The following is a 57,671-nucleotide window of genomic DNA, read 5'->3' as shown; positions in this document are numbered from 1 at the left end:
CCGGAGATCCTCGAACACTGCCGGCGCATCGGTAAGCAGTTCGGGCTGTACGAGGACGCGCTGTTCCACACCGAGGTCACCGACCTGCGGTGGGACGGGCAGCGGTCGCGCTGGGTCGTCAGCACCGACCGGGGCGACCACTTCACAGCCCGGTTCGTCGCGATGGGCACCGGCCCGCTGCACGTCCCGAAGCTGCCCGGGATCCCCGGCATCGACTCGTTCACCGGGCACTCGTTCCACACCAGCCGCTGGGACTACGGCTACACCGGCGGTGATCCTTCCGGTGCGCCGATGGAGAACCTGGCCGACAAGCGCGTCGCGATCATCGGGACCGGGGCGACGGCCGTCCAGTGCGTGCCCCACCTGGCCCGCGCCTGCCGGGAGCTGTTCGTGTTCCAGCGCACCCCGTCGTCGGTCGACGTCCGCGGCAACCACCGGATCGACCCCGAGTGGTTCGACCGGATCGCCACCCCGGGCTGGCAACAGCGCTGGCTGGAGAACTTCACGGCGAACCAGAGCGGCGGACTCGTCGACGAGGACCTGGTGATGGACGGCTGGACCGAGATCGCCCGGCGCGTGCGGGCGAAGGCCAGGACGATCCCGCAGGCGGAACGCACCCCGATGACGCTGCTGGCCGCTTTCGAGGACTCCGACTACGAGAAGATGGACGAGATCCGCGCCCGCGTCGACGCGGTCGTCACGGACCGGGCCACCGCCGAGCACCTCAAGGCCTGGTACCGGCAGCTGTGCAAGCGGCCGTGCTTCCACGACGAGTACCTGCAGGCCTACAACCTGCCCGGCACCCACCTGGTCGACACCGACGGCAAGGGCGTGGAGCGGATCACCGAGAACGGGGTCGTGGTCGCCGGCACCGAGTATCCGGTCGACTGCATCATCTACGCCTCCGGCTTCGAGGTGGGCACCGCGTACACCCGCCGGGCCGGCTACGACCTGACCGGGCGCGACGGCGTCCGGCTGTCCGAGTACTGGGCCGACGGCATGCGCTCGCTGCACGGCATCCACGTGCGCGGCTTCCCGAACGCGTTCATCGTCCAGCCGACCCAGGGCGCGAACCTGATCTCCAACATCCCGCACAACCTCACCGAGTCGGGCCGCACGATCGCGATGACGATCACGCACGCCCTGGACAACGGCTTCGACGAGATCGAGGTCAGCCAGGAGGCCGAGGACGCGTGGATCGCGCTCCTGCTGACGGAGCCGGGACGGATGGCGCGGTCGCCGGACTGCACGCCGGGCTACTACAACAACGAGGGCCAGGACCCGGGGCCGCGGGCGCTGCTCAACGTCGGCCATCCGCGAGGCCCGAGCGCCTTCTTCCGGTACATCGACCAGTGGCGCACGTCCGGCACGTTCGAGGGGCTGGAGTTCCGCTAGCGCATCGATCCGGTCATGGTCGGCGCCGGAGGGGTTCGCCCCGCCGCGGCGGGGAACCCGGACGAATGCCTCCTGGTCCGGTCGTGATCGCCTTCGACGGCTCCCGCGCCGCAGTGCGCGCTCTGAGAGAGGCCGCGGAACTGCTCGCCCCGCGGCCCGGTCTCGTGGTGGTGGTCTGGGAGGCGGGCGTGGCCTACGACTTCGCCTCGATCCCGAGCGCCACGATCGACCTCCCGCCCGCCCAGTTCGACCTGCGGCCTGCCGCTGAGCTGGACGAGGCGGCGGCCGCGGACGCCCGCGAGATGGCCCGGCGCGGCGCCGCGGTCGCCATCTCGCTCGGGATGCCGGCCGACGGGCTGGCCGTCGCCGACGCCATGACCGTGGGAGACACGATCGTGCGGGTGGCGAATGACATCAGCGCCGCCGCGGTCGTCGTCGGCCGGCACGGGCACAGCGCCCTGCGTGACGTGCTCCTGGGGAGCACCACGAACCACGTCATACGGAACGCCCCGTGCCCGGTGGTCGTCGGGCCGGAGGTCGGGAAGGACGACTGACCGCCACCTCCTCCCCGGTGATCGGTGCCCAAGATCGCCCCAGCTGCGTACGATCCGCGCTCGGAAGGATCATCCGGGTCGACTGCACCAGGGGGGCGTGGATGCGCCGGTTCGGGCAGTGGCTGGTGAACAACGCCGACGGGATGCTCGCGCTGACCATCGCCATCACCGTCGGCGCGCTGGGCGTGCTCGACGTTCTCGGCGGCGAGGAGATCAACGCGGCGATCCTGCTCACCCTCGCGCTGCTCGCCGCGACCCTGCTGCGCGACCGCAAGATCGCGACCAACAACCTCAACCAGTCCGCCGCGGTCCGGCTCGTGCACGGGGCGGAGGTCGATCGCATGAACAGCGAGGCTCACCGCGAAGCGGGCCAGTGGATCTTCAAGGGCGGCACCGGCTCCAGCTTGCGGAGCGTCACCCTCCGCGCGTGTGTCGAGGCCGCCCGCGAGGCCAACCGCCCGGTACGCATGCAGATCGAGATCATCGACCCGACCGACGAAGGGCTCTGCCGCCGATATGCCGAGTACCGGGCGTCGCTGCGTTCCGGCTCGGACAGGGACCAACCGGAGCCCGCACCCGAGACCACCTCGCGGAACGCCTTCGCCACCGTGCTGGCGATCTGCTGGTACCGCCAGCGCTTCGTGCTCCTGCAGCCGGAGATCGGCCTGTCGAAGGTGATGACCACGTTCCGCTGGGACATCTCGCCGACGTTCGCGCTCATGACCCAGGAGGACCGCAACGCACCCGCGATGTTCTTCGACCGCGGCATGTCGCACTACCGGGCCTACCTGCGCGAGCTCACCATGAGCTTCGAGCAGTCCCGCAAGCTGAACCTCTCCCGGATCGAGGAACACCGCCTGTCGGACGAGCCGACGCCGGAAGAGGTGCGGAGGCTCTTCAGCCTGTTGCGGCTCGACCTCCCGGTCTCGATGACCGACAACGACGTCGCCGACATCATCGGCCGCGCGAAGCTGCCGCGAGCGCGCCAGGGGCGGTTCAGGCGGTGAGCAGCAGCGCGAACACACCCACGCCCACGGCGGCGACCGCCAGCCCGAGACCGTGCAGGGCGAACCGGCGCACGCTGATCGGCAGCCCGTAGGCGCGGCAGGACTCCAGGCACAGCAGGGTCGCCAGCGACGCCCACGGCGTGATGATCGGACCGGCGTTCGTGCCGATCAGGAGCGCGAGCAGTTGGTCGTGGTTGCCGAGGGGAACCGCGGTCTCCCCCGCCGCGTACGCCGGCAGGTTGTTGACGAGGTTCGACAGCCCGGCACCGGCGGCCGCGGCCCGGAACGCACCCTCCGCCCCCGGATCCGTCCCGATCACCACGGTCATCACGTCGGTGAGCCCGTGGATCGAGAGAGTCGGCACGACGAGGAACAGGCCCGTCACGAAGATCAGCAGGCGCCACGGGACCAGGCTGAGCCGCAGCGCACCGCGGTCGAGCACGGCGAAGGCGATCACCAGCACGAGAGCCGCGGCCGCCGCGGCGTAGCCGATGTGCTCTCCGACGAACGGGATCGCCCCGATGAACAGCAGGCAGGAGACCGCGGCCACCCGGAACAGCGTCTTCTGCCGTGAGTCGTCGAGCCGGACCGGCGGGGCAGGCACGTACCGGTCCGCTCCGCGTCGACCGCGGCGCCAGTAGAGGACCCACAGGAAGACCATGGTCACGGCCAGGATGGCGAGCTGCGGGGCCCACATGCGGGCGGCGAACTCCGGCGCCGTCAGCGCGACCCGGCCCGCGGCCAGCAGGTTCGTGAGGTTCGAGACCGGCAGCACCATGCTGGCGGTGTTGGCCAGCCAGATGGTCGTCATGGCGAGCGGCAGCGCGGCGATCCCCGCCCGCTGGGCCAGCGCGAGGAACACCGGTGTCAGCAGCACCGCGGTGGTGTCGAGGTTCAGGAAGATCGTCGTCGCCGACGCGAACGCCACGCAGAGCAGGAACAGCGCGACGTAGCTCCCCCCGCCGACGATCGCCAGGCGCGTCGCGATCGTGTCGAAGACCTGGGCCTTCTTGGTGAGCGTGGCCAGCACGATCACCGCGGCGATGAACAGCAGCAGCGGTGCGATCCGGCGCAGGCTGTCCTCCGCCTCGGCGGCGGGCAGCAGACCGGTGACGACAGCGAGCAGGCCGGCGACCAGCAGGCCGATCCGGATCCAGTCCAACGCCGGGAGCCGCCGCAGCAGTGCCGCTCCCCTCCGCGCAGTCGTCACCCGCGTATCGTGCCGGACCCGCTCCACCTGGCGTGTGCGCGGAGTCGACCTTGAGCCTTCTCGGCGAGCGGCGCATCCGTGATACTCGACGTGCTCAGGTCGGGCCACGGGGAGTGACTGCATGGACACGGCAGACGCCGTCGACTTCTACATCAGCTACTCCCCCGCAGATGATCGTTGGGCCACCTGGATCGGCTGGACGCTGACCGAGGCCGGGTTCCGCGTCCGGCTCCAGGCATGGGACTTCATGCCGGGCACGAACTTCACGGAGTTCACGGACTCGGGCGTGCGGAACGCCTCGGTGGTCATCGCCGTCCTGTCCCGCAGCTACTCGGGCTCGCGGCACGGGTCGGAGTGGCAGGCGGCGCTGCGCCACGACCCCAGGAAGCTCGTCATGATCCGGGTCGAGGACTGCCCGCTCGACGGCCTGCTCGCCCCGATCACCTTCCTGGACCTGGTCGGTCAACGTGACGACCGCGCGGCGGCGAGCGTGATGGTCAGGGACCTGGAGCGGATGCTGGAGGTGCGGTCGGCGGCCCCGGCCCCACCGCCCTTCCCCGGCCCGACGAGCCCCCGCGACCCGGACCGGCAGCGGCGGGTACCGGTGACCCCTCCGGCGTTCCCCCCGACCCTCGCGCCCGCGAACTCCGCGCGGGAGAGCCTATCCGTCCTGCACGTTTCCGGCCCCCGGTTCGGCCGCGGCATGACCCGCGACGACGAGCCCCGCACCGCGCTGGAACTGCAGTACCAGATCTTCGGCGACGTCAGCCGCCTCGTCGACGCCGGCGTGCCCACACCGGATCTCGTGGTCGTCACGGGAGACGTCACGGAGGCCGCCCGGCCGAGCCAGGTCATGCAGGCGTTGGAGTTCCTCCAGGGACTGCGCGCGCTCCTGCACCTCGAGGCGGACCGGGTGATCGTGGTGCCGGGGCGCCGCGACGTGTCGCACGCGGCGTGCCGGGCCTACTTCAGCGACTGCGAGGCCAACGAGCGCAGGCCGGTCGAGCCCTACTTCGCGAAGCTCCGCCAGTTCGCGACCCTGCTCGACGGGCTCCATCCCGGCCTCGACGGACCCGGGTTCGACGACGCCCAGCCCTGGGGCCTCGTGCCCGTCCCCCAGCTGCGGGTCGTGGTCGCCGCGCTGAACTCCACGATGGCGATCAGCCACCGGGCGGACGACGACTACGGCCTGCTCGGGCAGCGCCAGACCGCCTGGTTCACCGAGCAGCTGAGGCCGTTCGAGCAGGCGGGCTGGTTGCGGATCGGGGTCGTCCACCACGACCCGAGCCCGGCAGGCCGCTCCGGCGGCACCGACCCCCTGCTGCTGCGCGACGCCGACACCTTCGACCGCCTCGTCGGCGGCCGGCTCCACCTGCTGATCCACGGCCCCGCACTGGGCGGCACCGGCACGGACACCCTCGGTTCGGGCCTCGTCACGGTCGGGAGGGTGGCGGCGGACCAGGCCGAGCTCATCCAGCTGACCGCCAACGGCTTCCGCCGGTTCCCGGTGGACGACCCCACGGCGGGCCGGTCGGCCCCGTTGGTGGAGCGGGAGTGGCGCGCGGCGGGCGCCGCGTTCGGCCCGTCCTATGCGGCCGACCTCGACGAGGTCCCGGAGCAGGAGCCGGTCCGGGCGACCGACCCGCAGGGACTGCTGCTGGAACGCATCGGCGAGGTGTGCGTCGCCCGTGACGACCGGTGCCGGGTCCGCCTCGTCGACGTCGACCCGCCGCATCTGCTCGTGACCCGCCGGGAGGAGGGGTTCACGCCACAGTGGCGGATCGGGGCCCACGTCGGGGAGATCACGAGGGACATCCTCACCGCGTTCTGCACGCACACCACCGAGCCCGGCGCGGAGCTCGTGTACGAGGGTCCGAACCCGCCGCAGACCCTGCGGGACGAGGCGGCGCGTCGCGGGGTGCGGCTGCGCAGCTTCACGGAGTTCCAGGGCCTGATCGACCTGTCCGACTTCGTCGCCCGGCAGACGGCCCGGCTGCGCGCCGATCGCCGCTACCCGCCGTCGCTCTACGTCCCGCAGCGGTTCCGGGACCTCGACCAGCCCGGTCGGGAGGTGCGCGACGACCTGGCCACGGAGCTCGTGGACCTGCTGGCGCCGACCGACCACGGCCGGTTCGTGCTGGTGCTCGGGGAGTTCGGGCACGGCAAGACGTTCGTCATGCGGGAGGTCGCGCGGCGGCTCGCCGAGACCTCCCCCGCCGTGATCCCGATCCTGATCGAGCTGCGCACCCTCGACACGGCCAACTCGGTGGCCGCGCTCGTGGCCGCCCACCTGACCAACGAGGGCGAGACCCGCATCGACATCAACGCCTTCCTGTACATGCTGCGCGAAGGCCGGATCGTGCTGCTGTTCGACGGGTTCGACGAGCTCGTCACGCGCGTCAGCTACGACCGCGCCGCGGAGCACCTGGACACGCTCGTGCAGGCCGCGCAGGGCCGCGCCAAGATCGTCGTCGCGAGCCGGACCCAGCACTTCCGCTCGCACGGCCAGGTCGTCACCGCTCTCGGTGAGCAGGTCGAGGCCCTGTCGCAGAGCCGGATCATCGGGGTCGAGGACTTCACCCCGGCCCAGATCCGCGTCTACCTGCTGAACCGCTACCACGGCGACGCGCGCCGGGCCGACGCGCGGCTGCGCCTGGTGACGGCCGTCCAGAGCCTGGCCGACCTCGGCCAGAACCCGCGGATGCTCAGCTTCATCGCCGACCTGCCCGACGAGCGGCTGCAGGCCGCGGCGCGCAGCGGCAACGCCATCGGCGCCTCCGGGCTCTACCGCGAGATCATCGACTCCTGGCTGAGCTTCGAGACCGACCGGGCCACCGACCGCACGGCCGCGCGGTCCGGTCTCACCGTGGCCGACCGCAGGCGGGCCGCCACCGCGCTGGCCCTGCGGCTGTGGGAGACCGGCGCCGCGCACCTGGGGCTGGCCGACCTCGCCGAGGTGGTCGACGCCCTCACCGACCTGGCGGACGGCGAGCTCTCCGGACCCCAGGTGGTGCACGCCGTCGCCTCCGGGAGCCTCCTGGTGCGCACCGACGACGGGCTCTTCGGCTTCATCCACCGGTCGGTCATGGAATGGCTGGTGGCCGACGCGATCGCCGACGAGCTGCGCGCGGGTGTGCGAGCACCCGCGCTGATGCACCGGAGCCAGCTGTCGCAGCTGATCGTCGACTTCCTGTGCGAGCTCGCCGACCCGCGCCACTGCCGGGCCTGGGTGGACGCCGTGCTGGCCGACGCGCGCTCCGGCGACGTCGCCCGGGCCAACGCGATGAAGATCGGCTCGCGGCTCCGGATCCCCGCCACCGCGGATCTGCGTGGCGCGTCACTCGTCGGGGAGGACCTGTCCTACCGGAGTCTCGACGGGGTCGACCTCACCGGCGCCGACCTGACGGGCGCCCGGCTGGTGGCCGCCGACCTGCGCCAGGCCCGGCTGAACGGTGCGCGGCTCGTGGGTGCGCGGCTGGACGAGGCCCGGATGGCCGGGGCCGACCTGCGCGGTGCCGACCTCACCAGGGCCCGGCTGACCGGCACCGACCTCGCCGGTGCCCAGCTCACCGGCAGCGTCTGGCGACGCGCCGCGCTCATCAACACCACGGGCGTCCGGGACGTCGAGGCGCTGCGTGGCGCCGCGGTCGCGCCGGGCCACCCGGTCGCGGCCGAGCTGGCCCCCGGCGCCGTCGGTGTTCGCCACGGCTTCCACTCCGACCTCGGCCGGCTGCCGCAGGTGCTCGCCTACAGCCCCGACGGCGGCATGCTCGCCATCGGCAGCGAGGACGGCGGGGTGCTGGTGTGTGACACCGTCACCGGTCTGCCCCTGCGCACCCTGCAGGGCCACCGGGACCGGGTGTTCGCCGTCTCCTACAGGGGCGACGTGCTCGTCACCGGGTCGGCCGACGCCACCGTGCGCGTGTGGGACGCGGCCACCGGGGCCTGCCGCCACGTGCTCTCCGGGCACGACCGCTGGCCCTGGCCGGTCGCGCTCGACCCGACCGCCGAGATGCTCGCCACCGGGGACGCCGCCGGAGTGCTGCGGCTGTGGGACGTGTCGACCGGGGAGCTGCGCCACGAGCTGCCGGGCGGGCGCGGCTTCGTCGCCGACATGGCCTGGCGTGGGCACCTCGTCGCCGCGGTCTACCGGGACGGCAGCGTCCGGTTGTGGGACACCACGAGCGGTGCGTCGCTCGGCGAGCTCACCGGGGACGGCGAGCAGGTCTTCCGCGTCGCGTTCAGCCCGGCAGGCGACCTGCTCGCCACGGGTGGCCGCGACGGCGACGTCCGCACCTGGGACCCCGCGACCGGCCGGGCGGTCACCGTGCTGTCCGGGCACAGCCGGGGGGTCTACGCCGTCGCGTTCCACCCGACCGAGCGCCTGCTCGCCTGCGGTGACGCCAGCGGCGGCGTCCGCATCTGGGACGTCGACACCGGGCGGCCGCACCACGTGCTCGCCGGCCATACCGAGTCGGTGCACGGGATCGCGTTCGACCCGGCAGGCGGCCTGCTGGCCACCGGCGACAGCGCAGGCACGGTGCTCCTCTGGGACGCCGCCTCCGGGCAGGTCCGGCACACGCTCACCGGCCACACCGGGTCGATCTGGCCGTTCGCCTTCCGGCCCGACGGCACGCAGCTGGCCGTCAGCGACGACGAGATGACGACGCGGCTGTGGGACCCGGCCACCGGGCACCGCAGGCACGTGATCTCCGGCCATGACCGCCAGGTGACGTCGGTGCACTACGACTCGACGGGCACCACCCTCGCCACCAGCGGCAACGACGGCACCGTGCGGCTGTGGGACCCGACGACCGGACGCCTGCTGCGGCGGCTGAAGGACCCGGCGGACCAGTTCGTCAAGCTGGAGACGGCGGTGTTCAGCCCGACGGCGTCCCGGCTCGCCATCGTCAGCAACGACAGCAGGCTCAACCTGTTCAACGTCCCGGACGGCCGGTTCGAGCGGCACATCAAGGTGGAGCCCGGCCCGGTCTGGGCCACCGCCTTCAGCCCGTCCGGCGCCATCCTCGCCACCGCCAACGACGACGACACCGTGCGGCTGTGGGACCGCACGCTCGGCCGGCTCGTCCACACCCTCGGCGAGCACGGCGGCCGGGTGCGCTCGATCGCCTACAACGACGACGGCACACTGCTCGCCACCGGGTGCGACGACGGGCTGGTCCGCCTGTGGGACGCGGCGTCGGGCACGCTGCTGCGGACGCTGGCCGGGCACGGCGACCGGGTGTACGCGGTCGACTTCGCCGGCAGCGACCTGCTGGCCAGCGGGTCATGGGATGCCACGGCCCGGGTGTGGGACGTCGCCACCGGCACGGCCCGGCACGTGCTCGACCAGCACGGGGGCCGGCTGTGGACGGTGGCCTTCGACCGTGGGGGCGCCGTGCTCGCCACCGCGGGCGACGATCTCGCGATCCGCGTCTGGCACCCGGGGACCGGGGCGTTGCTGCACACGCTGACCGGGCACACCGGCAGCGTGCTGTCGGTGGCGTTCCATCCTGCCGGCGGGCAACTGGCGAGCGGCAGCGCCGACGGAACGGTGCGGCTGTGGTCGTCCGCGTCCGGCCCCCTGCCTGCCCGGATGACGCTCCTCGGGCTCCCCGAGGGGTGGGCGGCGTTCACCCCCGACGGTCGCTACAAGGTGGAGGGTGAGGTCGCGAGCCAGTTCTGGCACGTCGTGGGGATGTGCCGGTTCGAGATCGGTGAGCTGGACCTCCACCTGGCCGAGGTCGCCAGGGTGCCGGTGGACGAGTCCCTCGGCGATGAGAATCAGGCGCGGAGGTAGGTGAGCACGGCGAGCACGCGGCGGTGGTCGTCGGGTTCCGGGGGGGGAGGTCGAGCTTGGTGAGGATCGCGTTGACGTGCTTGGCCACGGCCGCGTCGGTGACGGTGAGGCGGCGGGCGATCGCGGCGTTGGAGCGGCCCTCGGCGATCAGCCCGAGCACCTCGCGCTCCCGCGGCGTGAGCGCGTCGATCGGGGACCGGACGCGGCGGCGGGCGAGCAGTCGGGTCGAGGCGCGGGGTGAACGGATCGGGCCGCTGCTTTCACGCTCGCCGCCGGCGCCGACCCGGCGGCGGCACTGCGCGCCGTCGACACGCTCGCCACCGCGCACGGTGCCACGGCGGGTGCGACCGGGGACGTCCTCGCCGACCGCACCGCGGGCGACGAGGAGATCGACCGGCTCGCCGCGCTGTCGGTCATCGGGTTGACGATCACCTGCACGGCGATCTCGGTCGCGACGACGTTCGTCATGTCGACGGCCGCACGGCGCCGTGAGCTCACCGCACTCCGCCTCACCGGCGCCACGCCCCGGCAGCTGACCACCATGATCGTCGTCGAGGGGGGTCTCGTCGTGCTCGCCGCGGTGGCACTCGCGGGGCTGGCGACGGCCGTGGTGCTGGCACTGACGGCCGCCGTTCTCGCAGGCACCGGTCCGCTCGTGCTGTCCGTCCCCTGGGTTTGGCGCACGGAAGCCGGCCTCGGGCACGCCCTGGCCGGGTCGACGGGCGCGTGGATCAGCCCGTGAGGTCACCCTCCCGGGCGTTCACCGCCGCGTAGTGGCCGACCTTGTCCTCGTCGACCGACACCCCGAGCCCCGGTCCGGTGGGCACGCGCAGGCTTCCGCCGCTCAGCTCCAGCGGATCGGCCACGTCGTCGGCATGCAGGTAGTACATGCTGTCGATGGCGCGGTTCAGCACCGGAGTGCTGGCCACCACGGCGAGGTGCGCGGCGGTCGCGATGCCGAGCTCACCGCCCGAGTGCAGGTTCATGCCCAGGCCGAACGTCTCGCAGTGCGCGGCCAGCGCCTTGGTGGCGGCGATCCCGCCCCACTTGTAGACGTCGCCGTGGACGACGTCGACCGCGCCCAGCCGGACCGCGGGTGCGAAGTCCTCGAACCGCACCAGGCACATGTTGGTGCACAGCGGGATGCGCACCCTGGCCCGTACCTGGCTCATGCCCTCGATGCCCACGCACGGGTCCTCGAGGTACTCCAGATCGAGTTCCTCCAGCTGGATGCCGGCGCGCAGGGAGTCGGGCACCGACCAGGCCGCGTTGGGATCCACCCGGAGCTGGACGCCGGGCAACGCCTCCCGGATCGCGCGCAGGATCGCGACGTCGCCCTGGACGTCCTTGGTGCCCTTCAGCTTCACCGCCGTGAACCCGCCGTCGGCGACCACCTGCGCGGCGTGCTCGGCCAGTCGCCTCGGGCGGTCGGCGTCCCGCGCGCCGGGCGCGTCCGCTCGCGTGATGAGTGCGGTGATCGGTACCTCGTCGCGAACCGGGCCGCCGAGCAGGTCGGTCAGCGACTGTCCGGTCGCCTTGCCGATCACGTCCCAGCAGGCGACATCGAGCGCCGCGATCGCCGCATAGCCGAGATAGCCGTGGAAGAACGGCACCATGTGCTGGCGGCGGTGGAACGACTCCAGTGCGAACGGGCTGGTGCCGATCAGGTCGGGAACGAGCCTGCGCACCAGCTCGGCCACGGGACGGCCCCACATCGTCTCGCCCCACCCGGTGATCCCGGAGTCGGTGTGCATCCGGACCAGGGTGCGGGTCTCCCCCGTCTTGGTCTCGAACGAGCTGGTGAACGGGTTGCGGAGCGGCAGGTTCACGACCTGCACGTCCACCGCTGTGATCTTCATGCTTCCCCTGTCTGACGTGCGTGACTGTGGCGCGTCGCGAGGTCGAACGCGCGGATCGCGTCGGCCAGGCCGCCGGCGCGCCGGACGAGCAGCTCGCGGCCGACGCCGGCGTCGGCGGCTGCCGCGTCGTCGGTGGTGCCGTGCACCCGTTCCCACTCACCGTGGCGCTCGACGAGCAGGCCGGTGGCGGGCGCCCGGTCGAACAGCGGCGGCTCGGCCGGCTCCTGCCACTCCGCCGGCGCACGGACGAGGTCCGGGTGCGCGGCGAGCATCAGGGACGTCTCGAACCAGCCGGCGTGCCCGGGCGTCCGATCGGGATCCTCGGGCTCCCCGTCGGGACGGACCACCGCCCAGTACGAGCACGCGGCCAACGCGACGTTGCAGCGGTGGGCCCCGCGTTTGACCGCCAGCCGCATGATCTCCTCGTTGCCGCCGTGGCCGTTGACCACGAGGACACGTCGGAAGCCGCTGCGGACCAGCGAGTCGAGAACGTCGGCGAGGACGGCGAGCAGTACCTCGTCGGAGAGCGACACCGCTGCGGCGAACAGGTGGTGCGGGCTGTGCCCGAAGGGCAGGACCGGGAGTCGTACGAGCTCCGGTCCCTCGGCGTCGAGCGCCTGCTCCGCGGCGTCCAGTGCCGCCTCCACCAACAGCGTGTCGGTGCCCATGGGCAGGTGCTCGGAGTGCTGCTCCTGGGAGCCGATGGGCACCACCGCCACGGCGCCGCGCTCACCGGCCGCCCTGACCTCACGCCATGGCATCTGGCTGAGCCGTAACACAGAGTTTCACCTTCTTCCATCAGTCGGCTGTCTAGGGTTCGGCCATGACTCTCGGCAGTCCCGGCCGCGCTTCGTTGCGGCTGGTGCCCCAGCCGGCACCTCGGCCGACTCTGCGGCAGGCGCAGACGGTGGGTGCCGTCGAGCTGCTCCCCGGTCTCGTCCGCTGCGCACTGATGGACATGTCAGGTGCGGTGCTGTGCCGCGGCGAGGCGTCCTTCTTCCCCGTGACGGCGAGCCCGACGCAGGTCCGTGACGCGTTGCTCGAGGCCGCCGAGGTCTGCTTCGCCGAGGACACCCCGCTGGGAATCGGGGTCGCCGCCGCCGGGCTGGTCGACTCGGAAGCAGGCGTGATCATCGAGCTGAACGACGCCCCTGCACTTCGCGGCTTCCGGGTCGCCGAGCAGCTGCGCCGCGCCTTCGATGTCCCGGTGCACGTCGAGCACCGCGCCCGCCTGCAGGTGCTCGGCGACCGCTGGTTCGGTCCGGGGCGCGGGCGCACCGGCTTCGCCTCGGTGTCCACCGGCGAGGTGCTCGGCGTCGGCCTGCTGCACAACGGCGAGCTGCTGGCCCCGCCCGGTGGGCGCAGTGGTGCGCACATGACCGTCGCCGGCAGCGACCGCACCTGCACGTGCGGGGCTCGCGGCTGCTGGAAGACCGTCGCCTCCACGCGCTGGCTGCGCGAACGCGTCGCCGGCACCGGACTGCCTGCCACGCTGGCCGCGCTCGCGGCGGCGGCCGACGCCGAGGCCGCCGCCGTGGTGGACGAGTACGCGGAGAACCTCGCCCTCGGGCTGCTGAACGTCCAGCAGATGTTCGCGCCGGGGCTGTTCGTGCTGCACGGCGAGGCGCGCGAGGGAGGCGACGCCTTCCGGGACGCCGTGCAGCGGCGGCTGCGCGCGGACTCCTCCTGGTCACCCACCGCCGAACGTCCCACCGTGGTGGTCAGCACCGCGCTGGTCGACGACGTCGCACTGTTCGGCGGGGCCGGGCTGGTCTTGACGAGGCGGTAGCGGCGGCCGCCGTGTCCCGGGTCCGGTCGCCGCTTCACGCCGGTTGCCGGCGCCGGGCCCGGCGTGGATCGGGGTTCGGGACGGCGTCCAGCAGGGCCCGGGTGTAGGAGTTGCGGGGCGTCCGCAGCACCTCGTCGGTGGTGCCCTCCTCCACCACGCTCCCCCGGTGCAGAACGGCGATCCGGTCGGCGACCTGCTGCACCACGGCGAGGTTGTGCGACACGAACACGTACGTCAGCCCCAGCCTGCGCTGCAGGTCGCCCAGCAGGTCGAGGATCTGGGCCTGCACCGAGACGTCCAGCGCACTCGTGGGTTCGTCCAGCACCACCAGCCGCGGTCGCAGGGCGAGCGCGCGGGCGATCGAGATGCGTTGGCGTTGTCCGCCGGAGAACTCGTGCGGGTAGCGGTCCTGCACGTCACCGGGCAGGCCGACGGCCTCCAGCAGTTCCGCCACGCGCTCCCGCAGCGCGGGGCGCCCGCGCCGGGCCCCCGCTCCGGGCTCGTGGGTGACGAGCGGCTCGGCGACGATGTCGAGGACGCGCATCCGCGGGTTCATGCTCGAGTACGGGTCCTGCAGCACCACCTGCATCTCGCGGCGCACCGCGCGCAACCCCCGGCGGGACAGCTCGCCCAGGTCGTGGCCGTCGAACCGGACGGTGCCCGCCGTCGGCGGGGTCAGGTGCAGCATGAGGCGGGTCAGCGTGGTCTTGCCCGAACCCGACTCCCCCACCAACGCCGTGGTCTCGCCCTCCCGCACGGTCAGGCTCACGTCGTCGACGGCCACCACTGCCGGCGAGCCACGCCGCCCGGCGAACTCCTTCCGCAGCCCGCGCAGCTCCAGCAACGCCACTTCCTGCCGAGCGTCCATCACAGCTCCAATCGCGGGGTCGCGCCCAGCAGGCGTCGCGTGTACTCCTCGGCGGGAGCGTCGAACACGTCGAGCACGCTGCCGGACTCGACGACCTGCCCCTTGTCCATCACGACCACGCGGTCGGCGACCTCGGCCACGACGCCCAGGTCGTGGGTGATCAGCACGACGGCCGTGCCGCGGCGCTCGCACAGCTCGACGAGCAGGTCGAGGATCTGGGCCTGCACGGTGACGTCGAGAGCCGTGGTCGGCTCGTCGGCGATCAGCAACCGAGGCTGCCCCACCAGCGCCATCGCGATCATCACGCGTTGCCGCAGTCCGCCGGACAGCTCGTGCGGGTACTGGTCGGCGCGCCGCTCGGCGTCGGGGATGCCGGCCTCCCGCAGCGCGGCCAGCACGGCGTCGCGGGTGTCCCGGCGGGACTCGCCACGGTGCTTGCGCACCACCTCCCCGACCTGCACACCCACCCGCTTGAGCGGGTTCAAGCTGGTCATCGGGTCCTGGAAGATCATCGCGACGTCGCTGCCGCGGATCCCGCGCAGCTCGCGCTCCCCCATTGCGAGCACGTCCGCACCGTCGAACAGGATCCGGCCTCCTGTGTAGACGCAGGGTGGCTCGGGGTTGAGCCGCAGCACGGACAGCGCCGTCGCGCTCTTGCCACTGCCGGACTCACCGACGACCGCAAGGATCTCGCCCTCGTCGACGTGCAGGCTGACGCCGCGGACGGCCGGGACCGTCTCCGCCGTCAACCGGAAGTCGATCGAGAGGTCCTCGACACTCAGGAGGGTCATGAGCGGTACGCCTTCGGGTCGGTGAGGTCGCGAAGGACGTCTCCCGCGAGGTTGATGGCCAGCACGGTCAGCATCAGTGCGAGGCCGGGGAAGACAGCGAGCCACCAGGACGTCCCCAGATAGAGCTGGCCGTCGCTGAGCATCCCGCCCCACGTCACCACCGAGCGCGGCACGCCGAGGCCGAGATAGCTCAGCGACGCCTCGGCGACGATCGCCGCGGCCACGTGCAGGGTGGCGATCGTGGCCAGCGAGGCGAGCACGTTGGGCAGCAGGTGCCGCCGCATGATCGTCGGATCGGAGACCCCGATCGCCCTCGCCTCGGTGACGTAGTCGCGTGAGCGCAGCGAGAGCGCCTCGGAACGCACCACCCGGGCGTACGACACCCAGCCGGTGAACCCGAGCACGATGATCACGTACCAGAGCCCCGAGCCGAGGAAACCCACGACAGCCAGCGCCAGCAGGATCGACGGGAACGCGAGCTGGATGTCGGCCAGGCGCATGAGGATCCGGTCGGGCCAGCCGCCCAGGTACCCGGCCACGAGACCGACCACGGCCCCGATCACCCCGGCGAGCAGTGCCGCGGCCACGCCGACGAGCAGGGAGATCCGGGCGCCGTAGACCAGCCTGCTGAACACGTCCCGGCCGAGCTGGTCGGTGCCGAGCAGGTGCGAGGCGTCGCCCCGTGAGGTCCAGGCGGGTGGCCGGAGCCGCACCAGCAGGTCCTGCGCGGTCGGGTCGTACGGCGCGATCAGCGGGGCGAACACCGCGGCCAGCACCACGAGCCCGAGCACGACGAGCGCGACGACCGCGAGCTTGCTGCGCGCCAGCCGGCGGGCCGTCGCGACCCTGGAGCTGATCGTGGGCGCGGTCGTCGTCATGGTGGTGGTCATCGGTGGCCTCCCCGGACTCTCGGATCGAGAACTGTGTAGGAGACGTCGACCAGCAGGTTCACCACGACGAACGTGGCGGCGAACAGCAGTACCGCGGCCTGGACCAGCGGAAAGTCACGGTTGGTGATCGCCTCGACGGTGAGGCTGCCGATGCCCGGCCAGGAGAAGACCTGCTCGGTGAGGATGGCGCCGCCCAGCAGGCTGCCCACCTCCAGCCCGACCACGGTGATCACCGGCAGGGACGCGTTGCGCAGCGCGTGGGAGAACACGATCTCCGTCGTGCTGAGCCCTTTGGCCTTCGCGGTCCTGATGTGGTCGGACGCCAGGACGTCGACCAGCGAGGAGCGCAGCAGGCGCGCGACCACCGCCACCGAGTAGATGGCGAGCGTGACCGCAGGCAGCACGAGGTGCGGGAAGGAGCCGTAGCCGGACGCCGGCAGCACCTGCCAGGTCACGGCGAACAACAGCATCAGCAGGATCCCGGCCCAGAACGCCGGGGTGGACTGTCCGACGAGGACTGCCGACATCACCCCGACGTCGGCCGGTCGACCACGGTGTACCGCGGCGAGGATGCCGGCCGGGACGGCGATCACGAGCGACACGAGCAGCGCGGCGCCTGCGAGCTCCAGCGTCGCCGGCAGGCGTTCGAACAGCACGTCGGCGACGGGGCGGTCGTAGAACAACGACGTGCCCAGGTCCAGCCGCGGCAGGCCCCACAGGTAGTCGAGGTACTGCACGATCAACGGCCGGTCGAGGCCGAGGCTCGCCCGCAGCGTCGCCTCCTGCGCAGCGGTGGCGTCCGGCGGGAGCAGCAGCTTGACCGGGTCTCCCGACAGCCGGACCAGGAAGAACGCCACCGTGGCCGCCGCCAGCAGCACCCCGAGCGCGCCGAGTACCCGGACGGCCACCGTCCGCGCGACTCCCGCACCCGGCCGCGGCGCCCCGACGCCCTCCACGCCGGCGACCTCTGCGCCTGCGGTGATCTGTTCGGTCATGCCGTCACCTGCGCGCTGGCCATGGCCAGTGATCCGGTGACCGCGGGACGCCAGGACGGCCGGGCGTTGCGGGCCATGAGCGTGTCGAGCTGGTAGAGGTACACGAAGGGCGCGTCCTCCTTCAGCAGCCGCTGGAGGTCGTTGAAGGCGCGCTGCCGCTCCGCCGGTTCGACCGACAGCTCCTCGCCGTCGATGAGCCGGTCCGCCTGGTCGGAGGTCCATCGGCTCTGCCTGCGGTCCCGGCGCACGTTGGACTGGACGTTGCTCTGCCCGTCGAGCGTCCATCCGGTGCTGGCCGCGAGGTAGATCGGGCCGAGCGCGCGCCGGTTGTCCGAGGTCAGACGGGTGGAGTAGGTGCCGGAATCGAGCGTCTCGACCCGGGCGCGGACATTCGCCCTGGCGAGCAGCCCGGAGATCGCCTCGGCCACCACGGCGTCACCCGACGACGCGGTGAGCACGGTGTCGAAGCCGTCCGGGTGTCCGGCATCGGCGAGCAGCCGCCGGGCCAGGTCGAGGTCGCGCGTGAACGGCGTGACGGTGGGATCGAACCCGAACGACTCGCGCGGGATCATCGTCGGCATCTCCCGCGCCTTGCCGTCGAGGACGGCGTCGATCAGCAACGGAACGTCCACGGCGTGGTTGAGCGCCTGCCGGACGCGCCGGTCCGAGAGCACCGCGTCCTCGGTGTCGAGCGAGAGGTAGTAGGCCCGGATGCCGGGGAACCGGTCGATCGTCACGCCCGGGAAGCCCTGCAGCTGCAGCGCCGCGTCCGGGGTGAGGCCGGTGACGAGGTCCACCTCGTCGCTCTGCAGTGCGGCGAGCGCCGACGCCGGGTTCGCCATCGCGCGGAAGACGAGCTCGCTCAGATCGGGCGGCCCGTTCCAGTGCTCGCGATTGGCGCGCATGCGCAGCTCCCGGTCTCGTTGCCAGCTGACGAAGGTGAACGGGCCGGTGCCGACGGGTGCCCTGGCGAACCCCGCGTCACCGACATCGGCGATGTACTTCGGCGGTACGACGACACCGCCGAACAAGGACACCTTGGCGGGCAGGATCGGGTCGGGCTGGTTCGTGTGCAGCTCGACGGTCAACGGGTCGACGACCACGGCACCGGTGACGTAGCGCAGCTCGACGATCGGCGACTTGGTCGCCGGGTCGAGGAGGCGCTCGATGCTGTATTTCACGGCAGCCGCGTCGCAGGGCTCGCCGTTGTGGAACCTGACGCCCGGCCGGAGCTGGAAGCGCCAGGTGAGCGGGTCGGGGTTGCTCCAGGACAGGGCGAGACGCGGCGCGAGCCGGTTGTCCTGGTCGCGCGTCGTGAGGGTGTCGAACATGTTGACCAGCGCGTTCATGGAGACCATGTCGCCCTGCTTGTGCGGATCCAGGGTCTTCACCTCGGCCGGCTGCGTGAGCCGGAGGACCCCGGCGCTCGCAGCGTCGGCCGAGCCTGCGCAGGCGCTCAGCAGGCCCGGCAGGGTGAGGGCGGGCACGGCCAGGCCGGCGAAACGCAGGGCCTGACGGCGGGAAAGGCGGTTGGGCGGGCCGGTCACGGAAGCTCTCCGTTCCATAAACTGCACACATCGTTCCGTGGGGCGGAACGTGATGGTAAGTTAGGCGTCATGGAAAGGGCTGTCAACGAACCGTCAGGACGGGGCGCACTCGACAAGGCGCTGGCCCTGTTGACCGCCCTCGCCGCCCCGGGCGGCCCACACCGCCTGGCCGACCTGGCGCACGCTGCGGAGTTGGCGAAGCCCACCGCGCACCGGATGCTGCGCACCCTCGTCGAGTCCGGTTTCGCCCGCACGAGCGGCGGCACCTACCAGGTCGGGCCGCACCTGCTGGGGATGGCGGCGGCCGCACTCGCCAGCAGCAGGGAGGGCCGGTTCGTCCGTCCCGTCCTGGAGGACCTGCAGCGGCAGGCAGGCCACACCGTGCACTACGCCGCCCGCTCCGGGGACTCGGCCGTCTATCTCGACACCGTGGAGCCGAGGCAGGCCTACCGGATGGCCGCACGCGTGGGCACCGAGGTCCCGCTGTACTGCAGCGCCGTCGGCCGGGCGATCCTCGCGGGCCTGCCCGGGTCCGAGGTCGCCGCGGTTCTCGACGCCGGTCCGCTGGCCGCCCGCACCCCCTACACCGCGACGGACCCCGGCGAGATCAGGGCGGCGCTGGCCCAGGTGGACGAGCGCGGTTACCTCGTGGAGGACGAGCAGAACGAGGCCGACGTGCGATCCGTCGCGGCGCCCGTCGTCGACGGCGTCGGCACGGTGGTCGGCGCGGTCTGTGTCTCGGGGTTGACGTTCGTGCTGAACAGGGAGAGCGCCCACATGATCGGGCCGCTGGTGCGCGACGCCGCCGCGGCGTTGTCCGCCGCGTTCGGCAGCGGCACGGTACGAGCGGTGGAGGACGACGAGCATGTCCGGTGAGCGCACCGGGGTGGAACTCAGGGACGTACTGGTCAGGGGCCTGGAGCGCCAGGTGTTCTCCGGTGCCGCGTGGTCGGTCGGTGGCGCCGACGGGCCGCACGCGCGGGGGTTCCTGGGCAGCAGCCGGTGGGGTGGCCCCGCGGTCGGCGAGCACTCGCTGTGGGACCTGGCCTCGGTGACCAAACCCGTCGTCGGCCTCGTGATCATGGCGCTGGTGGAGAGCGGCGACCTGAGCCTGGAGCAGACCCTCGGCCCGCTGCTGCCCGGCTACGCCACGGGCGACAAGGCCGACCTCACGGTGGCACAGCTGATGACCCACACCTCGGGCCTGCCCGGGGCCACGCCACTGTGGCGGACCCATTCGACGCGCTCGGCACTGCTGGCCGCGATCAGGGACACCCCGCTCCCGGCGGCGCCCGGATCCCGGGTCGAGTACTCCTCGCAGGGGTTCATCCTGCTGGGGCTGGTGGCCGAGACCGTCGGGCGCCGGCCGCTCGACGCCCTCGTCCGGGACCTCGTCACCGCTGTGGTGGGGATGCCGGAGACGACCTATGCGGCCGACCCGGCCCGTGCGGTGTCCACCGAGCTCTGCGCGTGGCGCGGGCACCTGGTGACCGGCCAGGTGCACGACGAGAACGCGGTGGTGCTGGGCGCCCCGGGCGGTCACGCCGGGCTGTTCGCCCCACTGGCCGATCTGGAACGGCTGGGCGGCCGACTGGTCGCCGGTGCCCCTGGCGTGCTCCGACCGGAGACGTTCTCGCTCATGACCCGCGGCCACACCGACGGCCTGAACCTGCGCCGCGGCCTGGCGTGGCAGGGCCGCGACGAGATCGGTTCGCCCGTGGGCACCGGTCCAGGGCCGACGTCGTTCGGGCACACCGGGTTCACGGGCACCAGTCTGTGGGTCGACCCGGAGCTCGGCCGCTACTTCGTGCTGCTGACCAACCGCGTGCACCCCTCCCGGGCGGGCACGGGCATCGCCGGAGTCCGCCGGGAGTTCCACGACGCCGCCACCAGCCTGTCCCGATGATCATCCACCCCACCGGAGGACCAGTGCCGCAGAACCGACTGACCAGCGAGGCGTTGCCGGCCCCCGCCGGCCCCTACAGCCACGTCGTGGAGGCCAACGGTGTCGTCTGGACGGCGGGGTTCGGACCGCAGGACCCGCGCACCGGCACGGTTCCCGAGGGGATCAGCGCGCAGACCGATCAGGTCCTCGACAACGTCGAACAGGCGTTGCGTGAGGTCGGCCTCGACATGACACACGTCGTCAAGGCCACGGTGCATCTCCAGGACCTCGACGACGACTTCGCCGCGTTCAACGAGGTCTACGCGCGCCGGTTCTCCGCTCCGTACCCGGTACGGACCACCGTGGGCAGCCGGTTGGCCGGCATCCTCGTGGAGGTGGACGTCGTCGCGGTCAGGCCGTCCCCCGCCTCCGGTTGACCACGGCCTCGCGCGGCCTTCAGAAGCTGGCCTTGGGCACGCCCTGGCCGGCGTCGACCTGGTGCGGGCCGCCCTTGCCCGGGCTGACGTCGAAGTCGAAGATCGCGGTCGGGATGTAGACCGTGGAGCACGAGTTCGGGATGTCGACCACGCCGGAGAGCCTGCCCTCGATCGGCGCCGCCCCCAGGATCATGTACGCCTGCTCCGGCGTGTAGCCGAACTTGGTCAGGTAGTCGATCGCGTGCAGGCAGGCCCGCTGGTAGGACAGCTGAGCATCCAGGTAGTGCTGCTTGCCCTCGAGCGTCACCGAGGTGCCGGAGAATGCCAGCCACTCGCTGTACTGCGGCGCCACGTTGCCGGGCATGAAGATCGCGTTCTCGGAGACGCCGTAGGTCTCCATCCCGCCCTTGATCAGGTCGACCCCGAGGTCGATGAACCCACCCATCTCGATCGCCCCGCAGAAGGTGATCTCACCGTCGCCCTGCGAGAAGTGCAGATCGCCCATCGACAGCTTCGCGCCGGGGACGAACACGGGGTAGAAGACCCGCGTTCCCTTGGTGAAGTTCTTGATGTCCTGGTTCCCGCCGTTCTCCCGCGGGGGTGCGGTGCGGGCGGCCTCGCGGGCGACCCGGTCGAACTCGTCACCGGACAACGTGCCGAGTACCGCCGAGTCGGGCAGCGGCGGCAGCGCGAGGGGTGGCACCCGGTCCGGGTCGGTGTCGATGAGCTCCTGCTCGCGGGCGTTCCAGGTGGCGAGCAGGTCGGCCGACGGCGCGGTACCCATCAGACCGGGGTGCACGATGCCGACGAAGGACACGCTGGGGACGTGCCGGGAGGTCGCCACGCCGCCACGGAAGTCCCAGATCACCTTGTAGGCGTCGGGGAACTGGTCGGTCAGGAACCCGCCCCCGTTCTCCTTGGCGAAGATCCCGGTGTAGCCCCACCCCTGACCGGCCAGCGGCCCGGAGTCCTCCTGCGGAACCGGGCCGACGTCGAGGATGTCCACGACCAGCAGGTCGCCGGGCTCCGCACCCTGCACCTCGAGTGGTCCGCTGAGCACGTGCACGCTCGGCAACGGCGCGTTCAGCACGTCCTCGGCGGAGTCGTCGTTGTGGATCGCGCCGTCGAACCACTCGCGGCAGTCCACCCGGAACGCGTCCCCCGGCTTGACCTGGACCTGCGCGGGGATGTCCGGATGCCACCGGTTGTGGCCGACGATCTGCTGGTCGGTGAACTTCTTGGAATTGTCGAGCGGGAACACGACCTCGGGCATGGGACTCTCCTCACTCACATCGCGCACATCACGCTGCTGGTCGGTGGTGCAGTCCGCGCAGTTCCGCCGGTCCGTAACCGCTCCCGCACAGCCGGTCACACGATCAGCAAACGGCCTTCCGTCGACTCAGAGTTCCCCGCCCGGCATCCGTGAGGCTCACCCGATCCAGGTGAATCCGAGGATCACCACTCCCGCCGCGCGACGGCGACGGCGACGGCGGAACGCGCAGCATGATGGAGGAGCAGCCGGCGACGAGAAGGCGGGACCGAAGATGGGATCAGGCCGACCGGACGGTCGAGAGACTTCGGCGAGGGGGCTGTCGTGACGGCGTCCGGAGGTCCGCGGCCGGGCGCATGCCTCGCCGACGTCACCGCGCTGGCCCGGGACGTGTTCGGCTACCCGGAGCTGCGCGAGGTCCAGCGGCGCGCACTGGAACCGGTGCTCGCCGGCCGCGACACCCTCGCCGTGCTCGCCACCGGGAGCGGCAAGAGTGCCGTCTACCAGCTCGCCGGGCTGTCCGCCGGCGGCCTGACGGTTGTCGTGTCACCGCTGGTCGCACTGCAGCGCGACCAGCTGCGCGGGCTGCAGGGCCGGCGCATGCCCGACGGGCGCCCGATCCGGGCCGCACAGCTGAACGCCACGGTGCACGTGGCCGAAGCCCGCGCCGCCCGGGCCGCCGTGACGGCCGGTGAGCTGGACTTCCTGCTGCTCGGGCCGGAGCAGCTCGCCCGCCCGGCCACGCACGATCTGCTGGCGACGTCCGGACGCCCGTGCACGCTGCTCGTCGTCGACGAGGCGCATCTGGTGAGCGAGTGGGGTTTCGACTTCCGGCCCGACTACCTGCAGCTCGCCGACGCCCGGCAGCTCCTCGGGGAGCCACAGGTCCTCGCCCTCACCGCAACGGCTGCTCCGCCGGTGCAGGCGGAGATCACCCGGCGCCTCGGCATGCGCGACCCCGCCGTCGTGATCGCCGGCTTCGACCGCCCGAACATCGGCCTGGCCGTGCGTGCGGTCCACGGCAGCACCGCTCACGACAAGGTCCGGGCCGACGACGTGGTCGTGGACGAGGTACTCGCCGGCCCGACCCCCGCTCTGGTCTACGCGGCCAGCAGGCGGCACTGCGAGGAGCTGGCCGAACGTTTCCGGCACCTGGTCTTCACCGCAGCGCCCTACCACGCGGGGCTCCCGGCGGCCGAGCGCTCCGCGACGCAGGACGCCTTCCTGTCGGGCTCGCTGGACGTCGTGGTCGCCACCAGCGCCTTCGGGCTGGGCATCGACAAGCCGGACGTGCGCAGCGTCGTGCACGCCAGCCCGCCGGGCAGCCTGGACGAGTACTACCAGGAGATCGGCCGGGCGGGCCGGGACGGGAGCCCGGCCAGGGCGGTGCTGGTGTTCGACACCGCGGACCTGCGCCTGCCCCGGATGTTCGCGGCTGCCGCCCGGGTCCGGGACGGCGACGTGGACGCCGTTCTCTCCGTGCTGACCCGGGCCACCGGCCCGATCCCGCTCACCGACCTCGCACAGCACGTCGGCCTGAGCACCCGGCGCACGCAGCGGGTCGTCGAACGGCTCGCCGACGCCGGCGCGGCGGTCCTGCACGACGGCGTCGTCGTGCCGCACGTCGCGGTCGGCGAGCAGGCCCACCGCACGTCGGAGCGCACGCACGACGCCGAGGAGATCCGCCAGGCGGCCGCCGCACGGAACTGCTGGCGTACTTCGGGGAGCAGTACACCCCGCCGTGCGGCACCTGCGACAACGACCGCCGTCCCGCACCGAGGACGCTGCACGGGCTGACGCGCCCGAACATCGCAGCGGCGCCGGGCCGGGCGCCGGTGGACCCCGGCAGCCGGGTCGAGCACACCACCTGGGGCGGCGGCACCGTGCTCGAGGCCGACCCCCACCAGCTCCTCGTCGTCTTCGACACGGTCGGCTACCGGCACCTCACCCCGGCCGCGCTCACCACGGGCCTGCTCCGGGTGGTACCCGGCGGCTGAGACCAATCCGCTGCGTAACCACCCGGACCGGGGTCGACGACCGGAAGAGATCCATGCAGAGTGGCCCACGTCACTGTCCTGCTCGACGACATCCGGGATGCATCATGCAGGAGATCGACAGTAGTGCGACTCGTGAACGACTCGAGATCCACAACTGCAGCGTCGACGAACGGCTGGCGAAAGCCCATCTGTGCGGGCGCGTGCATCTACCCACCGGCCGCACCTGCGCTCTGCCGGAGGCCCATTCGGGTGGCTGCGCCTTCGAACCCTCGAAACAGGCCGAGCGGACTGCGCAGCGCACATCGCACTGAGCGGCCGCCACACCGGGGCCCGTGCCACCGAGAACTCGCTGTCGGCCCCTGACGTGGGGATAATCCCCGCCATGGGAGATATGCCGGTCCCGTTCGCCCGCGCAAAGCCCGCGCCCGTGCAGCCATGACCCCGCTGCGAGTGGTCATCGCCGAGGATGACGTCCTGCTCCGCGAAGGTCTCGCGAGCCTGCTCGAACGCACGGGCTTCGAGGTGGTCGGGCAGGCAGGCGATGCTGCCCGGCTCCTCGAGCTCGTGCGCGCGACGGCACCGGACCTGGTGATTGTCGACATCAGGATGCCGCCGACCCAGACCAACGAGGGTCTGGAGGCGGCCAGGGAGATCCGGCGGGAGTACCCCGGCACCGGGATCTGCGTCCTCTCGGCGCACGTCGAGGTCGAGCATGCGGTGGAGCTGCTGGCCAGCGGCCAGGGCATCGGGTACCTGCTCAAGAGCCGCGTCACCGAGGTGGCGGAGTTCATCGACACGCTCGAACGGATCGCCAGAGGGGGATCCGTCGTCGACCCGGCGCTCGTGCAGGAACTGGTGGGCGCCCGCAAGCGGAACGATCCCCTCGCCGTGGTCAGCGCCCGTGAACGCGACGTCCTGACCCTGATGGCGGAGGGGCGTTCCAACGCGGGCATCGCCCGGCGGCTCTGGATCAGCGAGGGCACGGTCGAGAAGCACGTGCGCAGCATCCTGACGAAGCTGAGCCTGCCCGAGACCGACGACAACCACCGCCGGGTGCTCGCGGTGCTGACGTTCCTGGAGGCGCGGTGACGGCCACCGTCACTTCGGCTGGATCGGGAGGCAGACCTGGATCAGCGTGCCCTGCTCGATGGGGCTGTTGACCTCGAACGACCCGCCGAGGGCCTCCACCCGGTCCCGGATGCCGACCAGCCCGGAGCCGCGCGCCGGATCGGCACCGCCGACGCCGTCGTCCTGCACCGAGAGCCGCATGGTCCCGTACCGCTCCTCCATGAGCACCGTCGCGTACGAGGCGTCGGCGTACTTCGTCATGTTGGTGAGCGCCTCGGAGACCACGTAGTACGCCGCCACCTCGACCGGCTCACGGAAGCGGGCCTGCGTCCGGACGTCGAGCTCCACCGGGATCGCCGCACGCCGGGCGAGCGCCCGCAGAGCCGGGCTGAGCCCTCCCTCGGACAGGATCGCCGGGTGGATCCCCCGGGACATCTCGCGCAGCTCGTCGATCACCTCGGAGAGCTCCTCGGAGACCCGCCCGATGCCGGCACGCACCTCGCTCAGGCTCGGGTGCAGCGAGCTCTGCATGATGCTCAGCTCGAGCCCCAGCGTGACGAGCCGCTGCTGCGCGCCGTCGTGCAGGTCCCGCTCGATCCTCCGCCGCGCCTCGTCCGAGGCGGTGACGACGCGGGCGCGGGAGGCGGCGAGCTCGGCCGCGCTCTCCGCGTCCGCGACGGCGATGGAGACGAGCTCGGTGAACGCCTCCATGCGGTGCTCGGTGCCGGCGGGAAAGCGTTCGTCACGGGACGCGATGCACAGCGCGCCCCATGTCCGCTCGCCGACCATGATCGGGATCGCGACGGCCGCATGGATGTCGAGGTCTCGCAACTCGTCGGCGAGCCGGCCCGACAGCTGGCCGTAGCCCTCGTAGAGGGCGGCCCGGCCCGTGGCCACCGCGGTCGCGACGACGTGGGGCGGCTCGATCTTCCACCGGGACCCCACACTCATCAGGTCACGACGCTCACCCGCCCGGGCGGCCACCGTGAAGAGGCCGTCCGCGTCGTGACGGACGATGACCGTGGCGATGGCTCCGAGCACACCGCCCACCTCGGACGCGACCGCGGAGACCACCTCGGACGCGGGTGTGTTGCGGGCGACGAGGGTGGCCAACCGTCTCAGCGCAGCCTGGTTCTCGAGGAGCTCGCTGATCTCGGCGCGGCCCTGGGCGTTCTCGATCGTGGTGGCCACGAGCTCCGTGAAGTCCGCGAGCTGCGCCTCGGTGTTCACCGGGAACGGGGCATCGCTCCTCGACGAGGCCGCGATCACCCCCCACAGGCTCCCGGCGACGACGATCGGACAGCCGACCGACCACCGGATCTTCAGCTCCAGCGCCTCCTGGGCGATCGGACCGCTTGCACCGTCGAAGCCGTCCACACGGACCGGACCACCCCTCAACCGCACCTGCGCCGCGACGCTCAAGCCCTCGAGGGCGAACCGCGTGCCCACCGCCAGCCGGACCGGCACCCGGCTCCAGGCGGCGACCCCCGTCACGGTCCCGTCCTCCTCGTAACGCTCCAGGCGCGCCAGGTCGGCGCCACAGAGCAGGCCCACCTCGCGGGTGACGGCCTCGAAGACCTCGAGCGCCGGAGTCGCGTGCGCGACGAGGGTCGCGACGCGCCGCAACGCGGCCTGCTCGTCACTGAGCCTGGTGGACTCCCGCGCCTGCTGCTGCGACCGCGCTCCCAGCTGGCCGACAGCGACCGCCGTGACGAGGAAGACCGCGAGCGGGAACAGGGTCTGCTCCTCCGTCATCCGGACATGGAGCGGGGTGAGGAACAGGAAGACGAAAGCCGCGACGCTGACCACTGCCACCACCACCGCGATCGCCGAACCCCAGAGGAGGGCGACCGGGAGCACCGCCAGCAGGTAGAGCACCAGCAGACTCAGCACCGGGACGTGCGGGGCGAGCATCGCGATCAGGCCGCTCACGGCGGCCACCAGCAACAGGCCGGTGAGCAGCCCGCTCAGCCGGCTGAACATGGACTGTCGGAACTGGACATCTGCCACCTCACGGCTCCCGCGGCGAGACGCTAACCGGTGCGCGCATCCGTGTCGCTCCGCCGCGCCATGCTCACTCGGATGCGGGCCTGCGCTGCGCCGCCTCCCGCGTGGCGTTCGTGCATCCGCCCCAGCCCGTTCAGCTCCCGCCTGCGTCCACCAGACCACGCACGGCGGCCGCCGAGAGCAGGGACTTCGAGAGGAACCCGGCCGCAGGGCTGGACGCGATCAGGTCGGCGAGATCCTCCTCGCCCCGCGTCGAGATCAGCACGACCCGGGCCCGCAGCTCGGGGAAGTCCTCGACGAGCCGCCGGGTGAGCTCGAACCCGCTCTCACTCCCGAGGGCGACGTCGACCAGCACGACATCCGGGCGCACCACGGCCGCCTCCAGCAGGGCAGCGGCGATCGTCGTCGCCGTCCCCACCACCTCCAGTCCCTGACGTTCGAGGCTGATACGGGCGATCTCGAGGAAGCGCTCGTTGTCGTCGACTATCAGGCAACGTCGCAGCACTGATGCAGCATCGCAGCGGACGCGGCCACGCACATTGCAGCTAGCCGGAACACCCGGGTGTGGACGGCGTTGAGCAGCAGCACGCTGGGAAAGAGCTGGAATGTTCCGCGCTGGCGTCCAATAGGGGTTCCTGCCAACCGGTAGTGCAGATGCCCGCAGGCCATGACGACACGGAGGCGGGGGGAGCCGCACTCTGGGGTCGTGGACACAGCCGCAGTGATTGCCGACGCGATGACGGACTACCTCCTCGCCTCAGGCACGAACCAGGCACCTGCCACCCGCGCTCCCGCGCACATGGCAGCGTGGCTGGAGGCCCGCGGCTATCGCATCGTCCGCTCCCCCGCTCCCCGACCGACAGATCCGGGTGATCGGGACGAGATCGCCCGGATCGTGTCCTCGATCGACTGGGAGTCCACCGGAGTCGCGACCGAGAGCAGGAACGAGGTCGTCCGCCGGCTCATCGACGCCGTCAAGGCCGCGGCGACGGTCTCGGCAGACCGCCGTCGCACGTGGATGGGTGTCCGCTACCCGTCGCGGTTCCGGCCGACGATCGTCCCCACCAGCCAGGCGTGCAGTGACCGGGCCGCCGACGTCACGGAGCCGGACACCGATGACGCCCACGCGTCGACGTGCTCGTCCCTGTGCCCGTGCTCGATCGAGCTGCCGGGAAGCCGGCACGAGCCGGCGCCGCTGCGCAGCGTCCGCGCACTTCGGCCCGTGCCCGACATCGACGAGGAGAAGTCCCGGCGCGCTGACGTCGAGCTGCCCGATCCGATCCGGCTGACCGGGCACGATCCGCACAAGCTGACCTGGACCGGAGGCGTCCACCTGTTCGGCCGCAGGATCCTCGTCGTCCCGGGCCGCACGCTGGACCACCCGGAGGACGCCCGCGCACACGCGGCAGCCGTCCTCGCTGCCGCGGAGCGCATGCGGTCCTGACCCCGCAGGCAGCACAAGCATGATCAACGTGCACTGGTTCATGAGCCTTCATGAACCAGTGCACGTTCGTGTGGGCGGGCCCGGACCGGGTGGGGGTCAGCCCCCATCCGGAAGTGGCGGGTTCGCACCAGTGGAGCGGGGGGCAGCGGGCTGGTTGCCGGTAGGGCCCGCGGCGGACCCTTCATGGGTCACCGCAAGGACCGCACCGGAAGGAGAACGACGATGATGAACACCGCCGCCAACCCTCTCAGCAACCGTGATCGCGCCGTTCTCCGCGCCGTCGCCGCGGGTCGCTGCGAGGTCTCCAGCACAGCGGACAGGGCACTGGTCGTGGACGGCCGGTTCCTCAGCGACCAGTTCGCGGGCCCCCGGCTCGCGGCAGCCGGTCTGATCGACACCGGTTCGCAGTCGGGGCCTGCCCGGCTCACCGCCTCCGGCGAAGCACTGCTCGCGGCGGCGTGACGACATGGCCATCCGGAACCGCACCGTGCCCACCCGGCTCACCCGGTACGACCGCTGCGACCGCTGCAGCGCCGCCGCCCGGATGCGCGCGCTGCTCCCGACCGGCTCCGAACTCTTCTTCTGCGGGCATCACGCCCGCCGGCACGAGCCCCGGCTGCGCGAGATCGGCGCCGACCTGAGCCCCGATCCCTGAGCGCCCCCCTCCGTCCCGAGCCCGGTCTCCTCCCGCGACCGGGCTCGCGGCATGTCCGGGGCCGGGAGCAGCGGTCCCCTTCGGGGTGAACGCGAGCGGGTGAGGCGTGGCAGGCCCCGGCCCGGCGGGCCGGTCGACCACCGTCCCGGCGGCTCCTGCCGGCGACCGTTCCACCCGGCGGCGGCGCAACCTCGCCTGCGGTCGGTTCCCCCTGGTGACGGACGATTCTTCGGGATCGGGAAGATCAGCACAGGCGCCCTTCTCTCACAATTCCATGATCGCCCCGGACACGAATGGGTGACACGGCCGGAAATACGGATCCCCTACGCATTCCCAGAATCCCCTACACCCTTTCGTGACCGATCCCCGAATCCGGAGTCCGACGAACCCTGGCAGATCCCCGATGGCTCGGCAGTGGACCGCTCATAGCGTCGTGCCAACGCCATGACCACCATGAACATCGGAGATGATCTGAATGGCCGAGCCCATGACCCTGTTCGAGTTCCTGCGTGACCTGCTCGCCAACGAACAGTCGCGCGACGCGTACGCCCAGGACCCCGGCGCGGCCCTGCGGAACTACGGCCTCGACAACCTGAGCCCGGCGGACGTCCGCGACGCCCTCGTCCTGATCGAGGACAACCAGACCGCCGACTTCGACCGGGCGTACGGCACCGGTCACAACGACACGCAGTTCGCCTCGCTGCCCCCGGTGCCGCTCCACTACGACGGCGGCGACCACGACGCCGCGGTCGACTACCTCAGCCGGTACATCACCAACACCTACGTCACCGGCGGCGACGACTTCCGGGACGACTTCCGGAACGACGACTTCCGGAGCGGCGACTTCCGGGACAACGACTTCCGGAACGACGACTTCCGGAACGACGACTTCCGGAACGGCGACTTCCGGGACGGCGACTTCCGCTCCCGTGGCGACTTCGACCGGGACGTCGACCTCGACTCCGCGACCGCCTCCGGCGACGGCGCCGTCGGGGCCGGCGACGACATCAGCGGTTCCTCCATCGTCAGCGGCGACGACAACCAGGTCGGCCGGGGCAACTTCAGCGGCAACGAGAACGTCATCGGGACCAACAACGACGTCATCGAGGGCGACGGCAACACGGTCGCCTTCGGCATCGGCGACGCCAACAAGTCCTCGTTCGACGACGTCAACGTCAGCCGCGGTGGCGCGCTCTCGGTCGGCAACACCGCCACCGGCGACTACGACGTGAACGACTCGTTCAACGAGCTCAACTCGACGATCAAGAACTCCGCCGAGTTCGACCGCTCGTACAACGACGAGACCGACGTCGCCGCGGACTCCTTCAACGAGTTCCGCGCGGACACCGACGTCGACTCCCACGACTCCGTGCACACGGACGACCGGAGCCACAACGCCCTCGACGTCAACGACTGAGCGGAGCCGGATCCGCGTTCCCGAGCGGTCCGCTCCTGCGGTGCAGGAGCGGACCGCTCCCCCCGTCCGCGCTGCGCGCCACCGCTCCCTCGTCCCACGCCGGCCACCGGCGACCCGCGAAACGACCATCGACCGGGAGATGACCCGAGATGACCACCTCGACCTCGTTGCTCGATCTGCTGTTCAGCCTGTTCCGTGACCCGGAGGCGATGGCCTCGTACCGGGACGACCCTGCGGCCTACCTCTCCACCTGTGGCGACATCACGCCCGAGGACCTCCGCGACGCGCTCCTCCTGCTCGAGGACAGCGAGGACGCCGACAACGACCGCGAGTACACCAGCGGAAACGGGGGCAACGGCGGCGGCAACCACAACGTCCATGTGCCCCCGCACTCCCCGGACAAGCACGACGGCGAGAGCGACCGCGACGCCACCGTCCGCTACCTCAACACCTACATCACCAACAACCACATCGACGAGCGCGACACCATCGTCGACAACTCCCTCCACCAGCAGATCGACACCCGCGGCGGCGACTTCGACCAGGACATCGACGTCGACTCCACGGTCGCCTCCGGCGACGGCTCAGTGGCGGCGGGCGAGGACATCGAGAACTCCAGCATCGTCAGCGGCGACCGCAACCAGGTAGGCCAGGGCAACACGAGCGGCGACGGCAACGTCATCGGCGACGACAACCACGCCATCAAGGGGGACGACAACACCGCTGCCTTCGGCCTCGGCGACGCCAACAACTCCGACTTCGGCGACGTCGGGGTGGACAGCGGCGGAGCGCTCTCGGTCGGCGAGACCGCCACCGGCGACTACAACCCGGCCGGCTCGTTCAACCAGGCCGACACGACGATCGACAACTCCACCGAGTTCGACCGCTCGTTCAACGACACCAACCACTCCGCCGACGACAGTTTCAACGACTTCGCCGCCCAGACCTACGTCGACTCCCACGACTCGGCGGAGAGGGACGTCCTGAGCCACAACAACGTCGACGCCGACAACTGACACCGGCACGCGCGCGCGAGATCGACCTGAGCGGGGCCGCGTCCGCGCCCCACCCCCACCGCGTCGACCTCGCCCGGGCTGCCGGCGGTCCCGCCGCTGGTCTCGGGCCCGTCGTCGCCTCAGAAGGAGGCTGCGGCCGCCTCCGCGACGGCCTGGTCCTGCTCGCCGATCCCACCGCTGACGCCGACCGCGCCGACCACCTGCCCGTCGCGGGTGAGCGGGACTCCGCCGGCGAAGATCATCACCTTCCCGTTGTTGGACGCGAGGATGCCGTAGAAGTCCTGGCCGGGCTGGGAGTTCTCACCGAGGTGCTTCGTGGTGATGTCGAAGGCGCGGGAGGTCCAGGCCTTGTTGATCGAGATGTCGACCGAGCCGATCCAGGCGCCGTCCATCCGCACGTGGGCGACGAGGTTGCCGCCTTCGTCGACCACGGCGATGTTCATGGGCTGACCGACCTCCTCGGCCTTGGCCTCCGCGGCGGCGATGACCGTGCGGGCTTCGGCGAGCGTCACTGTGGTCATGAGGTTCCTTCCGTTCGGGATGATCCGTGCCGGTCGTCGGACGAGATACCCGTCAACGGTCCGGACGGATTCGGCCTGGTACCACCCGAGTACAGGCCGCGCGGCAGGATGGGTACCGCCCACCGGCTTTCCCACCGCCGCTCTCACCACATAGCGTGACGCAGCCGCGCCCCGGTGCCACCGATTCCGCTGTCACCAGTTCCAGGGTCAGCCCGCTGCCGGTTCGGCGGCGGTGGTGGAGAGCAGCCGATGACGGCGGTGTGCCGCCATGCGCACCGGTGAGTCCGCTGCGCCGTGACCGTCGTAGTGCGGCGATCTCTGCACGACCTGCAGGAACACCCGACCGCCCAGAAGCTCGGTTGCGAAGTGGTGGTACTCGCCGTCCGGAGTCCTGTCGTACATCACGCCGAGCTCGCGCATCTCGCGGAGCCGATCGGGCTCGAGGTCGTAGCGCGCGTCCAGGTCCTCGTAGTAGTTGCCGGGGATGTCGAGGACCGGGGCGCCCGCCGCGCGGGCAGCCCGCGCCGCGGCGAGGGCGTCGGGGGTGGCGAACGCGATGTGCTGCGGGTCGGACACACCGGGCGCCCATTCGCCGCGGCGCAGCAGGCTCGCCGTCAGTACGAGCCGGACGCCGCCCGCGGTCACCGTCCGGTCCCGGACCAGCCCGAACGGCGCCGCGATCTCGCTCGTGGTCTCCGGATCCATCCCGAGCACGGCACGGTAGAAGAGCGCTGCCTCGTCGAAGTGGTCGTAGGGCTGCGCGAGGGCGACGTGGTCGGTGCCGGTGATCATGCCGCCGTGCGCCGGCGGGGTGCGGTCGAAGTCGGCGAGCCAGCCGCCGGAGGCGGCGGTGCGGCAGAAGAACACCGACGTGCCGTCAGGTGCGGCGACGGCGGCGAGATCGGCCTCCGCCGGGCCGCGCTCGCGCGGCAGGATCGGGGCGCAGAGCGCGGCGGCGCGGGCGGCCGACAGGGGCGGATCGGTCGACTCGACGGCGAGCGCGGTCACTGCGACGTTCCCCGGCCCGGAGTGGGCCGCACCGGCGTTGAGCAGGATCCGGGCCTCGTCCTGTTCCCACAGGTCCACGGGCTTGGTTCGGTGCCGCCCGGTACGGGCGAACCCGAGAGCACTCAGGGCCCGGGCGATCCGCGGGCCGGACGTGTCATCGACCGCGAGCTCGGTGAAGGCGTGGCCGGCGAGTGCGGGCGGCGCGGGCGGCACCGCCGCGGTGGTCAGGGCGGGAACCGCACCGCGGCGGGCGACCTGCTCGCGCAGGGCGAGCAGCGAGCGCATGGCGTCCACGGCGGTCCGCCGCGGGTCGGACTGGCGGTAGACGTCGTTGAACACCTCGAGGGAGAGCGGGCCGGCGTAACCGGCGTCCAGCACCGGTTCCAGGAAGGCGGGCAGGTCGAAGGCGCCCTGACCCGGGAAGAGCCGGTGGTGACGGCTCCACTGCAGGACGTCCATCCGCAGCCTCGGCGCGTCGGCGAGCTGCAGGAAGAACAGCTTCTCCCCCGGGATGTCGAGCACGCCGCGCGGATCCGAGCCGCGGGAGAGGATGTGGAAGCTGTCCAGGCAGAGCCCGAGCGCGGGGTGGCCGGCCCGGCGCACCACCTCCCACGACTGCTCGTAGGTGTTGACGTGCGTGCCCCAGGCCAGCGCCTCATAGGCGATCCGCAGCCCGCGACGGGCAGCACGCTCGGCGAGGGTGTGCAGCTGAGCGGCGAGCAGGTCCAGGTCGGCGACGGCGTCGTCGGCGACCGCGGAGCAGACCAGGACCGTGTCGGCGCCGAGCTGCTGCATGACGGAGAACTTGCACTCCGCGCGCCGCAGGTTCGCCGCGAAGCGCTCGGCGTCGGTGGAGTCGAGATCACGGAAGGGCTGGTAGAGGTCGATCGACAGGCCGGAGTCGGCGCACCGCCGCCGTATCTCGGCGGGAGACAGCGGGGAGGCGACGAGGTCCGGCTCGAAGATCTCCACTCCGTCGAAGCCCGCGGCGGCTGCGGCGGCGAGCTTGTCCTCGAGTGTTCCCGACAGGCAGACGGTGGCGATCCCCAAGCGGGATGCCGGCTCATCGGCTGGGCGCACGGTTGTCCTCCTCGGCTCCGACGAGCTCGGCGAAGTGCCGGATCATGCGGTCGGCGTCGGGCGTGACCCCGGTGAAGAGCGCGAACGCGTCGACGGCCTGGTACACGGCCATCCGGCCGCCGTCGAGCGTGTCGCAGCCCCGGCGCCTCGCCGCTCGCAGCAGCGCGGTGTCGAGCGGCCGGTAGACGATCTCGGCAACCCAGGGCCGTGGGTCCAGCAGGGTCTCCGGCAACGGCAGGCCGGGATGGGCGGCCATGCCCGTTGGCGTGGCGTGCACCAGCCCGTCGGCGTGCGCGAGCAGCCGCGGCAGGTCCGCCGGCGTCCCGTGCTCGGCGTCCACCTTCCGGGCGAGCCGGGCGGCAGCGTCGGCATCGGTGTCGACGACGGCGAGGTCCGTCGTGCCCAGTCCGCGCAGGGCGTGTGCCGCTGCCGCTCCCGCGCCGCCTGCCCCGAGCAGGACCACCCGCTCGAGGCAGGCCCCCGGCAACCCCGTGGTGAGGCCGCGGGCGAATCCGGACCGGTCCGTGTTGAACCCGACCGACCGCCCGTCGGTGAACACGACGGTGTTCACCGCGCCGATCGCGGCGGCGTCCGGGGAGATCTCGTCGAGGTGGGCCAGTACGTGCTGCTTGCAGGGGTGGGTGACGTTCACGCCGCGGAAGCCCTCGGTCCGCGCGCGGGCGACCACGACACCGACGTCCTCGGGAGGGACGCCGAACACGTCGAGATCCATGCGCACGTAGCGGTAGCTCAGCCCGAGCTGCCGCGCCTCACGCTCGTGCAGAGCAGGGCTCAGCGAGGGCCCGATGCCCGCGCCGACCAGTCCCACCATGTAGTCCACAGCGCCCCTTCTTTGAACGTACTGGTTCGTTAGTTGTACCTCGCCGGGCGCGTCCCGGGGAAGGGGCGACCACCGCACTAGAGTCAGGGCTCCGGTCGGCGGCTGGTCAGGAGGGTTCTCGGTGGTGGCATCGTCCGTCCCGTCGGAGGAGCGCGTCCGAGACGCCGACCGCACGCGTGCCGAGATCCTCGACGTCGCCACCCGCGAGTTCGCCGACCACGGCTACACAGGTGCCCGCGTCGACGAGATCGCGGCCAAGACCAGCACGACCAAGCGGATGCTCTACTACTACTTCGACAGCAAGGAAGGCCTCTACCTCGCCGTGCTCGAACGCGCCTACGCAGGCATCCGCACGCTCGAGCAGGAGGTCGACGTCGAGCACCTCCCCCCGGAGGCCGCCCTGCGCCAGCTCACGGAGCTGACGTTCGACCACCACGAGTCCCACCCGGACTTCATCCGCCTGGTCAGCATCGAGAACATCCACCGAGCCGAGCACCTCAGGAAGTCCCCGGTCCTCGAGGGGCTGGCCGGCCCGGCACTCGACGTCCTGACCAGCATCCTCGAGCGGGGGCGCGCCGCCGGCGTGTTCCGCGACGACGTCGACGCGCTCGACGTGCACATGCTGATCAGCGCCTTCTGCGTCTTCCGCACGGCCAACCGGCACACGTGGAGCGCCATCTTCGGGCGCGACATGCTCGACGCCTCGCGGCGCGAGCACTACCGCACGATGCTGGCCGACGTCGTGCTGGAGCACCTCACCGCGCGTTGACGTTCCGCTTCCGTGCGGCGCAGCCCTTGACAGGCGCGGGACGCTAACTCACCATCCGGTACATCACTGAACGGTACATAACCGTTCAGTACATAGCCGTCTTTCCCCCTGTACCTGCAGCGACGCATCCCTCAGGGAGTTCTTCGTGACGTCTGACCCCGCACCAGCCACGGGCAAGCCCCGCAAGGCGGCGCTGGCCGCCTGGATCGGCAGCGCGCTCGAGTACTACGACTTCTTCATCTACGGCACGGCCGCGGCGCTGGTCTTCGGGAAGATCTTCTTCCCGTCGTCGGAGCCCGCGACCGGCACGCTGCTGGCGCTGGCCACGTTCGGCGTCGGGTACGTCGCCCGCCCGATCGGGGCGGTCGTACTCGGACACGTGGGTGACCGGTTCGGGCGCAAACGGGTGCTGGTGTTCACGATCCTGCTGATGGGCGTCTCGACGTTCCTCGTCGGCTGCCTGCCCGACTACGAGCAGATCGGCACCCTCGCCCCGGTGCTGCTGGTCGTCCTGCGACTGCTGCAGGGGATCTCGGCAGGTGGCGAGCAGGCCGGGGCGAACTCGATGAGCCTCGAACACGCGCCCGCTCACCGGCGCGCGTTCTTCACCAGCTTCACCCTCAGCGGGACCCAGGCCGGTTCGATCCTCGCCACCGCGGTGTTCCTGCCCGTCGCCGCCATGCCGGAGGACATGCTCCTGTCGTGGGGCTGGCGGGTGCCGTTCTGGCTCTCGGCGATCGTCGTCATCGTCGCGTACATCATCCGGCGCACGCTGGAGGAGACCCCGGTCTTCAACGCGGAGGTCGAGGGGAACACGCGCGCCGAACTGCCGCTCACGGTGCTGCTGCGGGACCACTGGGCGGACGTCCTGCGTGTCGTCGTGGCGGCCACCGTCGCCGCCGTCAGCACGATCTTCGGCGTCTTCGCACTGTCCTTCGCCGTCGACACCGCCGGGCTGGACCGGTCCGCGATGCTGTGGGTGGCGATCCTCGCGAACGTCGTGGCCCTGGCCGCGATCCCCCTGTGGGCCGCGCTCGCCGACCGGGTCGGCCGCAAGCCCGTCTTCATCACGGGCGCCCTGGGCAGCGCCGTGCTCACCGCCGCCTACCTGTGGTCGATCACCACCGGCTCGTACGTGCTGGTGTTCCTCGCCGGCGTGCTGCTCTCCGGAATCGTCTACAGCGCGGCCAACGGGGTCTGGCCCGCCTTCTACGGCGAGATGTTCCCGGCGCACGTTCGCCTGTCGGGCACCGCCATCGGCACACAGATCGGCTTCGCGATCGGCGGTTTCGCGCCCACCGTGGCCGCGGGCCTCGCCGGCGGGAGCACGGCGGGCTGGGTTCCGGTCGCGGTGTTCACCGCGGTGCTCTGCGTCCTGTCCGCCCTCGCCGCCACGACAGCGCGGGAGACCTACCGGACCCCCATGGGCGACCTCGGCCGGAAGCGGGCAGCGGCAGACGAACCAGGAGTCCGGACACCCTGACGCGCTGAACGACCGGCCGAGCCTGACCGCACGGACTCAGCACAGTCCGGCGCGGCGCCGTACCCGGGTCTCCGGCTGGCCGCACTCCTCGGCGATCCCGTGCCACGACAGGCCCGCGGCGCGGAGGGCAGCCAGGTAGCCGGCGAGATCGTCGAACCCGAAACGGACGGCGACGGCTCGGGCGCGCCGGTCGATGCGGGAACGCGAGGTCGCGTGCAGGTGCCGGTCGATCCCGTGGCGGTGCATCGCCGACTCCACGGCCTGGCGCGACATCCCGACCTCGGCGCCGATCGTCGCGATCGTCCAGCACCGCCGCAGGTGCCGGTCCTGGAGATACGTCTCCACGTCGGAGAAACCGAGAGGGTCCAGCACCGGCAGCCAGGGGAGGTCGAACCGGGCCCGCCGCCTGCCGCCGATCTCGTCGGCGACAGCTGCCGCGGCCTCCGGGTCGACCACGGACAGGTGCCGGCTCAGCCAGTCCTTGTGCAGGCCGGCCTCCCGGCTGATCGCCGCCAGGCTGGAGCCGCCGCCGATGCGGTCGCGCACCAGCGTGCCGATGTCGGGAGATCCGAGCCGCTCCGCTGCGGCCTTCGCGGTCTCCCGCAGGTGGGCGTCGGCGTACCGGCGGGTGGCGGCCGCCCGCTTCTCCCGGGAGATCGCGGCCAGCGTCGCCAGCGTCTTGCGACGGCGCTGCTCGGGTTGGCGCCTGCCCCGGGCCGCCGCGGCGGCGGTCCTGGTCAGCCGCCCCGACCTCGCCCACCGCACACCGATCTCGCAGCCGGCACGGATGGCGGGGTCGGTGGCCCTGCGGATCCGCAGGGCGGTCGCGCGGCGCTCCCGGGTGGAGTTCCCCTCCAGGGACCGCAGGTGCGCCAGCACCGACCGGAACCAGTCCCCGCAGAGGTGGCACATCACCACCGGGCCGTCCCCGATCACCACGCCGATCGGCGCGTAGTAGGACGTGCCGTCGGGCAGCACGCCGAGTACCTGATGCACGAGTCGGCGGCGCGCCCGTCGCGGCGCGGGATGCACCGGACGGAACGGCACGTGCACCGGATCCGCTGACGACATGGGGCCTCCCCGGCCGGGGACACGGAATCTAGTCACACTGAGACCAGTGGGGTGTACGCGATCGTGGCAGCTCCGACGACCGCGATTCGCGGGACACCGCCTAGGCTTCTTCGATGCATCTCGGTCTGGCCGAGTCGATCGTGCTCAGCGTGGTCGACGAGCGGCCGGTGCACGGGTTCGCCGTCGCCGCACTGACCGCACGCGACGGCGAGCTCGGACGGATCTGGCACCTCCCCCGGCCGGTCGTGTACCGCGCGCTCAGCCGGTTGCTCGAAGCCGAGCTGATCCGGCCCACCGCGGTCGAGTCCGACGCCGGACCGCAACGCACCGTCTACGCGGCCACCGCGGAAGGGCGCCTGCGGACCCGGTCGTGGCTCCACAGCCCTGTCGACCACGTCCGCGAAATGCGCTCGCAGTTCCTCGTCAAGCTCGCCCTGCTCGACCGCCGCTCCGGCGATCCCGCACCGCTGATCGCCCGGCAGCAGGAGACCCTGACCACTATCGCCGACGCGCTGGACGCGGAGGCCGCTCGCCACACCGGCTTCGACGCCGTGCTCTTCGGCTGGCGCCGGTCCACCACAGGCGCCGCGCTCGCGTTCGTCGAGGACCTGGCCGGCTGCACGACGCCGGCGCACGGCGCTCACACCGCCGACTGAGCCGCGGCCGGGGAGGTGCGCCCGGACACACCGTGCCCGCCCGCAGCAGCCGGGCGGTGCGGTAGGCCTTGCCGATGTCGCGGGTGAACACCCCGGCGGCCAGCCCGAAGCTCGTGTTGTTGGCGGTGGGCAGGATGTCGCGGTCCGCGGTGAACGGCGCGGCGGCCACGACCGGGCCGAAGATCTCCTCCTGAACAGCCTTCATCTCCTCGCGGGTGCCGGTGAGGATGCCTTCCGCGACCTGGTCGTAGACCGACTCCTCGACGTAGAGCCGCGGGGCTGCCGCCCGGCCGGGTCGTGCGCCGGGATCGGCAGGGTGCTGCCCTCGATCTTGGTGGTCCAGCCCGACATGTAGTCGAACATGTCGGCCGCCAGCGGCACGTCGGCCGCCTCGGCCAGGCATCAATCGCCGCATCTGCGGATCTAATGATCGACGGTACTCGCCACTACGGGTTCATCGTGGCGATCGCGCACCCATCGGCTAGGTACGCAGGGGACCGCGCCTCCTCCGAAGGTCGCAATCGCAGCGTGTACCTGCGCCCGATGTGAGCGCGAGGCCGCCTCGACAGGCTGAACAGGTGACCACAGATGCCCCGGACGGGCACATTCCCCGCGGCGCCCGAGCCCGGGCCACGGCACTCGTGGCCGCCGGTGCCATCGCCGCGCTGCTGACCGGCTGCGGCGCCGTGGCGCCCGCGGCGACCCCCGCTCCCCCGATCCCCGCCTCCGGCACCGCGGCACTGACCGGACCGGACGTCGACGCGTGGCTGGACGGGCTGGTGCCGGCCGCGCTCGACCGGTCCGGCATCGCGGGCGCCGCGGTCACCGTCGTCCACGACGGACAGGTGCTCACCGCCCGCGGGTTCGGCTACGCCGACTCCGGCGCGGAGGGCACCGCGCCGCGGCCGGTCGATCCCGACCGGACGCTCTTCCGGGTGGGGTCGGTCTCGAAGGTGTTCGTCGCGACCGCCGTGATGCAACTGGTCGAGCAGGGGAAGATCGACCTCGACGCCGACATCGGCCGGTATCTCGACTTCCCGCTCCCCCTGACGTTCGACCACGCCGTCACGATGCGCCACCTGCTCTCCCACACCGCAGGCTTCGAGGAGCGGCTCACGGGCATCATCACGCTCGGAGAGACCACGGTGAACCTGCGGGACACCGTGGTCACCGACCCGCCGGACCAGGTGTTCGAACCCGGAACCGTGCCTGCGTACTCCAACTACGGCTATGCGCTCGCCGGCTACGTCGTCGAGCGCGTGAGCGGCACCCCGTTCGACGAGTACGTCGGGCGCAACGTGCTCGGCCGGGCCGGCATGACATCGTCGAGCTTCGCGCAGCCGTTGCCGCACGACCTGCGCAGCCGGCTCTCCCACGGCTACGTCACCGACTCCGGCCCGCCGGTCCGTTCGAGACCGTCGGGCCCGCTCCCGCCGGCGCGCTGACGGCGTCCGCCACGGACATGGGCCGTTTCGTGCTGGCACACCTCGGCGAGGCCGGCCCGGAGCAGACCCTGCTGCGCCCCGGAACGGTGGCGCTGATGAGGCAGCCCGCGCTCGACCCGACCGCCCTCGGCACCCTGGCCGACGGCCCCCGGATGGCACTGGGCCTCTTCGACGAGAGCCGCAACGGTCACCGCATCGTCGGCCACGGCGGCGACACCCAGTTCTTCCACTCACACCTGCAGATCTATCCGGACGACCGGACCGGGGTCTTCGTCACGATCAACAGCACCGGACGCGGTGCGACCGACACCCTCGACCTGCGGCAGTCCCTGCTCGACGGGTTCGCCGACCGGTACTTCCCGGCGGCGGCCTCGCCACCGGCGACGGCGACCGCGACGGCGACCAGCCACGCCGCGATGGCCGCGGGCACCTACGAGAACGCACGGGCACCGTTCAGCACCTTCCTCTCCGCACTGACCGTCACCGGTCAGACGCGGGTGACCGCGCGTGCGGACGGAACCGTGCTCATCGAGCCGGGGCCGTTGAGCATGTACCCGGCGCACTACGAGGAGATCCGGCCCTGGGTCTGGCAGGAGGTCGGCGGCAGGCGGATCGTGACGATGCGCGCGGTCGGTGACAGGGTCGAGGCGATCACCTTCGCCGCGGCGTTCACGCTCCTGCCCACCGGGACGGCCCGCGCCGCCGGTGTCGCCGTGCCGGTGCTCCTGGCGTCGGCAGCCGTCCTGCTCATCAGCCTGCTGACCTGGCCGATCGGCGCGATCGTCCGCCGTCGCCACTCCGTGCCCGCGCCCGCGTCCCTGGGCCGGGTGGGTCGCACGGCACGCATCCTGACCCGGGTCGCCGCGGCCGCCGGCGTGCTCGCCCTCGCCGGATGGGCGGTCGTCATCGTCACGATCTCGGGACTGCAGGACCTGCCGGCGCCGCTCATCCACGCGCTGCAGGCCGCCCAGTGGGTGGCACTGGCCGGAGTGATCCCGGCGGCGATCGGCCTGGTCGTCGCCGTCCGGCGCCGCGCAAGCCGGGCGACAGTCCTCGGCAGCGTGTTCCTGTTGCTGGCCCTGGTGGGCATCTCGTGGTTCGCGCTGGTCTTCGGCCTGCTCTCGCCGTCGGTGTCGTACTGACGGCCCGGTCTGGCATGGTCCACCTTCTCCGAGTCACGAATCCGGTGATCGCATGACCTCGCACGGCGTCGGCCCCCGCCCGGATGTCCCTGCGCTCGTCGAGTCCGACATCGCGAACGGCTGGCCGGACCGGTTCGCGGCATGGGTCGACGACCGGCTCACGAGGGTGGGGCTGACCAGCGACTTCCAGCGTGACTGCGCGCTGGCGGTGACGGTGGTCCTGGCCTCAGCCGTGATGTTGCTGGTGCTGTTCGCCGACACCGGGGAGATGGAGAGCCTGGGCTTCGGACCGTTCCAGATGGCCGCGGTGTTCGTCGTGATGTCAGCGCAGGCGCTCCTGTTGTGCATCCGGCGCGTGAACCCCGTGCTCTGCCTGACCGTGGTGGCGGTGTTGCAGGCGGCGCTGATCGCCGTGCTCCCGGTCGAAGGCGCCGTCCGCGGCTTCGCACCGTTCGTCGCCGCGTACACCTGCGGTGTCCTGTTGCCGGTTCGCCGGGCGGTCCGGATCGTCACCGGCGTCGGGGTGTTCGAGACCGCCGTTTTCGTGGTGACGCACTTCGTCCCCGGCCTCACCATGGCAGCGCAGCTCGGCGCGCAAGCACCGGACGTGTCGTCGACGTCGGCGGTGTGGGTGGCGATCGACCAGCTGCTCTCGAGCGTGCTCACCTACGCCGCGGCGGCGGTCGTCGGCGCGTACGCCGCCACGCGCCGGCGGTACGTCGAGCTGCTGCGGGTCCGTGCCGAGGAGGCGATCGAGTCGCAGCGGGCGATGGCGGAGGCCGCCATCGGGCTGGAGCGGTCCCGCATGGCCAGGGAACTGCACGACATCGCCGCTCATCACCTCTCCGGCATGGTCGTGCAGACGGCAGTGGTCGAGCGGCTCATCGACCGCGACCCCCAGGCGGCGAAGGACGCGGCAGCGTGGATCCGGGCGCAGGGCAAGGAGACCCTGCACAACCTGCGCCTCGTCGTCGGCACCCTCCGCGAACCCGGGCAGGGCGACGCCCGTGGTGACGCCGGCGTCCTGGAGGACGGCGGGGCCCCGGTGCCCGGCCTCGCCGTGCTCGACCGCCTGCTGAGCACGGCGCGCGAGCTCGGGACGCCGGTCGAGTTCGTGCAGGAGGGTGACCGGCAGGAGCTGCCGCCGATCGCCGACGTGACGTTCTACCGGGTCGCGCAGGAGGCACTGGCGAACGCGAGGGACCATGCGCCGGGTGCACCGGCGCGGGTCCTCCTCCGCTTCCTCGGGTCGGAGGTCTCCCTGGACGTCGTCACCGATGCCGGGCCGCCGCGGGTCCGCGACACCGCGACACCGCCGCGCGGCCATCGAGGGTTCGGTCTGGTCGGGATGAAGGAGAGGGCGCAGGTGATCGGCGCGACGTTCGACGCCGGGCCGACCCCGTTCGGCGGGTGGCGGGTGTCGCTGGCGCTTCCGCTCGACCGCGAGACCCCGGAAGCGGCATCACTCCGGGTTTGGGGCACCAGCACCGGAAGGAGGGGGGCGTCATGATCAGAGTGGTTCTCGCCGACGACCAGTTCGTGGTCCGGGCGGGGTTCCGGGTCATCCTCGAGCTCGCCGAGGACATCGAGGTCGTGGGAGAGGCGGCCGACGGCCCGACCGCCGTGGCGCTCGCCCGCCGCTTGAACCCCGACGTCGTCTGCATGGACGTGCGCATGCCCGGCGGCAACGGGCTGGCCGCCACCCGCGAGATCGTCTCCGGCGCCACGCCGGAGTCGTCGCCCGCCGTGCTCGTCGTGACCACCTTCGACCTCGACGAGTACGTCTTCGGTGCGCTCGAAGCCGGTGCGAGCGGGTTCATCCTCAAGGACACCGAGCCCGACGACCTCGTCGACGCCGTCCGGCGACTCGCGAACGGATACGGCCTCGTCGACCAGGCCGTGACCCGGCGGGTGATCGCCGAGTTCGCCCGGCGGCGACCCGCACACTCCGCGAACGCCGACGCGTCGCACCAGCTCACCGCCCGGGAGACCGACATCGTGCGGCTGCTCGCCCAGGGGCTGTCGAACGCCGAGATCGCGAAGGCACTCGTCATCGAGACGAGCACCGTCAAGTCCCACCTCGGGCGGGCCATGACCAAGATCGGCGTTCGGGACCGGCTCCAGACCGTGGTGTGGGCCTACCGGAACGGGATGCACACAGCTCCTCAGAGCACGGGCATCGGTGGGACCTTGCCGAAGTAGAGCCCCCCGGCCCATTCCCGCATCCGCTCCTGACCCATGACGTGCTGGCCCAGCGTGGTCAGGTCACGCAGCTGGCGCTCCAGCGGGCACGTCTTCCTGACGGCGGTGGTGCCGACGGTGTTCACGAGGAGCCGAACCGCGTCACGACACGCTGACACCGTGTGGACGTAGCAGCCGGCCAGGTCAGCCCGCTGCTCGAACGTAGGCTCGTCGCCGGCCTCCACGGTGGTCCACAAGGAGCCGACGGTGTCGTGCGCGTAACTGCGGGCCGAGCCCACGAGTGCTCGGGCGCGGGCGATACCGGATCGCACGCGAGGTTCGTCCTTGGCCGAGGTCATCTCGGGCATCATCACCTTACCGGCAAGAATGTCGGTGGCCGTGTCACAGGCGTCCAGGGCCACGCCCACGGGCACACCCACGACGTTGGCCACGAACATTCCGCGCCACGCGTAGAGCGTTCCTGAGCGGTGCCTCTCGCCGGGATACCAGGTGTTCCCAGCGGGGACGAATGCGTCGGTGATCGTGTAGTCGTGACTGCCGCTTCCGGCCAGGCCTGTCGTGTTCCAGGTGTCGAGCACCTGCCACCTGGCCGCGGGGAGCATTGCTATCCGGAATTCCGGCGAACCGTCGGCCGTGGTTCGCGGTATCCCGTTCTCGGTCACCCGAGCACCGCCTGTGATGACGTCGGCATGGGTGGATCCGCTGCCGAACGACCATCGACCCGACAGCCGGTAGCCGCCGTCGCAGACCTCGAGGGTCCCTGCTGGGGAGATCAAGCCCGCGGTCACCGCATCGAGGTCGGGGTAGAGCGACCGAGCGGTGGCATCGTCGACGTAGCCGCTGTAAAAGCCGCTGTCGGATCCGATCATTGCGCACCAGCCGGCCGAGGCATCGGCTCGCGACAGTGTCTCGATGATCTCGATCTGCCGGAAGATGTCGAGTTCGGGCCCGCCCCACACCTTCGGCATCGACATTCGGAATACCCCGGTTGACCGGAGTGCGTCGATGACCGGTTGGGTCAGCCGGCGGGCGGATTCCACCTCATCGGCATGCTCCCGCAACAACGGGCCGATCTCGGCCGCTCTGGCAAGAATGGTCGAACTGTCCGGCACCGGCTCTGTCTCTGTTGCCATCTGCATGGTCCCCATGACGGAGCACCGTAATCGCGACGGTTCCGAAACGGTAGGCATCCCGATGTTAATTCGGGCTGCCTTTACCGAGATTTGGAATAATGAAAATTCGGGAGACCGACTCTCAGCCGCTGGACAGCCGTAGCCCAGCTCCTCCACGAGGAGCTGGGCTACAGGCCGGTCGGGACTACCGGGAGGGAGTCGCCTACTTCTTCTTCGTCAGGCCGATGCCCTTCGGGTTGAGGTGCCCGATGTTGCCGCTCTCGGTGCCGGCGGAGGGGTCGATCACGCAGTCGATGAGCGCCGGGCCACCCGAGGCCAGTGCCTCGGTGAGGGCCGCGGTGACCTCGGCGGGCGTGGTGGCGCGGTAGCCCTTGCCGCCGAACGCCTCGATCATCTTGTCGTGGCGTGCCTCGATCATCAGGGCCGTCGGCGCCGGAGCGTCGCCGAGCGGGTTGACGTCGTCACCACGGTAGACACCACCGTTGTTCATGATGACCGTGACGACGGGCAGGTTGTAGCGGCAGATCGTCTCCAGCTCCATCCCGCTGAACCCGAACGCGCTGTCGCCCTCCACGGCGACGACCGGGTCGCCGGTCTCGACGGCGGCGGCGATCGCGTAGCCCATGCCGATGCCCATGACGCCCCAGGTGCCGCTGTCGAGGCGGTGGCGCGGCACGTGCATGTCGATCACGTTGCGGGCGAGGTCCAGCGCGTTGGCGCCCTCGTTGACGATGTAGGTCTCGGGGCGCTCGTGCACGACGTCCCGGATCGCCTTCAGGGCACCCATGAACTGCATCGGGTGCTTGTCGGCCTTGAGGCGCTCCGCCATCTTCGCGACGTTCTGGGCCGAGCGCGCCGCCAGCTCCTCACGCCAGGCGGTGGGGGCCGCGATCTGCCCCGGCTTGGTCCGCTCGGCGAGCGCCTCGAACACGGACTCGATGTCCCCGACGAGCGGGGCGGTGATGGGCTGGTTGCTGTCCAGCTCGGTGGGCTCGATGTCCACCTGGACGAACTTCGCGTCGGGGTTCCACTGCGGGGCCTGACCGTGGTTGAGCAGCCAGTTGAGCCGGGCGCCGACGAGCATCACGACGTCGGCCTTCTTCAGCGCCAGCGACCGGGCGGTGGCCGCCGACTGCGGGTGGTCGTCGGGCAGCAGGCCCTTCGCCATCGACATCGGCACGTACGGGATGCCGGTGGACTCGATGAACTCGCGGATCTGGTCGTCAGCCTGCGCGTAAGCGGCGCCCTTGCCCAGCACCACCAGCGGCCGCTCGGCGCCCGCCAGCACCTCGATCGCGCGGTCCACCGCCTCGGGAGCGGGCAGCTGGCGCGGCGCGGGGTCGACGAGACGGCTCAGCGTCTTGGCGCCGGTCTCCGCGTCGATGATGGAGCCGAGCACCGCGGCCGGAATGTCGAGGTAGACGCCGCCGGGACGGCCCGAGATCGCGGTGCGCAGCGCGCGGGCGATGCCACGGCCGATGTCCTCGACCCGGCTCACCCGGTACGCGGCCTTGCAGAACTGCTGCGCAGCGGCGAGCTGGTCCATCTCCTCGTAGTCGCCCTGCTTGAGGTCGACGACGTGCCGCTCGCTCGAGCCCGAGATCTGCACCATCGGGAAGCAGTTCGTGGTGGCGTTGGCGAGCGCGACGAGCCCGTTGAGGAAGCCGGGCGCGGATACCGTCAGACATACGCCGGGCTTCTTGGTGAGGTAGCCGGCGATCGCCGCCGCGTGCCCTGCGTTGCTCTCGTGCCGGAAGCCGATGTAGCGGATGCCCTCCGCCTGCGCGAGCCGGGCCAGGTCGGTGATCGGGATGCCGACGACCCCGTAGATGGTCTCGACGTCGTTGAGCTTGAGCGCGTCGACGACCAGGTGATACCCGTCGGTCTGCTCGGCCGGAACGTCGGGGGTCGGCGCAGTCTCCTGCGCTGAAGGGGCGGTCATGGTCCGAGGTCCTCCTGGGGCGGCTGTGCCTGTTCGGATGCTCCTGATCACTTTCCGCAGCGTTCGTCCTCACGTCCAAGACCTATAGGCGACCAGCCGATAAACAACATCTATCAAATGGTGATCGTTGCATGTCACGCTGGTCGTGCGGCACGTTGATAGATGCTCGCTATCGGCTGGTCGCCGGTGCGTATTGGACGCGCGCTCCGCGCCCGCGCAGGCTCGCCGGGGCAGCTTGATCGAGGAGGTGGTGATCATCGCGGTTCCGACGGCGGCGTCGATGAGCGACGCCAACCGGTACCGGCCCCCGGCGGTCACGGGCCTCGCCGACCTTCTCGACCGGCAGGTGCACGATCGACCCCACGCCAGGGCGCTCGTCGTCACCGCGGCCAGGGCACAGCTGTCCTACCACGCCCTCGCGGCCCTGGTCGAGGACGTCACCGGCCGGCTCCGCGGCACGGGGCTGCGCCGCGGCGACGCGATCGGCCTCGTCTGCGCCAACACCGCGGAGTTCGTCGTCGCGCTCCTGGGTGCGGCGCGTGCGGGGCTGGTGGTCGCCCCGATCGACCCCACGCTTCCCGCCTCGCAGATCTCCGCCCGGATCGGGGCGGTGGGGGCACGGGCGATCCTCCTCGGGCCCCCGGCGGCAGGCGACGCGCCGGTCGCCCAGCCCGACGTGCCCGCCTGGAACCTGCGGGTGGACGTCTCCCCTGCCGGCACCGCCACGGTCGAGCTCGCGACCGGTGAGCCCCTGGTGTCACCCGTCCGTGGGGCACGTCAGGACCTCTCGGCCCACGACGCGCTCGTGCTGTTCACCGCGGGCACCACCGACCAGGCCAAGATGGTCCCGCTCACCCACGCCAACGTGGCGGCCTCGGTCCGGGACATCTGCGCCACCTACGAGCTCGGCGCCGATGACGCCACGGTCGCGGTGATGCCGTTCTTCCACAGCCACGGGTTGTTCGCGGCGCTCCTGGCCTCCCTGGCCAGCGGCGGATGTGTGCTCCTGCCCGAGCAGGGGCGGTTCTCGGCCGACACGTTCTGGAACGACATGCTGGCCGCGGCCGCCACCTGGTTCACCGCGGTCCCGGCCGTCCACGAGACCCTCCTGGACCGGTCGGCGGTGGAGTACCCGGGCCCGCAGGTCGTGCCGGTCAAGTTCGTGCGCAGCTGCGGGGCCCCTCTCAACACGGCCACCCAGCGGGCGCTGGAGCGCACGCTCGGCGCGCCGCTGCTGTCCGTGTACGGGATGACCGAGTCCGCGCACCAGGTGACCAGCGAGCCGCTCCCGCAGCAGGGACCGCTGAAGCACGGGTCGGTCGGCCGGCCCACCGGAGTGGATCTCCGCGTCGTGGACGACCACGGGCACCCGTGCCCGCCGGGCACCCAGGGCGAGGTCTGGGTGCACGGCCCCACCGTCGCGCGCGGCTACCTCGCCGACCCGGCCGGAACGGCGCAGAGCTTTCCCGACGGCTGGTTCCACACCGCCGACCTGGGCTTCCTGGACGAGGACGGGTACCTGTTCCTCACCGGGCGCATCGCGAGCCTCATCAACCGCGGGGGCGAGAAGATCTCGCCGGAGTACGTCGAGGACATCCTCGCCGGGTGCCCCGGTGTCGCCGAGGCGGCCGTGTTCGCCATCCCCGACGCCACCCTGGGGCACCGGGTCGGCGCCGCCGTGGTCGTCGAGCACGAGGGCGAGAGCGTCGGGCCCGAGCAGATCCTGCAGTACTGCCGCCAGCGGCTGTCCGCCTTCGAGGTGCCCGACCGGCTCGACGTGGTCGCCGCTCTTCCTCACACCGCCGAGGGCGGGCTGGACCGGCGGGCGGTGGACGCCCTGTACGCGCACTGACGCCGCAGGCGCCGGGCCGGTCTCACCGGACGCGGTGCTCGGTGGGCAGCGGCTGGTCGAACAGCTCGGCCAGCGACAAGCCCGTTGCCGCCTTCACGAACGCCCTGGCCGCCACCGATCCGGGCGTCGCCGAGTGGATCCCCACGGAGACCTGTGCCCTGACGACCGGGTCGACCAGGCGGACGGCCCGCGTCCTGCCGATCACCGGCATGGCCCGCAACCACGTGTGCGGCACGATGCTCGCCCACTCGCCCGCGCCGACGTGGGCATACAGGGACGCGACCGAGTCGGTCTCCACCTGCGGAGTGACCGCGACCCCGATGTCGGCGAAGGCGCTGTCGATGACCTGGCGGTTCCGCATGTCGGGCGTCAGCAACGCGAGCGGCAGCTGGGCCGCATCCGCCCACGTCATGGTGTCGGTCTGGGACACCAGCTGGTCGGCGGACACCAGCACCACGTACCGCTCCTCGTAGAGCGGCACCACCTGCAGGCTCTCCCGGTCGTCGGGCGCGAAGTGGGCGATCGCGGCGTCCAACTCGTACTCGCGCAGCTGGCGATGCAGGTCGGCCGTGGACAGTCGCGAGCTGACCTGCACCTTGGCCAGCGGGTGCGCCGAGCAGAACGCGGCCACGGGAATCGCCAGTGTGGTCGACGCCGTGGGCTCCGTCCCCAGCCGCAGCGTCCCGGTGATGCCCGACTGGACGGCGGCCACCTCGGCCTTGAACGCGTCCTGCTCGGCGAGGATGCGCTTCGCCCACACGACGAGCCGTTCGCCCTCCGGGGTGAGGCCCTCGTAGTTGTGCCCGCGGTTGATCAGCGTGACGTTCAGCTCCCGCTCCAACTTGGCGATGGCCGCCGAGAGCGCGGGCTGCGAGACGTAACAGGCTTCCGCCGCCCGCGCGAAGTGCCTCTCCCTGGCTACGGCCACGAAGTACTCCAGCTGGCGGAACAGCACGAGCGACTCCTCTCTGCCCGGGCACCGCGTCGGACCCGGCCGCTCAGTTCAGTCGCTCTGGCGACACCTCCCATCATCCTGTGGATGCCGGCGACCGGTGTCACCGCCTCCGACTCGGTTCCGCCGGAGCGACCGATGGCCGACGGATCACCGGGCTATCCGGAGATCGCCCCCGCCTCCAGCGCGGTGGGGTGGTGGGCGAGCACGGCGTGATGGTCGCTGCCGCCTGCGTCGCGCGGGCTCACGTGGACCGTGGCCGCCACCAGGCGGGGCACGTCGTGCAGGAGGCGGTGTTCGGCGGTCGTCGCGATGTCGTGCGCCTCCACGATCCCCAGGCGCGGGTCGACCACGATGCCGGTCTCGGCTCGGACCCGGTGCCCGATCCAGCGCAGCCGCAGCTCCTGGACGTCCACCACGCCGGGCACGGCCCGCAGGGTGGCCTCCGCGGTGTCCACGAGCTCGGGATCGACGGCATCCATGAGACGGCGGTAGATGTGGACCGCCGCCCCCTTGAGCACCACCAGGATCGCGACCGTGATCAGCAGCCCGACGATCGGGTCGGCCGCCGGGAACCCGGCCAGCACCCCGAGTGCACCCACTACCACGGCGAGCGAGGTGAACCCGTCGATGCGCGCGTGCAGGCCGTCCGCCACCAGGGCCGCCGACCCGATCCGGCGCCCGACGCGGATCCGGTACACCGCCACCAGTTCGTTGCCCGCGAACCCGACGAGCCCGGCGGCGATCAGCACTCCGACATGCGTGACCGGCTGCGGATCCAGCAGCCTGCCGACCGCCTCGTACCCGGCCACCACAGCGGACAGCGCGATCATCCCCACGATGAACACCCCGGCCAGATCCTCGGCGCGCCCGTACCCGTACGTGTAGCGCCGGGACGCCGCGCGCCTGCCGAGCACGAACGCGATCCACAGCGGCACCGCCGTGAGCGCATCGGAGAAGTTGTGGACGGTGTCGGCGAGCAACGCCACGGACCCTGTCAGCACCACGACCGCCGCCTGCGCCGAGGCGGTGGCTCCCAGTGCGACCAGGCTGATCTTCACCGCCCGGATGCCCTCGTCAGCTGCCTCCAGCGCCGCGTCCACCGAGTCCGTAGCGTCATGGCCGTGGGGCCGGAACACCGAGCGAACCCACCCCCGGAGCCCACCCCGGTGGCCGTGCCCGTGACCGTGGCCGTGCCCGGCGGTTCCGGAGTGGTGGTTGTCGCTCACGGTTGTGACGATCCCCGACTTCCCGCCATCATGCAACCATGCGCGCGCACGATGAAGTGGCAGATGCGAATCGCCTGCAGCGGCCTGCGGTGGGCGATCAGCTGGCGCTGGCCGCGGAGGTACTGGGACACCTGGCCGACCCCACACGCCTGCACCTGCTGCGGCTGCTCGCAAGCGGCGGCGAGCAGGATGTCACCGCCCTCACCGCCCAGGTCCCGGCGTCACGCTCGTCGGTCTCCCAACATCTGGGGCGGCTGCGCCTGGCCGGCCTGGTACAGGCCCGTCGCGAGGGACGCCGAATGGTCTACCGCCTCACCAGTGACCATCTGCACGCGCTCGTCGAGGAGGCCTACCAGTTCGCCGGGCATCTCGTGCACCGGATCCCCCACCACAGCGGCGAAAGATGATTGCTATCCCCCGGCAGACCGAACCTCCATCGCGGGATTGCCCGCCCACCGGGTGTGCGGTGGCACCTCCTCGCCCTTCATGAGGAAGGAGTCGGGTTCGAGCACCGAACCGTCGCCGATCGTCGTGCCGTAGTGGACGAAGGCGCCGACCCCGAGCGTGACGCCGGAACCGATCGTGACGCGGTCGGACTTGAAAGCACCGTCCTCCTGGGAGTGGCATTGGATGACCGAGCCGGCATTGAGGATGACGTCGTCACCGATCGTCACCATCGTCTTCTCCACGATCTCGCAGCCGTCGTCGAACAGCCGCTTCCCGACCCGCATGCCCAGCATCCGCCAGATCACGCTCTTGAACGGGGTGCCGTTGAAGAGCGGGAAGTTCGCCGTCACGGAGAGTTTCCAGAACCGTTCATGCCGCCAGAAGGCGACGTCGTAGATCGAGCAGCCCGCCGGCCGCAGGGTCTGCAATGATGTGACAGCGCGTGAAATCAGCACGAAGTAACCGACGGCGAAAACGACCATCAGCGTCGTGGCTGCGGCGATCGCGCCCGCGCCGAAACCCTCGTAGAGGTCCACCCCGGCCATCGCGATGAGCGTGACGCCCAGGAAGAAGACCCACCCCGCAAGCAGAAACAGCGCCATCGTGACGATATTGTGCCGATTCTTCGCGGCGAGGCGGCGACGCAGTTCAGCGCTGCTCTCGAGGTCGAAGCTGACGTCCCGCTGCACCGATCTCGGAATCTCGAAGCTGGGTGAACCGAGAAGTCCGACGCCCTCCCTGACCCGGCCGTCCAATGGAATCATGACCTTGGTCGCGAGAAGACAGTTGTCACCCGTCCTACCCTGCGCCGGATAGGCAATCTTGTTGCCGAGGAAGTTGTGCGCCCCGATCGACGCATGAGACACGCGGAACGAGCTGCTCGAGAACTCCGCATTCATGATCGAGAGTCCGTCGGCAACCATCGTTCCGCTGCCGACCGAGCTCAGGTAGGGGGACTCGTGCTTCACATCCAAGCCGAAGTTCGACCCGGTCTGCTCCACCTGGGAAAGGTCGTGACCGAGGCGGCCCAGATAGTTGACGATGTAGGAGCTGTCACCGAAGAGGACCGTGAAGAACCGCAGGTTCGTCATACGTGAGATCGCGTGCTGTGCCCAGTAGTGGATGCCGTAGAGGCAGTAGACCTTGTCCGGCTCGATCAGCCGGTTGAGGATGCGGGGCACGGTCACCACCACGAGAAGAGCGACGAGTGACGAGCCGAAGAAGAGCACGACAGAGGCGATCAGTGCGTCGAGATAGAAGATCGGACTCGTCAAGCCCAGCGTCCCCGCGTCCAGGAGCGCAGCCAGCTTCGGAAACTCCAGGAGGAGCATGGACACGCCACCGAGGAACAGCGGCAGACCCACGGCGAGCATGCCCAGCAGTTGCAGGGCGGGGTAGACGGCCCTCCTCAGGGGGCCACAGGCGGTGGGGTCCACGGTCTTGTAGTCCACCTCGGTCCGCCGCGCGGGCGATCCGTGCCAGTGCTCGCCATCGGGCACGGCCTGCCCGGAGTGGAGCGACGAGGAATGACCCAACTGCGCGTCGTCTCCCATTGAGGTGTCGATGTCGATGACCGTCGACTCACCGACGAAAACGTCCTTACCGAGGGTCACCGGACCCGTATGGATCAGGCCGGCCTGGGCCCGATAGCAGTTGAAGAACGCGTCCTTGCGGATCACCGCACCGTCCCCGATGGTGAGCAGATCGGTGCACACCGGCATGTTCCGGGAGAAGATCGCCACGCCTCGTCCGACACTGGCTCCGAGCGCCCTCAGGTAGAGCACGTGGAGTGGGGAACTCGAACTCGTGCGCGACCGGCCACCCGCCACGAGGAGCAGCGGATTCGACCGCACCAGCGACTTCACGAACCAGAAGCGCACGTACTCGAGGCTCCAGATGCGAATCTGCCGGGGTCGCCACCGGCCGATGAGCACCCACTTCGCCAGAATCGGAATGATGCACAGAGCGACGAAGCCGACGGCCCCGAACAGCACGGAGCGTAGGTAGATGTCGACCAGGCCGGCACCCGCGGAGATCCACTCGAAGCCTCGCTCGAGGGTGAACCCGGAGAGATAGGCAAATCCGAGGAAGACCAGGAACTGCAGCACTCCGCACAGAACGTACTGCACCCGGCCGACCGGTCGGACCTCCTGGACGGGCGCCGGCGGTGCCGACTCGGCAGGACTCGGCGCAGGTTCCGCGAGCGCCGCCGCCAGCCCGCCGAGGGTGGGGTACCGGTAGATGTCCTGCATCGAGACGGACGGGAGATCGGGCCGCTTCCGGACCCTCGCACAGAACTGGGCCATCACCATCGAGTCCGCACCCAGGTCATCGAAGAAATCCTGGTCCGCCGCCACCTGCGGCACGTTCACGAGGTCGGCCAGCACCTGCCCGAAGACCCTCTCGACGGATGTGGGCGCAGAAGTGGGCGCGGAAGTCGGCACGGCCTCTCCGAGCGCTCTCGCCAGCGCCCTGATCGTCGGGTACCGGTAGACGTCCGGCATCGAGACGGGCGGGAGGTCCGCCCGCTTCCGGACCTTTGCGCAGAAGCGGGCCAGCACCATCGAATCGGCACCCAGATCATCGAAGAAATGACCCTCCACCGATATCGACACATGGCCCAAGAGGTCCGCCAATACCTCCGCGAATATCCGCTCGGTGGCGGTCCTCGGGCCGGCGCGCTCTCCTTCTACGACCACCGATTCAGCCAGCTCAACCATTAATGCTTCTCCAGATTTCCCGCACGAACGAAATTCATCCAGACACGGGGCAGCACGTCCGCTGGGCCGTTCAGCGGAACCATGGGCACTGCTCTTCGTTTGTGCCACGCATCACGATGCAGCAGAGAGTGAGAGGCCGTGGACGATCCGTGCTCGGAGCCAACGTTTACGGATCCCACGGATTATGGGCCCGGTCCCGAGAAGGCAGACTAGCCACCCGTTCTGGCCAGCTGTCAAGAGCGGGGCGCCAGAGTAAAGAAACGTTTGCCGGCCGAGTCGGGCCAGGCCGGAGCGGCCATGCCGGAATGCGACGCGGATTTCTAGTCCGAACGCCCGGGCAGCTTAGGTCGTTTGGTTCCCTGATACCGGGGGCGCGGCATCGATGTGAACACGCGGCATTGGCGCGAACACGAAGTGTGAGCAGGCCGGCCGACACGGAGCACGAGTCGGGGACGGCGAAGCCCGGGACACCCTCGGTGAGGGCGGGCTGCGGCAGGCAGGGCGGCAGCGCCTCGACGCTGCGTTACGGTGTTGTCTAGTCTTTCCGGGTGACGCAAGGGCTGCTGCACGGCCACCTGATCGGCAGTGCTCGGACTGCAGTGGCGGCCGTCGCCACCGCGTCGTACGACCGGCGCAGGGAGCGACGCCCGTTCCGGGAGAGCTTCAGCTGCGCGGTAACGCCACGCAGTCGATCAACGAAGTCCGAGTGCCGGGTTTCGCTCACGGTGAGCGAGTCGTCCGGTTGCTCGGGAACCACAGCGATGTCGGTCCCGCCGCCCGACGTACGGATGGATCGGCAGGCCGAGGCACACATGCACGATGCTCAGGCACAACACGGAGGAAGGGGCTGTGGGCGTGACCAGCACTGCTTGTACGCCAAGGTCCGCAGCGGTGCTGCGCTTCCCGGCTCCGGTCCGTCAGGTCCGGTCTCCGTCCGGCTAGATTGTCGTCCCGCCTGCTCCCCGGCCAGGTGTTCGGCTCGCTCCCGCTCCACCCGATCGTCGTCCCGCCCTCCCGTCGCTCGCTCCCTGTCCGGCCCACTCCCCGTCCGGCCCGCCATCGAGGAATCTGCATGAACACCCCGCCCGAATCCGCTGCTGCGCCGCTGAAGCCCGCCGAGCTGATGTCGGCAGGCTCCCTCGCGGACGGTCGCCGGAGACAACCCGGCGCACCGCTCGCCCCAGCGGCCGCCGGTGCCTTCGAGCCGATCCAGGTGGTCACCATCGACCTGGCGAAGCCGCTGGAGGCGCTCGAACGGCTCCCGTCCACGAGCGGCGTTCCCTACTGCGGGGTGCGGGTGCTGGTGCTGCTGCACGACATCCCGATCGGGGTGGTCTGGGTCGGCTTCGACTCCGACAAGCTCTCGGCGCCCGCGCTCGCCGAGGCGATCAGCGCCGAACTCGGCGACCACCTCATGGACCACCTGCTCCGCGACGGAGTCGAGGCGGACACGGCCCGCTCGGCGTTCGATCCCGAGGCGCTGGCGCTCGGCTTCCCCGGCACCTGCACCGCGGTGACGTCGGCGCCCCCGGGGATCCGGGCCAGCGTCGTGCTCGCGACCCGCGGGCGGCCGGCGTCCCTCTCGCACGCCCTCGACGCCTTGCTGCGGTCCGATCACCCGGACTTCGAGATCGTGGTCGTGGACAACTCGCCCTACGACCTCAGCACGGCCACCCTCATCCACGAGCGCTACTCGGACGACCCGCGCATCCGGCTCGTCCCCGAGCCCCGGCCCGGCCTGTCGTACGCGCGCAACCGCGGACTGAACGCCGCCGAGGGCGACATCATCGCGTTCACCGACGACGACGTCGTGGTCCAGCCGTCGTGGCTGAGCCGCATCAGCGCCGAGTTCGCGGATCCGGCGGTCACCTGCGTGACCGGGCTGGTCGAACCGGTTGAGCTCGAGTCGTTGTGGCAGTGGTGGTTCGAGTGCGCAGCCGGGTTCGGCCGGGGCACCGAGCGCCGCGTGTACCACCTCACCGCGTCACCCGCCGCGTCGCCGCTCTTCCCGTACGAGCTGGGCAGCTACGGCACGGGTGCGAGCATGGCGCTCCGGAAGAGCGCGCTCCCGCCGGGATGGGCCTTCGACGAGGCACTCGGCGCGGGCAGCCCGGCCGCGGGCGGCGAGGACCTTGACCTGTTCCTGGACGTGCTCACCCTGAGCGGCACGCTCGTGTACCAGCCTGCGGCGTTCTCCTTCCACCGCCACCGCGCGGACGGGGCAGGCCTGAGCGCGCAGATGCGCGGTTACGGTCGCGGGCTGACCGCGCTGCTCGCCAAGCGTCTGCTCACGCGTCCGCACGAGCGCACGCTGCTGCTCAAGAAGGCTGCGGCCGGCGTCCGCCACGTCCTCGGTCCGGAGTTCCGCACCGGGGCCAAGGAGACGGTCGCCGCGGCGCCGTATCCCCGTGCGCTGCGGATCCAGGAGGCGCTCGGAATGCTCCAGGGCCCGGCGACCTACCTGATGGGCGTCCGCCGGGCGCGGCGCCTCAGGAAGGTCTGGGGCCGGCCCGACGGCCGCTAGCCGTACTGCCCAGCAGGGTTGTCGACCCGGCTGATGAGTGGGTGGCCGCGGTGGGCTTTCTCGTCGGGTGGATCTCGGCGTAGGCCGAGCTTCGTCACATCCACGTGCACCAGTTCGCCCGGGCGGGCGCGTCCGCAGCGGCGGATCACTGTGCCGGTGGGGCGGTCGAGCCAGGCCGGCCGGGTGAGCCCGGCAGACCACCGCCACGAGCGCTGAACGGCCGATGACCTGCGACGACGAGCATCGATTCGAACATGCGTTCGAGTATGATGAGGGGGTGTCGGACAGCCCGCTCGCCATCGCGCATCGCCTCCTGGTGGAGGCGATCGACGCGCTGTCCGCGGCCGCTGAGCCCGGTGCCACCGACGACGACCTGCTGTCCGTGCTCACCCTGTGCGAAGGCACCAGCAGGCGGCTGGACCGGGTCGTCGTGGCCACCGTGTCCGCGCTGGAGCGGCGCGGCACGTTCGCCGAGCGGGGCTACAAGTCCACTCCGGCCGCGCTGGGCGATCTGCTCGGCTGGGAGCGGTTCGAGGCCCGCACCCGGGTGGTCGCCGCCGAGCAGGTCTGCCCCCGGGTCGGCATCGACGGCACCGCGCTACCCGCCCGGCTGCCCGCCACCGCCGAGGTCTTCGCCGCCGGGCACACCGGGCTGCGGCACGTCGCGGTGATCGCCCGGGTGCTTGCGAGCCCGGCCGCGCAGCGGCTCACGCCCGAAGTGTGGGCCGGGGCTGAAGCCCAACTCGCCGAGAA

General features: G+C 71.3%; 47 protein-coding genes and 4 pseudogenes (1 of these 51 running past the window's edge). 28 read left to right on the top strand and 23 right to left on the bottom strand.

What is annotated here, in order from left to right; translation table 11 throughout:
* From AC5L35_RS27720 to AC5L35_RS27710, 3 genes are all read left to right on the top strand, one after another.
* A protein-coding gene (locus tag AC5L35_RS27720) for a flavin-containing monooxygenase (RefSeq protein WP_495062645.1) crosses the window boundary here: on the top strand, positions 1 to 1,395 show its 3' portion. It extends 426 nt beyond the left edge of the window; 1,395 of the gene's 1,821 nt are visible here — the last part of the coding sequence; its start codon lies beyond the left edge, outside the window; the stop codon is at positions 1,393 to 1,395.
* Between the two features lie 65 nt (positions 1,396 to 1,460).
* On the top strand, positions 1,461 to 1,949 hold the full coding sequence (locus AC5L35_RS27715) for a universal stress protein (RefSeq protein WP_495062644.1): 489 nt from the start codon (positions 1,461 to 1,463) through the stop codon (positions 1,947 to 1,949).
* 101 nt (positions 1,950 to 2,050) lie between these two features.
* Positions 2,051 to 2,956, top strand: a complete 906-nt coding sequence (locus tag AC5L35_RS27710; RefSeq protein WP_495062643.1) for a hypothetical protein — start codon at positions 2,051 to 2,053, stop codon at positions 2,954 to 2,956.
* Here AC5L35_RS27710 and AC5L35_RS27705 read toward each other — a convergent pair.
* A complete protein-coding gene (locus tag AC5L35_RS27705; protein WP_495062642.1) occupies positions 2,946 to 4,166 on the bottom strand; it encodes an ArsB/NhaD family transporter in 1,221 nt (406 codons plus the stop codon). The two genes, AC5L35_RS27710 and AC5L35_RS27705, sit on opposite strands and share 11 nt — an antisense overlap.
* Before the next feature lie 121 nt (positions 4,167 to 4,287).
* Here AC5L35_RS27705 and AC5L35_RS27700 point away from each other — a divergent pair, with 121 nt between their 5' ends.
* Entirely contained in the window at positions 4,288 to 9,966 is a 5,679-nt protein-coding gene (locus AC5L35_RS27700) for a WD40 domain-containing protein (RefSeq protein ID WP_495062641.1), read from the top strand.
* Between the two features lie 106 nt (positions 9,967 to 10,072).
* Here the strand turns inward: AC5L35_RS27700 and AC5L35_RS27695 are convergent.
* A pseudogene (locus AC5L35_RS27695) lies at positions 10,073 to 10,126 on the bottom strand (hypothetical protein); the annotation flags it as partial.
* A 261-nt stretch (positions 10,127 to 10,387) separates the two neighbouring features.
* Between AC5L35_RS27695 and AC5L35_RS27690 the strand changes: the two are divergent.
* Positions 10,388 to 10,708, top strand: coding sequence for an FtsX-like permease family protein (locus tag AC5L35_RS27690; RefSeq protein WP_495062640.1), 321 nt, complete (start codon positions 10,388 to 10,390; stop codon positions 10,706 to 10,708).
* On the opposite strand, the gene AC5L35_RS27685 is transcribed toward AC5L35_RS27690, so the two are convergent.
* Together AC5L35_RS27685 and AC5L35_RS27680 are read right to left on the bottom strand one after the other, a co-directional pair.
* On the bottom strand, positions 10,698 to 11,825 hold the full coding sequence (locus AC5L35_RS27685) for a mandelate racemase/muconate lactonizing enzyme family protein (protein ID WP_495062639.1): 1,128 nt from the start codon (positions 11,823 to 11,825) through the stop codon (positions 10,698 to 10,700). The genes AC5L35_RS27690 and AC5L35_RS27685 overlap by 11 nt on opposite strands.
* On the bottom strand, positions 11,822 to 12,586 hold the full coding sequence (locus AC5L35_RS27680; RefSeq protein WP_495062638.1) for a creatininase family protein: 765 nt from the start codon (positions 12,584 to 12,586) through the stop codon (positions 11,822 to 11,824). Before AC5L35_RS27680 ends, AC5L35_RS27685 begins: the two co-directional genes overlap by 4 nt.
* 62 nt (positions 12,587 to 12,648) lie before the next feature.
* Between AC5L35_RS27680 and AC5L35_RS27675 the strand changes: the two genes are divergently transcribed.
* Complete coding sequence (locus tag AC5L35_RS27675) at positions 12,649 to 13,614, top strand: ROK family protein (RefSeq protein WP_495062637.1); 966 nt, start codon at positions 12,649 to 12,651, stop codon at positions 13,612 to 13,614.
* Positions 13,615 to 13,648: 34 nt separating this feature from the next.
* Here AC5L35_RS27675 and AC5L35_RS27670 read toward each other — a convergent pair whose 3' ends face one another.
* From AC5L35_RS27670 to AC5L35_RS27650, 5 genes are read right to left on the bottom strand one after another with little or no spacing between them, the layout of a single operon-like run.
* On the bottom strand, positions 13,649 to 14,482 hold the full coding sequence (locus AC5L35_RS27670; protein WP_495062636.1) for an ATP-binding cassette domain-containing protein: 834 nt from the start codon (positions 14,480 to 14,482) through the stop codon (positions 13,649 to 13,651).
* A complete protein-coding gene (locus tag AC5L35_RS27665; protein ID WP_495062635.1) occupies positions 14,482 to 15,273 on the bottom strand; it encodes an ATP-binding cassette domain-containing protein in 792 nt (263 codons plus the stop codon). Before AC5L35_RS27665 ends, AC5L35_RS27670 begins: the two co-directional genes overlap by 1 nt.
* On the bottom strand, positions 15,270 to 16,163 hold the full coding sequence (locus AC5L35_RS27660; protein ID WP_495062634.1) for an ABC transporter permease: 894 nt from the start codon (positions 16,161 to 16,163) through the stop codon (positions 15,270 to 15,272). The genes AC5L35_RS27665 and AC5L35_RS27660 overlap by 4 nt, the downstream gene beginning before the upstream one ends.
* The gene (locus tag AC5L35_RS27655) at positions 16,160 to 17,158 is read right to left on the bottom strand and encodes an ABC transporter permease (protein ID WP_495062633.1); all 999 of its coding nucleotides are present in this window, start codon (positions 17,156 to 17,158) and stop codon (positions 16,160 to 16,162) included. The genes AC5L35_RS27660 and AC5L35_RS27655 overlap by 4 nt, the downstream gene beginning before the upstream one ends.
* Positions 17,155 to 18,705: an ABC transporter substrate-binding protein gene (locus tag AC5L35_RS27650; RefSeq protein WP_495062632.1), complete on the bottom strand. Its 1,551-nt coding sequence runs from the start codon at positions 18,703 to 18,705 to the stop codon at positions 17,155 to 17,157. The genes AC5L35_RS27655 and AC5L35_RS27650 overlap by 4 nt, the downstream gene beginning before the upstream one ends.
* A gap of 69 nt (positions 18,706 to 18,774) precedes the next feature.
* On the opposite strand from AC5L35_RS27650, the gene AC5L35_RS27645 reads away from it, so the two are divergent.
* From AC5L35_RS27645 to AC5L35_RS27635, 3 genes are read left to right on the top strand one after another with little or no spacing between them, the layout of a single operon-like run.
* Positions 18,775 to 19,581 carry an IclR family transcriptional regulator gene (locus tag AC5L35_RS27645; RefSeq protein ID WP_495062631.1) on the top strand — a complete coding sequence of 269 codons (807 nt, stop codon included), beginning with the start codon at positions 18,775 to 18,777 and terminating at the stop codon, positions 19,579 to 19,581.
* Entirely contained in the window at positions 19,571 to 20,611 is a 1,041-nt protein-coding gene (locus AC5L35_RS27640; protein WP_495062630.1) for a serine hydrolase domain-containing protein, read from the top strand. Before AC5L35_RS27645 ends, AC5L35_RS27640 begins: the two co-directional genes overlap by 11 nt.
* Before the next feature lie 23 nt (positions 20,612 to 20,634).
* Positions 20,635 to 21,027, top strand: a complete 393-nt coding sequence (locus AC5L35_RS27635; RefSeq protein ID WP_495062629.1) for a RidA family protein — start codon at positions 20,635 to 20,637, stop codon at positions 21,025 to 21,027.
* A gap of 19 nt (positions 21,028 to 21,046) precedes the next feature.
* Here the strand turns inward: AC5L35_RS27635 and fmdA are convergent, their stop codons facing one another.
* Entirely contained in the window at positions 21,047 to 22,300 is a 1,254-nt protein-coding gene (fmdA, locus tag AC5L35_RS27630; protein WP_495062628.1) for a formamidase, read from the bottom strand.
* 321 nt (positions 22,301 to 22,621) lie between these two features.
* Between fmdA and AC5L35_RS27625 the strand changes: the two genes are divergently transcribed.
* The 4 genes from AC5L35_RS27625 (at position 22,622) to AC5L35_RS27610 (ending at position 25,383) form a co-directional block, all read left to right on the top strand.
* A complete protein-coding gene (locus AC5L35_RS27625; RefSeq protein ID WP_495062627.1) occupies positions 22,622 to 24,094 on the top strand; it encodes a RecQ family ATP-dependent DNA helicase in 1,473 nt (490 codons plus the stop codon).
* A 38-nt stretch (positions 24,095 to 24,132) separates the two neighbouring features.
* Positions 24,133 to 24,294, top strand: a complete 162-nt coding sequence (locus AC5L35_RS27620) for a hypothetical protein (protein WP_495062626.1) — start codon at positions 24,133 to 24,135, stop codon at positions 24,292 to 24,294.
* Between the two features lie 104 nt (positions 24,295 to 24,398).
* A complete protein-coding gene (locus tag AC5L35_RS27615) occupies positions 24,399 to 24,605 on the top strand; it encodes a hypothetical protein (RefSeq protein WP_495062625.1) in 207 nt (68 codons plus the stop codon).
* Positions 24,606 to 24,738: 133 nt separating this feature from the next.
* The gene (locus AC5L35_RS27610) at positions 24,739 to 25,383 is read left to right on the top strand and encodes a response regulator transcription factor (RefSeq protein WP_495062770.1); all 645 of its coding nucleotides are present in this window, start codon (positions 24,739 to 24,741) and stop codon (positions 25,381 to 25,383) included.
* 9 nt (positions 25,384 to 25,392) lie between these two features.
* Here the strand turns inward: AC5L35_RS27610 and AC5L35_RS27605 are convergent, their stop codons facing one another.
* Together AC5L35_RS27605 and AC5L35_RS27600 are read right to left on the bottom strand one after the other, a co-directional pair.
* Positions 25,393 to 27,372 (bottom strand): sensor histidine kinase, encoded by a 1,980-nt coding sequence (locus tag AC5L35_RS27605; RefSeq protein ID WP_495062624.1) that lies wholly within the window; start codon positions 27,370 to 27,372, stop codon positions 25,393 to 25,395.
* Between the two features lie 130 nt (positions 27,373 to 27,502).
* Complete coding sequence (locus AC5L35_RS27600; RefSeq protein WP_495062623.1) at positions 27,503 to 27,874, bottom strand: response regulator; 372 nt, start codon at positions 27,872 to 27,874, stop codon at positions 27,503 to 27,505.
* A gap of 201 nt (positions 27,875 to 28,075) precedes the next feature.
* Here AC5L35_RS27600 and AC5L35_RS27595 point away from each other — a divergent pair, with 201 nt between their 5' ends.
* The 5 genes from AC5L35_RS27595 (at position 28,076) to AC5L35_RS27575 (ending at position 31,901) form a co-directional block, all read left to right on the top strand.
* Positions 28,076 to 28,813, top strand: a complete 738-nt coding sequence (locus AC5L35_RS27595; RefSeq protein WP_495062622.1) for a hypothetical protein — start codon at positions 28,076 to 28,078, stop codon at positions 28,811 to 28,813.
* Between the two features lie 222 nt (positions 28,814 to 29,035).
* Positions 29,036 to 29,275, top strand: a complete 240-nt coding sequence (locus AC5L35_RS27590) for a hypothetical protein (RefSeq protein ID WP_495062621.1) — start codon at positions 29,036 to 29,038, stop codon at positions 29,273 to 29,275.
* 4 nt (positions 29,276 to 29,279) lie between these two features.
* Positions 29,280 to 29,468 carry a DUF7455 domain-containing protein gene (locus AC5L35_RS27585; protein ID WP_495062620.1) on the top strand — a complete coding sequence of 63 codons (189 nt, stop codon included), beginning with the start codon at positions 29,280 to 29,282 and terminating at the stop codon, positions 29,466 to 29,468.
* Between the two features lie 475 nt (positions 29,469 to 29,943).
* Positions 29,944 to 30,885, top strand: coding sequence for an IniB N-terminal domain-containing protein (locus AC5L35_RS27580; protein ID WP_495062619.1), 942 nt, complete (start codon positions 29,944 to 29,946; stop codon positions 30,883 to 30,885).
* 149 nt (positions 30,886 to 31,034) lie between these two features.
* Positions 31,035 to 31,901 carry a hypothetical protein gene (locus tag AC5L35_RS27575; RefSeq protein WP_495062618.1) on the top strand — a complete coding sequence of 289 codons (867 nt, stop codon included), beginning with the start codon at positions 31,035 to 31,037 and terminating at the stop codon, positions 31,899 to 31,901.
* Between the two features lie 119 nt (positions 31,902 to 32,020).
* Here the strand turns inward: AC5L35_RS27575 and AC5L35_RS27570 are convergent, their stop codons facing one another.
* The 3 genes from AC5L35_RS27570 to AC5L35_RS27560 all read right to left on the bottom strand — a co-directional run bounded on the left by AC5L35_RS27570 (position 32,021) and on the right by AC5L35_RS27560 (position 35,342).
* Positions 32,021 to 32,422 (bottom strand): GlcG/HbpS family heme-binding protein, encoded by a 402-nt coding sequence (locus AC5L35_RS27570; protein ID WP_495062617.1) that lies wholly within the window; start codon positions 32,420 to 32,422, stop codon positions 32,021 to 32,023.
* 207 nt (positions 32,423 to 32,629) lie between these two features.
* Positions 32,630 to 34,510: a sugar phosphate isomerase/epimerase and 4-hydroxyphenylpyruvate domain-containing protein gene (locus tag AC5L35_RS27565; RefSeq protein WP_495062616.1), complete on the bottom strand. Its 1,881-nt coding sequence runs from the start codon at positions 34,508 to 34,510 to the stop codon at positions 32,630 to 32,632.
* Positions 34,494 to 35,342, bottom strand: a complete 849-nt coding sequence (locus AC5L35_RS27560) for a shikimate dehydrogenase (RefSeq protein WP_495062769.1) — start codon at positions 35,340 to 35,342, stop codon at positions 34,494 to 34,496. Before AC5L35_RS27560 ends, AC5L35_RS27565 begins: the two co-directional genes overlap by 17 nt.
* Before the next feature lie 133 nt (positions 35,343 to 35,475).
* On the opposite strand from AC5L35_RS27560, the gene AC5L35_RS27555 reads away from it, so the two are divergent.
* A complete protein-coding gene (locus AC5L35_RS27555) occupies positions 35,476 to 36,120 on the top strand; it encodes a TetR/AcrR family transcriptional regulator (protein ID WP_495062768.1) in 645 nt (214 codons plus the stop codon).
* Positions 36,121 to 36,265: 145 nt separating this feature from the next.
* Positions 36,266 to 37,603: an MFS transporter gene (locus AC5L35_RS27550; RefSeq protein WP_495062615.1), complete on the top strand. Its 1,338-nt coding sequence runs from the start codon at positions 36,266 to 36,268 to the stop codon at positions 37,601 to 37,603.
* Positions 37,604 to 37,639: 36 nt separating this feature from the next.
* Here the strand turns inward: AC5L35_RS27550 and AC5L35_RS27545 are convergent, their stop codons facing one another.
* Positions 37,640 to 38,674: a hypothetical protein gene (locus tag AC5L35_RS27545; protein WP_495062614.1), complete on the bottom strand. Its 1,035-nt coding sequence runs from the start codon at positions 38,672 to 38,674 to the stop codon at positions 37,640 to 37,642.
* A 113-nt stretch (positions 38,675 to 38,787) separates the two neighbouring features.
* Here AC5L35_RS27545 and AC5L35_RS27540 point away from each other — a divergent pair, with 113 nt between their 5' ends.
* Positions 38,788 to 39,330: a PadR family transcriptional regulator gene (locus tag AC5L35_RS27540; protein ID WP_495062613.1), complete on the top strand. Its 543-nt coding sequence runs from the start codon at positions 38,788 to 38,790 to the stop codon at positions 39,328 to 39,330.
* Between the two features lie 88 nt (positions 39,331 to 39,418).
* Here the strand turns inward: AC5L35_RS27540 and AC5L35_RS27535 are convergent.
* Positions 39,419 to 39,535, bottom strand: a pseudogene (locus AC5L35_RS27535) (aldehyde dehydrogenase family protein); the annotation flags it as partial.
* Positions 39,536 to 39,875: 340 nt separating this feature from the next.
* On the opposite strand from AC5L35_RS27535, the pseudogene AC5L35_RS27530 reads away from it, so the two are divergent.
* From AC5L35_RS27530 to AC5L35_RS27520, 3 genes and pseudogenes are all read left to right on the top strand, one after another.
* Positions 39,876 to 41,917, top strand: a pseudogene (locus AC5L35_RS27530) (serine hydrolase domain-containing protein).
* A 52-nt stretch (positions 41,918 to 41,969) separates the two neighbouring features.
* A complete protein-coding gene (locus AC5L35_RS27525) occupies positions 41,970 to 43,427 on the top strand; it encodes a sensor histidine kinase (RefSeq protein WP_495062612.1) in 1,458 nt (485 codons plus the stop codon).
* Complete coding sequence (locus tag AC5L35_RS27520) at positions 43,424 to 44,119, top strand: response regulator (RefSeq protein ID WP_495062611.1); 696 nt, start codon at positions 43,424 to 43,426, stop codon at positions 44,117 to 44,119. The genes AC5L35_RS27525 and AC5L35_RS27520 overlap by 4 nt, the downstream gene beginning before the upstream one ends.
* Here AC5L35_RS27520 and AC5L35_RS27515 read toward each other — a convergent pair.
* Together AC5L35_RS27515 and oxc are read right to left on the bottom strand one after the other, a co-directional pair.
* Positions 44,083 to 45,267, bottom strand: coding sequence for an acyl-CoA dehydrogenase family protein (locus AC5L35_RS27515; RefSeq protein WP_495062610.1), 1,185 nt, complete (start codon positions 45,265 to 45,267; stop codon positions 44,083 to 44,085). The two genes, AC5L35_RS27520 and AC5L35_RS27515, sit on opposite strands and share 37 nt — an antisense overlap.
* Positions 45,268 to 45,454: 187 nt before the next feature.
* The gene (gene oxc, locus AC5L35_RS27510) at positions 45,455 to 47,194 is read right to left on the bottom strand and encodes an oxalyl-CoA decarboxylase (RefSeq protein WP_495062609.1); all 1,740 of its coding nucleotides are present in this window, start codon (positions 47,192 to 47,194) and stop codon (positions 45,455 to 45,457) included.
* A gap of 250 nt (positions 47,195 to 47,444) precedes the next feature.
* Between oxc and AC5L35_RS27505 the strand changes: the two genes are divergently transcribed.
* Entirely contained in the window at positions 47,445 to 49,046 is a 1,602-nt protein-coding gene (locus tag AC5L35_RS27505; protein WP_495062608.1) for a FadD7 family fatty acid--CoA ligase, read from the top strand.
* A gap of 22 nt (positions 49,047 to 49,068) precedes the next feature.
* Here AC5L35_RS27505 and AC5L35_RS27500 read toward each other — a convergent pair whose 3' ends face one another.
* A complete protein-coding gene (locus tag AC5L35_RS27500) occupies positions 49,069 to 50,001 on the bottom strand; it encodes a LysR family transcriptional regulator (RefSeq protein WP_169393611.1) in 933 nt (310 codons plus the stop codon).
* A gap of 155 nt (positions 50,002 to 50,156) precedes the next feature.
* Positions 50,157 to 51,227, bottom strand: coding sequence for a cation diffusion facilitator family transporter (locus AC5L35_RS27495; RefSeq protein WP_495062607.1), 1,071 nt, complete (start codon positions 51,225 to 51,227; stop codon positions 50,157 to 50,159).
* A 38-nt stretch (positions 51,228 to 51,265) separates the two neighbouring features.
* On the opposite strand from AC5L35_RS27495, the gene AC5L35_RS27490 reads away from it, so the two are divergent.
* Positions 51,266 to 51,634 carry an ArsR/SmtB family transcription factor gene (locus AC5L35_RS27490; RefSeq protein WP_495062606.1) on the top strand — a complete coding sequence of 123 codons (369 nt, stop codon included), beginning with the start codon at positions 51,266 to 51,268 and terminating at the stop codon, positions 51,632 to 51,634.
* Positions 51,635 to 51,637: 3 nt separating this feature from the next.
* Here the strand turns inward: AC5L35_RS27490 and AC5L35_RS27485 are convergent, their stop codons facing one another.
* Entirely contained in the window at positions 51,638 to 54,502 is a 2,865-nt protein-coding gene (locus AC5L35_RS27485; protein ID WP_495062605.1) for a Pls/PosA family non-ribosomal peptide synthetase, read from the bottom strand.
* 964 nt (positions 54,503 to 55,466) lie between these two features.
* Here AC5L35_RS27485 and AC5L35_RS27480 point away from each other — a divergent pair.
* Positions 55,467 to 56,918 (top strand): glycosyltransferase family 2 protein, encoded by a 1,452-nt coding sequence (locus tag AC5L35_RS27480; protein WP_495062604.1) that lies wholly within the window; start codon positions 55,467 to 55,469, stop codon positions 56,916 to 56,918.
* A gap of 83 nt (positions 56,919 to 57,001) precedes the next feature.
* Here AC5L35_RS27480 and AC5L35_RS27475 read toward each other — a convergent pair.
* A pseudogene (locus tag AC5L35_RS27475) lies at positions 57,002 to 57,109 on the bottom strand (IS481 family transposase); the annotation flags it as partial.
* 86 nt (positions 57,110 to 57,195) lie between these two features.
* On the opposite strand from AC5L35_RS27475, the gene AC5L35_RS27470 reads away from it, so the two are divergent.
* Positions 57,196 to 57,671 (top strand): DUF222 domain-containing protein (locus AC5L35_RS27470; protein WP_495062603.1); only part of this gene is annotated, 476 nt, incomplete at its 3' end.

The sequence above is a fragment of the Pseudonocardia sp. OZ21 genome, assembly GCF_059359135.1.
Note: the sequence above shows the minus strand (reverse complement) of the source record. Positions and strands in the feature narration are given on the sequence as shown.

Bases quoted from the DNA above. Each gene is read 5' to 3' on its own strand.
- AC5L35_RS27680 (WP_495062638.1), bottom strand. From the start codon at position 12,586: ATGCCATGGCGTGAGGTCAGGGCGGCCGGTGAGCGCGGCGCCGTGGCG.
- AC5L35_RS27490 (WP_495062606.1), top strand. From the start codon at position 51,266: ATGCGCGCGCACGATGAAGTGGCAGATGCGAATCGCCTGCAGCGGCCT.
- AC5L35_RS27660 (WP_495062634.1), bottom strand. From the start codon at position 16,163: ATGACCACCACCATGACGACGACCGCGCCCACGATCAGCTCCAGGGTC.
- AC5L35_RS27645 (WP_495062631.1), top strand. From the start codon at position 18,775: ATGGAAAGGGCTGTCAACGAACCGTCAGGACGGGGCGCACTCGACAAG.
- AC5L35_RS27655 (WP_495062633.1), bottom strand. From the start codon at position 17,158: ATGACCGAACAGATCACCGCAGGCGCAGAGGTCGCCGGCGTGGAGGGC.
- AC5L35_RS27570 (WP_495062617.1), bottom strand. From the start codon at position 32,422: ATGACCACAGTGACGCTCGCCGAAGCCCGCACGGTCATCGCCGCCGCG.
- AC5L35_RS27560 (WP_495062769.1), bottom strand. From the start codon at position 35,342: ATGGTGGGACTGGTCGGCGCGGGCATCGGGCCCTCGCTGAGCCCTGCT.
- fmdA (WP_495062628.1), bottom strand. From the start codon at position 22,300: ATGCCCGAGGTCGTGTTCCCGCTCGACAATTCCAAGAAGTTCACCGAC.
- AC5L35_RS27525 (WP_495062612.1), top strand. From the start codon at position 41,970: ATGACCTCGCACGGCGTCGGCCCCCGCCCGGATGTCCCTGCGCTCGTC.
- AC5L35_RS27520 (WP_495062611.1), top strand. From the start codon at position 43,424: ATGATCAGAGTGGTTCTCGCCGACGACCAGTTCGTGGTCCGGGCGGGG.
- AC5L35_RS27640 (WP_495062630.1), top strand. From the start codon at position 19,571: ATGTCCGGTGAGCGCACCGGGGTGGAACTCAGGGACGTACTGGTCAGG.
- AC5L35_RS27480 (WP_495062604.1), top strand. From the start codon at position 55,467: ATGAACACCCCGCCCGAATCCGCTGCTGCGCCGCTGAAGCCCGCCGAG.
- AC5L35_RS27545 (WP_495062614.1), bottom strand. From the start codon at position 38,674: ATGTCGTCAGCGGATCCGGTGCACGTGCCGTTCCGTCCGGTGCATCCC.
- AC5L35_RS27515 (WP_495062610.1), bottom strand. From the start codon at position 45,267: ATGGGGACCATGCAGATGGCAACAGAGACAGAGCCGGTGCCGGACAGT.
- AC5L35_RS27540 (WP_495062613.1), top strand. From the start codon at position 38,788: ATGCATCTCGGTCTGGCCGAGTCGATCGTGCTCAGCGTGGTCGACGAG.
- AC5L35_RS27615 (WP_495062625.1), top strand. From the start codon at position 24,399: ATGCAGGAGATCGACAGTAGTGCGACTCGTGAACGACTCGAGATCCAC.
- AC5L35_RS27685 (WP_495062639.1), bottom strand. From the start codon at position 11,825: ATGAAGATCACAGCGGTGGACGTGCAGGTCGTGAACCTGCCGCTCCGC.
- AC5L35_RS27590 (WP_495062621.1), top strand. From the start codon at position 29,036: ATGATGAACACCGCCGCCAACCCTCTCAGCAACCGTGATCGCGCCGTT.
- oxc (WP_495062609.1), bottom strand. From the start codon at position 47,194: ATGACCGCCCCTTCAGCGCAGGAGACTGCGCCGACCCCCGACGTTCCG.
- AC5L35_RS27585 (WP_495062620.1), top strand. From the start codon at position 29,280: ATGGCCATCCGGAACCGCACCGTGCCCACCCGGCTCACCCGGTACGAC.
- AC5L35_RS27675 (WP_495062637.1), top strand. From the start codon at position 12,649: ATGACTCTCGGCAGTCCCGGCCGCGCTTCGTTGCGGCTGGTGCCCCAG.
- AC5L35_RS27715 (WP_495062644.1), top strand. From the start codon at position 1,461: ATGCCTCCTGGTCCGGTCGTGATCGCCTTCGACGGCTCCCGCGCCGCA.
- AC5L35_RS27670 (WP_495062636.1), bottom strand. From the start codon at position 14,482: ATGGACGCTCGGCAGGAAGTGGCGTTGCTGGAGCTGCGCGGGCTGCGG.
- AC5L35_RS27710 (WP_495062643.1), top strand. From the start codon at position 2,051: ATGCGCCGGTTCGGGCAGTGGCTGGTGAACAACGCCGACGGGATGCTC.
- AC5L35_RS27575 (WP_495062618.1), top strand. From the start codon at position 31,035: ATGACCACCTCGACCTCGTTGCTCGATCTGCTGTTCAGCCTGTTCCGT.
- AC5L35_RS27665 (WP_495062635.1), bottom strand. From the start codon at position 15,273: ATGACCCTCCTGAGTGTCGAGGACCTCTCGATCGACTTCCGGTTGACG.
- AC5L35_RS27580 (WP_495062619.1), top strand. From the start codon at position 29,944: ATGGCCGAGCCCATGACCCTGTTCGAGTTCCTGCGTGACCTGCTCGCC.
- AC5L35_RS27700 (WP_495062641.1), top strand. From the start codon at position 4,288: ATGGACACGGCAGACGCCGTCGACTTCTACATCAGCTACTCCCCCGCA.